The following is a 56,367-nucleotide window of genomic DNA, read 5'->3' on the forward strand; positions in this document are numbered from 1 at the left end:
ACGGTGCGGCTCGGCGGCTATATTTTCTTGGCAGCAGTAACGCTGGAAAGTTCCAAATAGGGGTACTCCAGGCTGCACTCGAAGCGAGTGCCGAGGCGACCTTGCTCAACAGTCGGTAGCTTTCACTTGCGGGGGTCACAGGAATTCCTATCCGCGGAGATTGTGAAGTTTTGTTGCGAAAGTATACAAGAGGTTGTATCGATGCTCTTTGACATCTAAACGTGCTTTCGGATTCTCCAGACACCGAAACAGCCCCGTTTGTTGGCGCAGGCGCCGCCTCTCACGCAACAGGTCACGAGGACCGCGCCGATCGCCCGCGAACGCTTTCTGAAGGGACGGCGTGATGTTTGAAAAGGATTTCTTCGACAAACTGACGGATGCGAGCTCGGCTGCCACAAGCCATCGCCAGTTGGAGGTGACGCTCGGAAGGCTGGCGAAAGCAAATGGATTCAACCACTTTGCCTACCTGTCGCTGAAAGCAAATCAGGTCGTCGCGATATCGAACTATCCGAGCGAATGGCAGAAGGTCTATTTTGCTCGCTCTTATGCTGAGGTCGATCCCGTCGTCTTCTCCGCACGCAATTTCAAGCGGACGTTCGCCTGGTCCGTCGATTGCATGCGGAAGGAAACGGCCGCGGACGTGAGACGGTTTTTTGCCCACGCTGCCGATTTTGGACTGCGCTGCGGCGTGTCCATTCCTGTCAGGACCGGCTTCGGCGGCATGGCGATACTCACGCTTGTCTCCTCCGACGCCGTCAAACTTGCGCTCGATCAATTGCCAGAGGAGTCGCAGATCGCTGCCGCGACGGCGGTGGCCCTGATCCATGCCCGTTTCCGCGAGTACGAGACGCGTTTCGGAGCAAGCGCCGAAATCCAGTTGAGTGGTCGCGAAGCAAGTTGCATTCGCTGGTCGGCCGAAGGAAAGACCTTCCAGGATATCGCGTTGCTGGAAAATATGACGTTCTCTAATGTGCGATATCACGTAGGCGAGGCAAAGAGGAAGCTTGGAGCGGTGACATTGCCCCAGGCGACCGCAACGGCGGCCAGGTCCATGCTCATATGATTGCCTGTTCCAATTTGTTCGATCAGTCGGCCGCGTCCGGGTAAGCGTTCGGGAACACGACGTCCTGGTCAACCAGCACATTGAAGTTATAGCCTGGGCGCACGTTAAGCGTTGGCTGTACGTCGAGATTTTTCCCAATCGTTCGTTCGGCTACACGTCCGAACGTCTCAGCAAAATTTCGTCGTGCCGCATCGGAAGCGGTGTCCTGCGTCGCAAGCGTCGAGCTCTCGGGCAGCGACATGTCGATTCCGGTTCCGATCAATGCCACCAAGGCCGCCGAGCCGAACGTTCTCCAAAGATGCCGATCGACTTGGTCCTTGAACCCGCCGTAGCCCGCGGCGTCCGTGCCTGCCATGCCACCAATCTGCAGAGTGGCGCCGTTCGGGAAGATAAGATCGGTCCAGACGACGAGTATTCTTTCTTGCCCGAAGGACACCTTGGAATCGTACCGGCCAAAAAGCTTGGCGCCCTGTGGGATCAGCAGATGGTATCCGGTGGCGCTGTCATAGACATTTTGGCTTACCTGGGCGGTGATCCGTCCGGGAAGATCGGAGTTGAGGCCTGTAACCAGCGTTGCAGGGATGACCGAGCCGCGCTTCAGTTCATATCGCGACATCTGTGGGATCACCTGTTTCGGCAGATAGCCGAGATCCACGATGTCCTGGTTGAGAAAGGCCTCTTTCGAAATCTGGCTGTTTGGATCTACGTTCTGACCCATGATCCCCGACTTCATGGCGCCGGCGTAAAGGTCGGATGCGCCAGTCGTGGTGGGGACGGAATTCTGATGGTTCGCGCTCGCAGTGTTCAAGCCCCCACGCTCCACAGCGGAAATGTCGACCTTCAGCGGCGAGTCGAGCGCAGTCGCACGTGCCTGGAGTCGGGCCATCTGCTGGCGATGGCGTTCGCGGAGATATTGCTCGTCCTGCTCCCGCCTCAGGCGGGCCATCCATTCCTCCTCGGACTCAAGACGTGGTCTCCGCTCCTCGCGTTCGACAGGCAGGCGCTCTGGGGCTGGCTCTTCTTTTTCGATCTTGGGAGGGGCAGGAGGCGCCGGCTGGCGCGCCTCACGTTGCTCCGGTTCGCCGATGATGCCGTCCGAAATACCGCGTTTCAGCTGGTCACCGAAATTCGTCGCCGGAGCATTGTGGGCGCTGTCGAGTTCATTCCCGCGGTTGAAAGAAAGTCCGCGCCAAGACAGCCCGATCACAACGATACCGATAAACAGCACGATGATGACGATGGCAATGATGATCGGCAGGCGATTGAGCCGCCGCATGCCGCGCTGATCACCGGCTTGGCCCGAGGTTCCGAGCTGCAAAGATTGGACCATCTTCCCCTCCGTCAGTTCCGCTGCATGATGGAGAGCGGGCTCGCGGGCGTCGCGCCGGCCAGAGTTGCCGTATAGGCGCGGCCCAATGCGATTGATGGTGTCGACAGGCGCGCAAGGACCTGCCCGTCGAGGCCGTCAATCGAATAGCCGAGTTCCACCGGCTTCACGTCTTTACCGGCTTTCCGGTCGGTGATGACTGTGTAGCCCCAGCCCTTCAACGCCGCCTCGAGGGCCAGAGCATATTCCGACGTGCTCTTGTCCATTTTGATGGTCGTCGTTCCCGCATGGCCGATCTGCTCGGCCAGCCGGCTCGCCAAGTCGCCGGCAATGGCGCTTGCGGCCGCGTCGGAAACTGATACTGGGGTGGGACTGGCCGTGAGGGCATCGTCAGCAGTCTGGCAACCGGAGATCAGGGCGGTAACGAGAATGATCGGGAGCATCTTGCGCATCATTCAACCTCCACGGCGGATTGTGATTTTCTGCTGACGCCAACCAACCCCCGAAACAAGGATCGCCTTGTCGAAGGCATGGTCGACGATCATCATGTCGTTCTTCATCCGGTAATTGACGATTCGGTTCTGGCCGCCGCTGACCACGAACAGCACCGGCGCGTCTTGGCCGAAGATCGACTTTGGAAACTGGATGTAGGTCTTCTGCCCGTCGGAATAGACACGCTTCGGTCTCCACGAGGCGCTTCCCCTGACCGAGTAGGAGAAGTTCAGCTTGTCTGGCGCGGTCCCCGGGGTGCCGCCCATTTCGAGACGGGCATTGATGTCTGCAAGCTTCGTCGAAACGTCCTCGGGATACTCGAAACCGATGCGTGCCATGTATTGGCTGGAATGGGATTTGAGCTGGATATGATAGGTTCGGCGCGACGTCGTCACGACCATCGAGGTCACAAGGCCAGGCTCCGAGGGCTTGACGACCAGATGGATCGCCTGTCCGCCGGCAGCACCCGAGGTTGCCGGCTCGACCTTCCACCTTACCGTGTCACCGACCAGAACGTCCCGAACGATCTCGCCGTTCTGCAATTCGATGTCGCAGACCTGCAAGGGCGAGCAGACGACGGAAGGCTGCGTCTGTCCGAACAGGAAAATGACTTTCCCGTCTGGCCCTTTCGTCACCAGGCCGGGTGTAACGCGCCATTTGCTTGAGATGTTCGTACCCTTCGCCTCATTCGAGGTCATGCTTTGTGCCTGCGCGCCGACCGCAAGGACGAGTCCGGCCATGCAGCCGGTGGCTGCGATCAATCCTATTCTGTGCATGTGAAATCCCCTGCCCTTAAAGCTGTGCTGTCCAGTCGAAATCCCGGACATAGAGGCCTATTGGATTGAGGCGGATGGTCGCCTCGTCCTGCGGCGCGGTGAGCGTCACCGTCGCGATCCCGCGGAACCGGCGCGTGCCGGTCTCCTTGCCCTTTCGGTCCCGTTCGTACTCGGTCCAGTCGATCTGATAGGTCTGGTTCGAAAGTGCCACGATATTGTTGACTTCGATGGCGATCGTCGACGACTTCGCCTTTTCGAACGGAGAGTTGCTGCGGAACCAGTCATTGATCTTCTGGGTCGAGGGATCGGAGGTCCGAAGGAGCGCATACGTGCGGTCGATATATTGCTTCTGCACCACGGCATCGGGCGTCACGCTGCGGAAGCTGGTCACGAAATTACCAAGCGTCGCGCGCACGACGCGGGGGTCCGCATACTCGATCTGCTCCGGGAAACCGGCCGTCATCGAAGTTCCGAGCTTGTCGACTTCGATGATGTAGGGCACGAGCTTGACCTGGGTACTGAGATACATCGAGTACCCGAAGCCGATCACGGCCATGGTCAGAGCGAGGATGCCCACGATGCGCCACTCGGCGGCCGCCTGCACATAGGAACCGTATCGCTCGCTCCATTCCTGGCGCGCAGCAAGATACGGGTTTTCGGGGGCGCGGTTCGCTGCCATCGGTATCCACCCCATTCTGATTAAAGTTTGTCATCGCGTTTGGGAGGCGGAGTGCGCCCGCTTTGACCAGTGCGCTGTTCGTCGAGTTTGGCGTTCGCCAGACCGAGAAGCGAACCGGCATAGGCGCCGGGAGAGCCGATCGCCTTTTCCTTGGCTGCAGACCCAGCCGCCTTCCCGGCAGATCCAATCCCAGCACCCATGCCGCGGAGCGCCGCGCCGGCAACGGAGGAACCCGCGGTGCGAGCGGTCTGAGCGACGGCAAGGCCCGCCCCGGCCGCACCGGCTGCGAGAAAGCCGGCCCCCACGGCAAAGGATGCCACTTGCCCGCCATGACGGATCGTCTCCATTCCGCTGGAAACCGATGCGCCCTGAACCATTCCCTGGATGATGGTAGGCACATACATGGAGATGATGAAAACGACGACGGAGATCCCAGCAATCGACAAGCTGGTGATGAACTGCTGTTCCGTGGCGACCGGCCTTTCGGCGAGGCCAATCAGAACTTGGGAACCGATTTTTGCGATCATCACTAAGGCCATGAGTTTCATTCCGATCGAGAAGGCATAGACGAGGTATCGGACAGCAAAATCCTTCGTGAACGATGAGCCTCCGAGCCCCAGCATGATCATTCCGGCCAAAAGGCCCACGTACATCTCCACCATCACGGCAACAAAAATTGCGGCCACTAGCGAGAAGCAGATGACGACGACGACCATCGCAAAGACCGCTGCGATAGCTAGGGAATTGTCTTCAAATAGGCCAAACTGGACCTGCTTGGACATTTTCCCGGCTACTTCGATGCCTGCGTCGAAAATCGCTGCTGGAGAGGCTGAACCGGCGCCGGCACCGATCTGGAAAAGGCTGTCGACTACGGCCCGAGCAAAAGTCGGCCCCTGATCGAGTATGAAAGCAAATAGCCCGATGAACATGATCCTTCGAACCAGCTCGGCAAACCAGCTGTCGATGGAGGCTGCCTGCACAGCGAGCCAAACCGTTGCAATACCGGTTTCGATGGTCGCGAGGATCCAAAAGAGGGACTTCGCCGCATCCATGATCGTGGTCTCCCACCCTTTCGCAGCGGCTGAGACCTGGTTCTCCAGCTCGGTGATGACCTGCCCTTCCTGCGCGAACGATGGCGCGGCACAGGCGAGGAAAAGCAGTCCCGCGATATAGAATGAATGCTGAAGAGTGACCTTCACCATCTCGGGCGCATCTCCTGTCCGCTATGAAGATCGCGTTTCGTCGCTGGCTTGAAGAAGTCACGAATGCGTTGCTCGCTGTTGGAGAGTTCCTCGGTTTGATCGCTGAAACTCAAGTCGAAGTAGAGAAAATATGATGTTGTCGCCGCAGCACTTGTCACAGCGATGACGAGGAATATCAAAGCAATGCGGGTCACCAGCGCGGCTCCATCATCTGACCTTCCGGGACACCGCGGCTCGCGGGCGCGAAGAATTTTTCGCGTCGTGCCTGCGCCAGATCCTTGTCGGTCTGCTCGGCCTGGAGCCATGTGCCCATCATGGTCATCTGCTGGGAGACAAGACCGCGCAGCTTTTGCATCTGCGCGACCTGCTGGGCTGCGATCTGGTGGCCAACCTGTAGCGCCTTCATCTGGCCGTCGGCCGTTTGCGACATGGAGCGAAGCGACTCCATCGTGTCCTCCTCACTGTCGAACTGCTCGGCGGTGAGGCTGGCAGCGTTCAGGGCGCCAGCGATCGTGTCCCGGTTGGTGTCCGACCAGGACTGATACGTCGTGGAGAAGCTCTCGTTGCTTGGCAGATTGGTCTTGAGGTCTGCGTAGCTCTTGAAGCGAGCCTTCAGCACGTCATCGGCATTGCCCATCGAGAAGGCGATGCCCTGCCCTTGATCGACGATGCTGCGAAGCTGATCGAGGTCGTTTTGGACCTGACCCCACATGTGACCCGGAAGCGTCGCGGTATTCTGGAGCAGGTTCTTATAGATATTGAGTTGCGTTTCGATCTGCTCGGCCAGCTGGTTAATCTGGGTGAGCTGGTTCTGGATTTGCTCTCCCGACTTTCCGACAAGCGCTACCAGCTCGCCGTTGTTGAGCACCTGCGTCCACTCGGTCGCGACGCCCGTCGCCGTGCCGGCACGTGCAGGTGTGTTGTCGATTGCTATCAGCAAGACGGCTGTCAAAGCGAAGCACTTATTTGTCGTCGAGCAGTGACGCGGCATCGTGAATTCCTCTCGTCTGAAGCCAGTGGATCGGCCAATCGCGACCGTGTCGGGATTTGAGCGCCCGGATACGCTTGAGGTCCTCCTTGCCGGAGGCGCCGACGAAGCTCAGCGCAATGGGGCCAAGCGCCATATCAAAGAGCCGTCGGCCCTCGGGGGTGGCGACGTAGTATTCGCGCTTCGGGATTGCGGTTGCGACGATCTCGATCTGCCGTTCGTTGAAGCCTATGCTCTCGTAGAAATCGCGCGTCCCCGGTTCGCGCGCCGCGCCGTTCGGCAGGCAAATCTTCGTCGGGCAGGATTCCTTGAGCACGTCGATGATGCCCGACCGCTCGGCGTCTGAGATCGATTGCGTTGCAAGAACCACGGCGCAGTTGGCCTTGCGCAGCACCTTCAGCCATTCCCGGATCTTGCTTCGAAACACCGGGTGACCGAGCATCAGCCACGCCTCGTCGAGTACGATCAGGCTTGCAGAGCCGTCGAGGCGTTTCTCGATACGGCGAAACAGATAGGTGAGCACCGGCACAAGGTTGCGTTCCCCCATGTTCATGAGCTGCTCGACTTCGAAGGTCTGGAAGGCACCGAGCGAAAGGCCATCTTCTTCGGCGTCGAGGAGCTGGCCCATCGGCCCGTCGACGGTATAGTGATGCAGGGCATCCTTGATCTCGCGCATCTGCACACCGGAAACGAAATCCGAAAGCGACCGGCCGGCAGCATTCGCCATCAGCGCGATTTGCCGCGAGATGGCATTGCGATGGTCGGGCGTGATCGCGACACCCTGCAGGCCTAGGAGCATCTCAATCCATTCCGAGGCCCAACCCCGGTCGCCGTCGCTCGAAAGGTCGGACAGAGGGCAGAAGGCAAGCGCCCTCCCCTCTTCCCGCGCTTCGCCGCCGATCTCATAGTGATCACCGCCGGCGGCGAATGTCAGAGGCAGGAGCGAGTTGCCTTTGTCGAAGGCAAAGATCTGTGCCCTCTCATACCGGCGGAACTGCGCGGCGATGAGGGCAAGAAGCGTAGATTTGCCCGAGCCGGTCGGCCCGAAGATCAAGGTGTGACCGACGTCATCGACATGCAGATTCAGCCGGAATGGCGTGGAGCCGCTGGCAACCTGCATCAGTGGAGGCGCGTTCGGCGGATAGAACGGGCATGGAGCGATCGCGTTTCCGGACCACACCGAGTTCAGTGGAATGAGGTCAGCCAGATTGCCGGTGTTGATCAACGGCTCCCTGACATTGCAGTACCAGTTGCCGGGCAGGCTACCGAGATAGGCGTCGGTCGCATTGAGCGTTTCGATCCTGGCGCCAAAGCCTTCTGCCTGTATCAGGCGTCGAATCGCCTCGGCCTTTTCCTGCAGCGCTTCACGATCGTTCTCGAAGAGAACGACGACCGGTGTGTAGTAGCCATAGGCGACGAGCTGTGATGAAGCCTGGGCAATCGCATCCTCCGTTTCGGCCACCATCATCATGGCATCCTGGTCCACAGATCGGGAGTGCGTCTGGAACAGTTGGTCGAAGAACGGTCGGACCTTCTGCAGCCACTTCTTCCGGGTGCGTTCGAGCTTCTGACGGGCCTCCTCGGCATCCAGGAAGATGAAGCGCGTCGACCAGCGGTAGGTGAGCGGCATCAAGTCGAGGCTGGTCAGAATGCCAGGCCAGCTTTCGGCCGGAAGTCCATCGATGGCGACGACGCCGAGAAATCGGTTGTCGACCTTGGGTGTGAGGCCGTGCTGCATCTCGGCCGTCGCAACCCAGTCCAGATACATCGGAACATCCGGCACGCGGATCGGGTGACTCTCTCCGGTGATGCAGAACCGGATGAACTGGAGAAGCTCGTCGTAGCGTGCTGTTCGCTCCCCTCCCCGCTCGACCGCTTCCCGCGTTTCCATTCGGCGGATCGAGAGGACGTTTGCGAAATATTGCTCGATCTCACGAATTGCGTTCTTGAAGATGAAGAGCACTGTGTCGCCATAAGACTTCTTTCGGCTCTCTTCGTCGGAATAGATGTATTTGGTCAGCGCCGTCCGTTTTGTCTGCAGCGGCCGGTAAGTGAGAATGAGCGCATGCTTGCTCTCGAAATGACCCTGCTCGCGCTCGAAATGCGCCCGCCGCTCAGCGTCGATCGCTCGAGTGACGGCGTCGGGGAAATGGCAGCGGTCTTCGGACGGGTAGTCTACCGTCGGGATGCGGATCGCCTCGACCTGGATCATCCAGCCGGTGCCCAGCCGCGACAGGATCGCGTTGATCTGGCGCGACAATTCGTTGCGTTCGAGGTCTGTGGCGCTTTCAGAATCGGGTCCAGCGAAGTACCAGCCGGCCATCAGGCTTCCATCCTTCAACAGGAGGACGCCATTGTCGACGAGACCGGCATAAGGAACGAGATCGGCGAAAGACGGTCCGGTCGTTCTGAAGCGGCTGAGCGCTACCATGATCGCACCTTTAGTATCGGCGCCATGGCGACGTGGTCGCCCTGTAGCCGGGCTTGTAGGACATGTGCCGCACATAGACCTGGCGCATCAGCGGATCGGCCTTCGCCATCATGCGCAGCGCGCCGACGATCACAATCCAGACGGCGGCGCCGAAGAGCGCCGAATAGACCGTGAGCACCACGAAGATCAGGATAGCAGCGGCGAGCCCCGTGATCAGCACCAGCTCCCGGTCAGCACCCAGGAAGAGGTTCGGACGCGACAACGCACGGTGGATGCGGTTGCGCCGCAGGCCGGACGAGAACTCAGCCATTAGCCGCCTCCCCTCGCCCGTCGACACCGATTGTTGTGACTTGCCGGTTGGGGAGTCCGATCGACGCACCGGTCGCGCCGAACAGGCCCACGATTTGTGTTGCGCCAAGCAGGATGCCCGCGACGAGGACGACATACATGAGCCTTCTGGCAAAGTCGTTGAGCTCGCCGCCGAAGATGAGCATGCCGCCGGCGATCGCCACCGCGGCGAGCGCGATGTAGCCGGCAACGGGGCCGGTGATCGATTCCTGGATTTGCTCGAGCGGACCTTCCCAAGGCAGGTTGCCGCCGGAGCTGGCGAGCGCGGGCGTCATCATGACGTTCGATGCAAGGGCGACGAGGCCAACGGAAGTCCTCTTTCGGTCAAGCCGCATTACGTTCTTCCTCTCCAAAGGGTTTGGTCTGGTATTGGCCATCGCTGAAGCCGCTCACGTGCAGGATCTCCGAGACTCGGCGCCCCTTCGGTGTACGTTCGATCGAGATGATCACGTCGACAGCATCGCCGATGACACTCGGCATCGGCTGCTGGCTGACTTCGGCTGTGAGCTGCTCAAGTCGCCGCAAGGCCGATTTGGCAGTGTTGGAATGAATGGTGCAGAGCCCGCCGGGGTGGCCGGTGTTCCATGCCTTCAACAGGGTCAGGGCAGCACCGTCGCGAACCTCTCCGACGATGATGCGGTCGGGTCGCAGCCGCATCGTGCTTTTCAGGAGCCGCGCCATGTCAACGCCATCGCTTGTGTGCAGAGCGACAGTGTTGCTTGCTGAGCACTGGATCTCGGCGGTGTCTTCAAGAATGACGAGGCGGTCGTCGGGCGCATGCTCGACAATTTCGGCGATGATGGCGTTGGCCAGTGTCGTCTTGCCCGATCCGGTTCCGCCGGAAACCACAATGTTGAGGTGGGACCGCACGGCATTGCGGACCAAGGACGCCTGAGCCGCCGTCATGATGTTCTTTTCCACATATTCATCAAGGGGGATCAGACGCGAGGCGCGCCGCCGGATGGTGAAGGATGGCGCCGAAACGACGGGTGGCAGAAGACCCTCGAAACGATGGCCGCCGATAGGCAACTCGCCGGATATGATTGGATGATCGGCATCGACTTCACACTCAAGCACATGAGCGACAGTTCCGATGATGATCTCGGCTGCGGCGCCCAGCATTTCCCCGGCCGGTACGATTCCAACACCAAGGCTCTCTATGAATACGCGACCATCAGGGTTGGCCATGATTTCGATGACGCAGGGATCATCGAGTGCCCCGCAAAGGCTCTCCCCGAACGCGTCTTGTAGTTTTCTGATCAGACGAGGACGTGAACGCTGTTCTCTCATCCTACGTCCTCACGCCGCGCTGCATGAAAAATCGAACTCGGAAGAGTAGTCGTGAGGCCTGAGACGTTCGAAGACTGCCTGGTTTGTGGGCAGGACACCGGCAACGCTTAGCGTCTTGCCGATCAACATAGGCTCACCAAGCCGCTCAAGTGGCCAGCCGGAACGCTTGAGAATGCGCTCGAGCACTACGTCGGTGGCGGTCGCGATCTCTGTGAATCCCTCACGGATACACCATTCGATGATACCTGCGAACATAGCGCGGGTCGCGTCACGAATCGGACCGCCTGCCCATCCATCGAGCAGCGTGTCGACGCAGAAACGGGAGCTCTCAACCATCTGGGGGTGGGAAGCGAGTTTTCCGCCCGCCAGAAGCTGCGGGAAGGTTTCGCTGAGCATCGTCGGCCCGGTTGCGGGAAGCAATCGGGCGCATCCGGCTACCTGTGAAGCCGGCGTGACGGCTAGGATATAGGTCGGGTTCAACGTGTCGAATTCATCGGTCTCACGGCCGTGTCGGATCGCGACGTTCCATGCGAGCCGCTCGCCGAACACGCGGGCCCTCAGCTTGTACATCTCATCAACGAGCCGAGCTTCACGCGCCGATGCCGGCGATCTCAATGCAATAACCTTCATCGATCCCCTCTTTCGCTGCTTGCTTTTGAAAGATGTGCGGGATCGACGCCGCTCATTCTACTCGCAAAAGTGCGAGTGCTGCGCTGGTTTCAGATGGGTGCAAGGGACGGCTGCCCGACCACAGGGATAACTGGATCCGCGCTGCCGGCGAATCGATCATGAGGGCGCATCGCTCGCGTGGTCGCGTGAGTCGCGACGAAATGCGTGTTGAGTGCATGCTCAGCCCCAGCGATAGCACGCGTTGGTTTTACACACACAAAAGTGCTAGTGCGCGCTCGACCGCAAGTGTTCAGGTAAATTCCGGGAATCGTTCGTCTTTTATGAGCGACGCCAGATGAACGCAGGCGTGCTGGCGGCGCCATTTTAGCGGCTCGTTAACCCTAATTCGCTTGTCACCCGGAGAGAATCGGCCATTATAACGGTTACTTCGGCCATCTGGCCCGAAAACCGTTATTTGAGAGTTCCCTTACCATGAACGCTAATTCGCAATCCGTTGCCGCTGCGCAGCTCATGCATTTCGAGGACCATATCCTCGAGCAAGGCGATTTGATTTCGAAGAAGCTGCATTTGCTCAGCATGCAACGTTTCCCGCCGAACGCCAAGAAGACGCTGCGTCCGTTCTCATTGTCCGAGGTCGCTCAGTATCTCGGCGTATCCCAGAGCACGCTGAAAAAGCTTCATCTCGAAGGGAAAGGCCCCATCCCCCAAACGTCTTCCTCTGGCCGGCGGTCATACACGGCCGAACAGATGGTGGAACTGAGGCAGTACCTCGATCAGCACGGTCGTTCGGAAACGAAGAACTATGTGCCGCATCGGCGCAAGGGCGAGAAGCTGCAGGTGATCGCCGTCGTTAATTTCAAGGGCGGATCCGGCAAGACAACGACGGCCGCGCATCTGGGGCAATACATGGCGCTGACAGGCCACCGGGTGCTTGCGATCGATCTCGACCCTCAGGCCTCCCTCTCCTCGCTTCACGGGTTCCAACCGGAGCTCGATATGTCGCTATCTCTCTATGAAGCGATCCGCTATGACGAGAGCAGGCGCCCTATCTCCGACATCATCCAGTCGACGAATTTTCCTGGCCTCGACATCGTGCCGGCCAACCTGGAGCTTCAGGAGTTCGAGTACGATACGCCGCTTGCCATGACGGACAAAAGCTCGAATGCCGGCAAGACCTTCTTTACTCGTATCTCGCGAGCGATCGCCGCGGTCGACGATCGCTATGATGTCGTTGTGATCGATTGCCCGCCGCAACTCGGTTATCTGACGATCACGGCGCTTACCGCGGCGACAAGCGTCCTGGTCACCATCCATCCGCAGATGCTCGACGTCATGTCCATGGGGCAGTTCCTGCTGATGCTCGGGGGGATCCTGAAACCCATTCGCGAAGCGGGCGCCGAGGTCAATCTCGAATGGTACCGCTATCTGATCACGCGTTATGAACCGATGGATGTTCCGCAGGCGCAGATGGTCGGCTTCATGCAGACGCTTTTTCATCAGTTCGTTCTGAAGAATCACATGCTGAAATCCACCGCGGTATCTGATGCCGGGATCACCAAGCAGACGCTTTATGAGGTCGACAAGAGCCAGATGACGCGGGCGACTTACGAGCGCGCGATGGAGTCGCTGAATGCGGTCAACGCGGAAATTGCCGGTCTCGTGCATCAATCGTGGGGGCGGTGAGTTGTCAGCTGACAAAAACGGCAAAATTGCATTTTCTTACAAGGCTTTGGGGCCTTACGGAGTAATCTGATGGCGAGAAAGAACCTGTTGGCCGGGCTAGTCGATACCCCGCAGGACACGCCGGCGGAGATCGCGACGAGTTATCCGATGCGCGGCGCCTCGAAGAGCATGGTCCGCTCGCTGGGTGAACTTGCCCAGCAGGCGGAGAAGTTTCTCGAAGGTGAAGCCGTGGTTGAGCTGGATCCGACGACGATCGAAAGCTCCTTCGTTTCCGACCGAATGGAAGACGTCTCGCAGGAGTTCGAGGAACTGAAGCAGGCGATTGCCGAACGAGGGCAGGACAGCCCGATCCTTGTGCGCCCTCACCCGAACCTCGCCGATCGTTATCAGATCGTTTTTGGTCATCGGCGCGCTCGCGCGGCGAAGGAACTTGGACGGAAGGTGAAGGCGGTCGTCAAGACGCTCGACGACCGCACCCATGTCATCGCCCAGGGACAGGAGAATTCGGCGCGGGCCAACCTGACCTTCATCGAGCGCGCCTCGTTTGCGAAGCGCTTGGCCGATCTCGGTTACGATCGTTCGGACATCGCCTCGGCGCTTGCGGCGAATGCGGCAGCTGTCTCGAAGATGATGTCGGTCGCCGAGCGCATACCGCAGGCCGTGATCCAGGCGATTGGACCTGCCCCCTCGATCGGTCGAGAGCGATGGCTCGAGCTTTCGCTGCTCGTCGGTAAGGCGGCGAACGATACAAAGGTGAAAGAGCTGGTCGAGGCTGCGGTGTTTTCGTCGCTGGCAAGCGACGATCGGTTCAACGCGCTTTTTAACGGCCTCAACAGGACCGGCAAGCCGGTCCGCAAGGTGGTGGCTGGGACCAAGGATTCATGGCAGCCGGCCGACAGGTCCGTGTCGGCGCAGTATATTAACACCGGCAAGGCGTTCACGCTTTCCTTGAAGGCGAAGAATGCAAGCGGGTTTGGTCAATTCCTCTCAGACAATCTGGACCGGCTCTATGCCGAGTTCGTGTCGAAAGAGGTGAATAAGGGAGATTAAAGGCGCAAAAGAAAAAAGCCCCCAACGAACAAGCCGTGGAAGCCTTCCTCAGATTTGTAGCAAGATCGAGAATCGCATTTCCACGAATCGCAGTCAAGAGTCCTTGGCACCGCTTTTGGTGAGCTGCTTTCTTTTGCCTTATCGAAGGTGAAGGAAAACGGAGAGTGGAAGTGTGACGACGCCCCTTGGGCGGCGGTCGATGACTCTTGCCATGTTGGCAGGCCAGTTCATCCCCCGCGACATCGAGCCTGGGAAGTCGGTCGACGACGCTCGGACAGGAAAACGCCGGAACCGTGGTTGCGTGCATCCTCGAAAGGCATGGGCACATCAACTCCGCCGGCGGCTATCTACGCGATCTGACGGGCAGGGCGCGGCGAGGGGAATTCTCGCTGCTGATGGCGTTGCTGCGGGCGAACGGCGCCCCGGGCCGTAAGGCTTCGTAGCGCTCCCTACGTCTTTGCGCCAGTGCAGATGGTTTCCAGGAGTTCAATCGTCATTGACTGAGCCACGCGCGGAATATCGGAGAAGCTCTCTCGGTACAGAAGTCTCGTCATTATGGTTTCCGCGAACTGCGGGTTCATCTGGCGAGCAACTTTCAGCGCCGCCTCGCATTTATCCTGAAAGGCCTTTAAGGCCTCATCGAGGTACTCCACGCCGTGAGTTTTCATGACGCAAGCGATGTCGAACATGTCGCGGGGGCTGCATCGCGGCGCCTCGGTAGTAAACCTTCTTGGCGATGATCTCGCCGGGGGTCTCGAGCAGAACGTATCGTCCGCGCACCTCCGCTCTCACCGTCGGATTGCCGGTCAGGCTAGGGGCACAGATAAAGTCGATTTCGCCAACGTTCTCGAAAACAATCTTCAATGTCCGCGATCCATCGGACTCATAGTCGTCAGGGTTGATGTCGAGGGCGTATCCCTGTGTCTTCGGATTCAGGTATGGTAGAAGTTGCGGATCATCGAGGAAAATGTCGACGTCGAAACTCTCACGGTGATCGATCGAGCATCAGGGCGGTACCGCCCCCAAAAGTCCAACTGTCGATCCTAGTAAGTTCGGAGTTTGTTTGATCGATGATGCGGCAAGCCTATTCAAACAGGTCGCTCCATCTGCTGACCGGATGTTCGACCAACTACGCCGCCCGCGCCAAAGGGAGGGGATAGCCAGCAAGTGCCGAGAACTTCCGCGCCAGATCGGAGGCGGCCATGGGATCAACGTGCATTTCGTCCAGGAACGAGATCTGAAGACTTTCGTCGACCTCGGAAAAGAAGGAAAATGCTGAAGGATCGAAAGAGACTGCGCTGGCAGGACCGGAAATCTTCGCCGCCAGCTGCTCAGCCGAAAGGGTCGTCCCGTAAGGGGCGTTGACAGTGGACAGAACCTTTACTGCAACGATCGACAACTTCCTGAACCATAGAACACCTGGAATTCTACACATACCGCCGCGATGTTTGCGAAACAAGGATCGCAGGTGAGGAGATCGACTCCGGCGAACTTAGGCGATCAGCCGGGCCGCCCGTCCATTCTTTCTTTCCGCGTTGTTGTAATAGCTGGCCGCCTGGGTCACCGACTTATGCAGTGACTGCTGCATCGCCTCAGGGAGGGGAACGCCGCGGTTGGCAGCCTCGGTCAGATAGCCGGATCTCAAGCCATGCGCCGAAAACAGCGCCGGATCAAGGCCGGCCTGTTCACAGCGGGCTTTCAAGATCAGGTTGATGGATTGTGGCGTCAGCGCCCGCCGGTCCACGTTGCCCCACTGATCGATGCGCCGGAACACCGGCCCGTCCTTGATTTGCGCTTCAGCCAGCCACCTTTTTAAGGCGGTCACCGGACGGCCAATCAACAGCACATGTTCGTCATCGTCGGCGATCGTCGTCTTGGTGCGGCCGAGACGGATCGACAGGCAGGGCAGGGGAGGGGAGTCCTTGTCGGCGGGATCAGCGCTCACTGGTTCCTCGTCGGTCAGGTCCTCGACGTGCATCGCCGCCACTTCCGAACGGCGGCGGCCGCCGGAAGCAAAGGCGGTGAGGAGCAGCGCCTGATCGCGGAGGTCAACCAGCCGATCGCCAGCACAGGCCTGCAACAGCTTTGCCAGGATATCGACGGTCACCGGCTTCTTGCTCTTGCGCTGGCGCGGCCGGCTGCTGGCCTTCACCGCCAGCCTGAGCGCGCTCTTCAGCGACGGCGCGCCGAAAGAGCCCGTCAGACCCCGCCAGCGGGTCAGGATCGACCAGGAGGTCAGCCGCCGGCGCACGGTGCCTGGCGCGTGCGGACCGTCGGCCCTGAGCAGACCGTCGCCGCGCAATCCGGCCTCGACGTCCGGCGGCATGCCGTGGGACGGATCGTCAGCGCGCTTGACCGGATCCCAAAGGTGATGGGCAACGAATTTCAGGAGCAAGCTTTCCGGCGCCGGCCAGGGGAGGGGAGCGCCGGTGGCAAGGCGGCACCAGGCCTCGAGGTAACCGAGATCGGAGGCCAGCGCGCGTAGCGTATTCTCGCCCATGCCCTCCTGAGCCAGATGCTTGAGTGTGGCGACGTCGTCGTCAGTCAGCCGCGCGGCGAGCTGGTCGCGGCGGTCGAAGGGCAGTATGGCGTCGAGCGCGTCGAGTTCTTCGGCGCGGCGGTGGACCGCTTGGCTGTCCGATTCCGCCGCTCTATGTTTGTCGATCATTTCGGGCTTGGTCGGCAATTGTCCCTCAACCGGATGATGCCGGGTGAATTTTCAGGTCCGTCTGGCCAAAATCGTTCCCCTTGAACAACAGCGGCGCCTTGGCGATCCTCGCAACAGCATAGGAAAAACAGTCGCCCATATTGAGCGTGGCCGGATGGCGACCTTTACCGAAGCGGTCGAACGCTCGTTCCGCTTCCCGGTAATGCGCCTCGTCGAAACCAATCGCCGTGACGTCGGGTAGCTGGACAAGCTGATCGACAATGTCCGAAGAGTTGGGAAATCCCTTGCCGGTCAGCACCATTCGCGTCTCGAGCAAGGTCGGCCAGCCGATCGCGACCGCCTCCCGACCGACCAACGCGGTGAAGCGTTCGGCCTCCGGCTCTGCCAGCGCCATCGCCAGAATGGCCGACGTATCGACAGCGATCATCGCGGCAAACCGTGTTCGTCGTAGAAATCGTCATGCGCGGATGTCGTGCCAGCCGGCACTGCGCGCCGGCCTTCGGCCATCAAATCCGACAGAACATCGATCGGCGGCCGAGCAGACTTCTGGCGCAGTTCCTGATCATAGTGCTCGAGCGCCAGCTCGACGAGCCTGTTGATCGGCTGACCTGTGCGGCGCGCCAGCGCGTGCGCCAGATCCCTGGCCTTGGTGCTGCGGACGGAGAGCTGCGGTTCGGACATTGCGTTTCCTCGATTGAAATCCCATCGAAGATAGCGATTTTGGCCTGAGATGGCAAGAAAATCACTATCAGATGGCTCACTATCGATACTTGGTCCCTATCGATAGTGACAAGGCGCGGAAACTGGCATCCGCATGACGGAAGTAAATATGGCGATAATTTCCGTATAGGAGCATTTCAGGCGTCAATTCATATGGTTAACGAAACGGAAATTCGATCAACCGAGGTTTTGACGGGGATAACCGGGGCAGATAGGTGACCTTGCTGCTTTGATGGTCGATCTGCCCCGTAACGCTGATCGTATCGTCCCGAAGTGCAGATGACGCCGTAGTCTCCAGCGGCGACTGTCCGGCTTCTGATCGGAATCACCGTCCGGCATCACTGGGATACGCAATGACCCACCCGGGCGGCCGAGGCGATCGCCGAGAGAGTGCCAGGACGACAGGCCCAGAGGAAGGGAGGAAGGGGGGAGATTTCGGGCGTGTACGAGCCTCTAGGGAACGAAAAAGCTCACGGCGCTGGTGGCGCGTAATGATCGAGGACTTTAGCGATCCGTTCGAGCAAAGGGTTAAAGCCGCTGAAATCGATTTTGGCAGCGTTGGCTTTTACGACGTTGGTGGCAAAAATTTCCTTCCCGTATTCTTTAGTAATGTCAATCTTGTTGCTCGGATTAAACTTTTTGCCATTGAGCACGATCGTGGTCCAGCTTTTAGGAAACATGCTTTCCATCGAGCTTTTGCCACTCGCCTCAGGCGTTTTGACCACATAAAGGTTGTCGCAGACGTGATAGAAGTCTTGGGTGCTCGTTACAGACATCCCAACGTTGAAGTTCTTCTTGATGGTCCCCGCTACGTCGCCCAACCCATCATCGTTATCGAGAACCATGATGACCGGGAATTTCATCGGCTTATGCAGCATCGGCTTTCTGTCAGACTTAGATGAGTCTAGGTTTCGCAGGTAGTCGAGGGGTATGGATTTTAGGTCCCCTGTTCCGCCACCGAGATCCATGATCTCATGTGATTTTCCGCCGTAGTTGAAAAATGACAGTGAGAATTTGAAGCCATCCGCTGTTGGTTGCCCCAAAAGCGGATGCCAAGTGGGGAGGTGCTTAATAGCCTCACGAAGGTAGACGGGATCTGTCTTTCCCTCCGTAACAATCAGCGGAGCATCTAGCGCAATGAAACGCTTGTAGAAAAGGAAGCGACGATAGAGCGCTCGGATGGCGCGTGGCTCCAAACGCTGATCTTGTACGGATCGGCGCTCTTCCTTCTGAGTTACTGAGTAGATGTGGTTGAGGATGCCTTCCAATGGAGCAAGGTTATCCGTGACCTTTGGGATTGGCGACCCTCCAGCAACTGTGGGCGGCTGGTGAGAGTGAAAATAGGTACCCTTCTGAAAAAGGCTGTCGCACATCGCCCGGGCGTTCCGATAGTATTCGCTGCGAACGTTCACTTTTTCATTCACAACTAGGCCCGTCACCATCTGACGGCTACCCCGACAGTGCATACGCGTCTTCGTCAAATTAATGACGAAACCACAATCGTCTATTCTGCTTGCTAGTTCCTTTCCAATAACCCAGGTGGACGGGTCAATTTTGTTCACCGATGCAATCTCAGACGGAAACTCTTTTCGGTTCGTTGAGAGAGTAATGTCGTCAGCATAGCGCGAGTATCGTAGGCCATACTTTCTTGCGAGGCGCAGAAGTCGGACGTCTAATATGTGGCAGATCAATTCCGAGATCACTGGAGAGCACGGACTGCCCTGAGGAAGGGCGGTACCATCACACGCTATCTGGGCAATGGTTGTTGCTACCTCGTTTGTCAGCGCGAAGGACTTGTCTTTCAGGAAAAAGCCACGAACTCGCCCGAAGTTGAAGGTGGGGAAAAAGTCGGCGAGGTCCAAGTTCAGGACGAAACGCTTCCGTTTGTGGATTTTTGCGTTGCCGCTAATCCCGCGCCCTTTTCGAAATCCATACGACACGGATTTCGCGTTGAGGTTTTGTTCAATCTCGGCGAGGCATGCGTAGAGAACATGCGCAAGATGAGTTTGGACTTTTTTAAGTTTTGGGATCGGGGCTTTAATAACTCGTTTGCCGCCAGACTTCTTTGGAATTTCGAATTCCGTATACTTCGCCGCTGGCGTTGTCTGATAAATGATTGAAGTCATTGCACTCGGCGTGAAACCTAGCAATCTCGCAAGATCTTTACGATCTTTGGTCGCTTTCAATTTCGCTAAATAACTCAATCAAAATCTCGGGCAAAAAGGTCTTGCAGGCACTCTTACGCGAACACGGCGATGAACCATCATGTAGGTCCAGTAACCGCAGTATGGAACAGGGAAGCACAAGAGCTCCCCTAGCTTTAAATGCTTATGTCTCGAACCCGGACAACAAGTCTGCCTGCAAGACCTGATTTAGCGCTATCATTTCGAGTTGCGATTTCCAAGACTTAGTCGCGTGCTTAAAGTCTGGATATCCACAAGTTAGACGAAAGACACCCCTTCTCATGGAACCGCGCGAGATCAGATTCGAACGTCCGCTTAGGTCGTTAGCGTCGATTTCAGTTAAGTTCCTTGCAGCCTGTGGAGGGACTTCAGTACCCTGTCAGACAACCACCGTGAAACCGTCGGCCATTTCCGAACCGCGATCTTGCTTCGAGCCAACCAAGCCCCAGGCCGTGCCAACGTTGCCGGCGTTGCGAGTGAGATGAACTACGTGTTCGGAGACGTCACCCACATGCCATGCGCACCTGTTCACTTTAATTAGGCTCACCACGCCGCAGCCGAGGCTGGCGCGGCCTCACTTCCCTTTGGTCAAGCGAGAGCCTCGACGCCCCTAACCGAGGCCTGCGGAAACAAGTTCTTCTCTGTGATGGCTGCGAGTGCCGCGGGTACGTCGGGCACGAACAGCACGACGGCGAGGTCCTTCACGGCGCGTGAGCAGCAAACGTAGAAGAGACGTCGGGTGCGATCGAGTACCGTCTCCTCGCCGGCATCAATCCGGGCCTGGTCATTGTCAGAAAGCGGCACGTAGCCGAAATATTTTCCGTAGGAATATTGGTGGAACGCCGCCTCTTCGTCATCCACCACCACTAGCACCCGCTCGAACTGCGCACCCTTTACGCCATGGTGGGTCGCGAACGGCGATTCCTCGGTGAAGTAGCGGCGATAGGCCCAGAGCTCGCCAACATGACAGGCGAGGAAGGCCTGAACATTCGCGAAGCCCGTGCTGCCGTCGTCCACCGGCTCGTCAACCAGGTGCGGCCCGAAGCGATCGTCAAGCCGAAGTAATTCGGTGTTCCGGATATGCCGCATGACCTCGCCCACTGTCACCTGCGAACCGTCGGCAAGCATCGCGACAAGGAAATCGAGCGCCTGCTGCAGACCGGTCAGCACGGGCGCTGCGGGCTGGCCGCGCAGGCGCTCGGGTTCCAGCTTGGGGCTGGCGAGCCGCAGGATCGACATGACTGTGAAGCGGTCGCCTTCCCGCGCTGCCGTGACCATTGGCAGGATCTGCTGTGAAATGGATCGCAGTGGCCAGGCGAACCCATCCGCGAGGCCCTCGGCCAAGCTTGTCGGTGCGTGGTCGTTGAGCGCGGAGTAGAGGTTCGGGAAGCCCAGCCGGACGGCCGCCATGCGGTGTACAAGCACCAACAGACGGACATCGCCTTCGAACACGTCGCTCAGCCAGAGCTCGTCGTTGGTTTCTGCTGCGAGCCAGGTGCGGATTGCGGCGAGGCGAGCACTGCGCTGATCGTCAGCCGGAAGAACGAAAAGGTTGGCCGTGCCGTCCACGTGCTGTTCGACTTCGCCGACCTTAACCGTGCGTCCGCGCGTCTGGACGAGACCGTCGCCGGTCGCACGGATTGCGTTGACGACGCCAAGGACCGAGGTCGGACAACGAAAATTCTCAGGTTTGCTGATCTCGGCCCAGTCATCACCGAGCGGGACGGCGCCAGTTCCGCTCATGTAGATCTTCTGCATCGGATCGCCGAAGAAGCCGACGCACATCCGCGGCTGCTCGGCCGCGATCGAGCGCAATGCTTCGACGACTTCCGGATTGGTGTCCTGGCTTTCGTCGACGAAGATGAATGGGAAGCGGCTGGCCACCACCCGGCGCAGGAGCGAGTGGGCCTCGACACAGTGGGGCGTCAGTCTCAGGACGTCGTCATGGCCGAGGATGCCCTCCGCATAGCTGCTGCCGGTACCGTAAGTGAACTTCTCAACGCTTGCGATCGCCTCCAGTTGTGCCTCAAGCTGGGCGATTTCGATCTCGAGCCGTGCCCTGGTGCGAGCCTGCGTGCGCGGCTTCTCATAATGCTCTCGCCGCTCCGCGATCTTCTCCCCGATGCGGATGCCGACCCACGTTGCGATGTCGCCCTGGAATGGCCGGATCACTGACCACAGGAAGCTGTGGATCGTGGAAATGTGAAACAGCGGCGAGAGTCCTACGTCCCCGGAGATTTCACTGACCGCGACCTCAGTGTAGGTGATGCAGGCGATCTGCTGCCCCGCGCGCCGCAAGGCCGGGCCACGGGTCCGCCCTAGATGTTCGAGCGCCTTGATCAACGAGGTCGTCTTGCCCGAGCCCGCCCCTGCGACCATCACGAAGGATCGCGGGACTTCCCGGTCGAGACATTCGCGGACCTCGACATCAGCGGATGTGTCCGGGCTCCCGATGCGACTGGTCATGCTGCAAGACCATCGCCAGGCTCGGGCGCGGCGAGTTGTTCCGCACCCTCGCCGACCGCTTCGATGTGCTCGACGTTAGCGTCACCAGGCTCGGGTTCGGGTGGCGCGATTTCGGCCTCCAGCCAGCGCAGGCCGTCCGCAATATATTCCGGCACGACCCAGTTTGTTGGATCCTCAGCGAGCAGCGCCAGAGCAAAGTCTGTCTTGCTAAAGCTCTTCGCCTGCACGCGCTTGTGTATCCGGGCGACCAGCTCGGCCAGTGTTTTCTCGTCGTTCTTCGCAATCCGTAGCTGAAGCGGCCTGCGATCCTTGTGCTGGCACCACTCGATGTTCTCGAGCGCGAAGGCCTCCTCGAGCGTTCGTCCAGCAAGTGCGGCCGTCTCTCCGCCCCAAGTCACATCAGTGCAGCATTGAAAGGCCACCCGGACCAGGGCGTCATTGTCGTGAACGCGCGCCTGGATTTTGTCGCTGGCTGTCGCAGCCCAAAGTGCCTCGACGGTCGCGCATTTCGGCAGCCACTGCAGCAAAGTCTGATTGGACGTCGCAGCGCCCGGATGTCCGGCGATGCAGGCCTTGCCCGGCTTCTCCGCTGCCGCCGGGGCCGCGTCTTCGTCCTCATCCTCCTCCTCCTCGACGAGCTCCGGGTCTCCCTGCGCCGCATCTCCGCCCTCTTCGACAACCCCACCGGCCTCGATCTCGGCGGCCCCGTTGCCATCGGCCTGAGCCACCGGACCGAACACACTGTCGAGATCCGTGATGATGAGCGTGGTGAGTCCGAGGTATTCGATCAGCGCCCGGAAGCGGTAGCCGAAAGCGCCGCCGATCTCGAGAATAGTGAGATAAGACGATTGTAGCCGCGGCGCAGCGGTTTCGATCATCTGCGGCAGAAGTAGCCGCTCGACATTGCCTTCGACCAGCACGGCGGCGTCTGCGAAGAACAGATCGCAATGCGCAAGCTTGAGGTAGCGCTCAAGGAAGGTACGAGTGTCGGGGTCCGTGCTGTCGTAGAATATCGAGAGGTTGAGCACGTCGGACGTTGAAGCGGCATTCGCGCGGTTTCGCCTAAAATAGCGGATCGGTCGGAAGCCTCTCTCGTAGAGGATAGGGGTCGAGTGCGTGGTGACGACGACTTGGCTTGTATAGGCGGCCTGGTCGGCGCCCTTGAGCGCGAGGATGTCCATCACCTTGCGGATGAAGGCCTGCTGGAGCTGGGCGTGCAGGTGCGCCTCTGGCTCCTCGATAAAGATCAGATGAACCGGCGGACGGCTGTCCTCGATAGCGAGCCACTGCGCGTGAAGGTCGAGAAGTTCGACCACCATGAAGATGAGGTTCTTGAAACCTAACCCGTTGTAGCGGTCCGGCAGTGTCGGGGGATTGGGCGTGCCATCGTCGGGCCCGAGCGCATAGTGGACCAGCGCCGCATCACGACCGCTCATGATTTGCACCGGATCGAGTGCGGAGCGAATCATCATCCGGGGGTTGGCGAGTCCGGGGTAGCCGAGCTTGGCAAGACTCTCGAGGGTCGGCTCAAACACCCGTTCGAGATGCTGATTGAGCGCGACCTCCGACTCGGACAGTGCACGAAGTGCCTCGAGGTCGTCGCCCTTCTGCTCGAGATTGCGCCCGTAGAAGCGGCTGAGGACACGTGACAAGTCTTCCGCTCGACCTCCTCCGGAGCTGTCGGACAGGTGACGCTGGGCATCCAGAAAATCAATGCGCAGGATGCTGTTGAGGATTTCGCGGCCGCTGCGATCACGACCCGCAAGTGACGCGGGCGAATAGCCGGCCTCGGCGACCATGTTGGGGTTGAACTGTGCCGGATCGAGCACGAAGTAGCGCAGTTCATATTCGTTGCTAAGATTATCGCGCAGGTAATCGCGGAGGTGGCGTGGCGCAGGATCAAACACCGGCACGCCGTGCTCATCCTTTTCGACTGCTGCAAGCGCGCGTTGGCGGAACTCGTTGAACCGGACGCGCGTATCATCGGGGTCAATCGGCGCATAGGCGACCCGCATGCCGACGAGTGTGCTGTCCCAGGCGAGGCTCGGTAGCAGGTCAATGGCGCGGTGGATGTCCTCGGCCCCGATCTCCAGCCAGATGTCGACTTCGATGGTCGGCAGAGCCGCGCCCTCTTCGCCTGCACCGAATGCGATGATGCCGGGCCACAGCTCGGCACTGAAATCGTGGATGTCGAAGCGCCCATGGCCGGTGAAGAGCCGAAGTGCGTGGCCGACCGATGTCTTGCCGCTGTTGTTGGCGCCGACGAAGATGGAGATGTCAGAAGCGAGATCGATGACCACCTCACGCAACCGTCGAAAGTTGCGGATAGCCAGCTTCCTCAAATGCATCCTCACCCCCCGATCCGTGCGATGCGGGTCCTCGACACGGACTCGCGGTACGACTCGTTTATTAGCTTTTTTCGCTTTGCTTTACGAGCATTGTAATGGCCGAGTTTTAGGTCAAAAGGGATCAAGTTGAGAGCGTTGGATCCTGCTCCCAAGCCGGCCGGTGTGATTGCCGAACAGACGCCCCCATACCCCGGTGCCCGGTGGCACGAGAGGGGCCGGAAGCTGAAGGTCGGCTTTCAGCTCACGTCTCAGGGACAGCGGGCATTATGTTGGGGCCCGATAAGGTTGGACAACTTACGCGCCAGTGTGACCGTCGTCCCCACATGATCCCGCCAGAGAGCAAGGCGCGTTAGGCGGTAGTCAACGAGATCAGGCGAAGTCCCAACTTTTTCGCAGTACCATCAGAGCTCACCCGCTTTGCAACTTTTTCAATCATCTGAGAACGGGGAAGTATCTTGACACGGGAGCTGCTCATTCCGAGCATGGTCTGGTGACAGAGAATCGCGCAGGAGTGCAGGCAAATCAATGGCCCCTAAGATGCGGCCCGGCGATCGGGGATGTTCACATACCGACCCTGAATGCGTTGGCTCAGCGAGCTACGGATTGGTGAAGGAGAACGAAAGACATGGCTAGATGCACTGCACCAGCAAGGGGCCATCGCTCATCGGCCGCCGCAGCCGACTGTCCTGCATGCGGGGGCCGCTATGGCCGCTATAGCGGTTACGGCGGGTATGGCAGCGGCTATAGCAGCTCCGGATCATACTCGTCCCCCTCATACTCGTCCTCAAGGAGAAGCGGCGGGTCGGGGCGCCGCACCTCAAAGCCGCGCTGGTCGGGAACCGGTTCGGCTGTATGGTACACCCCTGAACAAGTGCAGGCGCTCACGCCGGTTCGCGAGAACGTCGAGAACCTAGCGGCGTCGCAGCCTGACCTTCGAGACGTGTTTCTCTGTCACGCGTGGGATGACAGGCAGGGCTCCGCTAAGGAACTGCATGATCTGCTCGAAGCGCGCGGTGTACGCGTGTGGTTCAGCGAGAAAGACCTTGGCCTCGGGGTGCCGATGATGCGGGCTATCGACAAGGGCCTAGTGAATTCGCGCGTCGGTATAGTTTTGGTGACCCCGGCTATGTTGCGACGCCTCCCGGCAGAAGGCATCGCAGACAAAGAGCTTTCGGCGCTGCTCCGGCGAGAGCGGCTCGTCCCGGTTGTTCATGGAACGACCTATGAAGAGCTTGAGCAGGTCAGCCTCCTACTAGCCTCCCGAGCAGGGCTGAATACTGCCGAAGAGTCGATGGCGGAAGTCGCCGCCAAAATCGCCGAATTGGTCGCTACTTAGTCACGTCGGAGGTCAATTCGAGGGCTAAGCGATATTTTTCGGCGGATACCGAAGGTTTTCTGCGGCGACTTGGCTTCATCCTGCACTTCGACAAATTCGAAAATGAGTGCTGCTTTCGCGGGCTCCATCTCGGAGCCTCTATGCCCGATTGGCGGGCGCAATGCTGCCGTTCACAGACTTAGCGTGGACGTCGCCTTAAATTAGGGCGGACGGAATCGTGCTCCCACGAGGCCGGCACGGCGGGTTGCTGTGATGTTCACCTTTTGGGCCGATTAGATCGCATAATGTATCGCCTGGAAACAGAATTCTCGAATCCCGTACATCCTCAACAATGCCTCGATTCCTCACTTCTACAGGCCGATCGATGATGCTTCCGCCACCGACGCCCGCAGATCTGGCTCTATCGAGGCGCCATCAAGGCGTGGCTTTCTCCAATGAAGGTGACGTCTGGTCCATCAAGCCGGGCTGCAGCATCATCCCTGTGGTGCAATCAACGCTGCCCCTCGAAGCCGCAGGTTTGGGAACTGGAGGAGGCGCGAGGTCGCTCACTTCCAAGATCAGCTTCTGACGGATCGCGATCGCGAAATCCTCCGGCTCGTAAACGGGCAGCACGAATGATCCGGGTCCGCCGACCACGCAGTCCTTATAGTAGTCGTCCAGCCGAGCTACCGTCGCCGATGGACGGATGAGCACGGCAAGGCCATTTATAACGATGCCCCGCTCGATCGCAGCCTGACGAGCGGGCAAGACCGGCGGGCCGGTGTTGTTCGGACCGTCGCCCGATACATCCAGCACGCGTCGGATGCCCGAAAACGCATTCGACTCCAACGAACGCGTACCGAACAGTATCGCATTCGAGAGAGAGGTGCCGCGTCGCGAGCCTCTGACAGGTTTGTCGACTTGCTCCGCGAATTCGTGTGCATCGCCGGAATCATCGATGACCCGCCAGTCCACTACCGACTGGACGTTCACGGCACCCGCCCACTCAAAGTAGCCGATAGCGATTCGCCCGAGCCTTCCACCCTTCACTGCATTTATGAAATCTGGGTGCTTGAGCGCTTCGACATAGCCCAGGCGCTGTATTTGCGCTTCCTCAATGTCCATGGAACCGGAAACATCAACCGCCAGCAAGAGTTCGACATCGACCTGGACCGCCGGGGCGGGGGCCTGTGTCGGCTCGGCGGTTAGGGAAAAGAGCAACGCGAGTATCGGATACATGGCAATACCATCTTCTAAATTAGAGAACTGTAGCACACGAACGATATTTCGCTAGAAGCATGGCCGTTGCTGATCTTATGGTTGGTCCTCCTTCCATTGGAAATCGCGGATCGATCGGGGAGGCACGAATGGGTTATGACTTGGAAGGTAGTCGCACGCATCCACGCCAGGTCGCACGGCTTCTCATCGTGCTCGTGCGGCCGGTGGTGCTGGTTCAGCGATCGCGCCCCCCGAGTGGGCAGCAACGAGGGACTTGCGAAAGTGAATGAGCGGGAAACGGAGCCCACCCGATAGGGTGTCCGGTGAGGATCTCCGTCAGGAGCGACTATGCCTGCTTTTTCATGCATTTCACTTCCGGGCGGACTCCGGCGCTGACTAATTCTTCTGATACGAAGGCGTCGTGAAGGAACCGTGGAGCTATTTTGACATTCTCGTTTCGCTAAGCGTATGCCGTTCGCTCACTTAGCGTGAAAGTCATGACTGCCTCTCTCGACCATTCGCCGGCAAAGGCAAATGCTTTGCGTCAATTTCTGGCGCTCACAATTCGCTCAGTCGGTGTGGCTTATGGCGATATCGGTACAAGCCCGCTTTACGAGTCGGGGTGAAAAGCCGGAGTCGATCGACACGAACAAGCTCAAGGCGAAGCGGGTCGACTCAGTCGCTCGGTCACGTTGGGGATCGTCCATGAGCGCGCGACCTATCGCGCCCCCATCAACCTCGAACGCAGGGCATTCGATACGCCGTCGAAGATGAACACGACGAGCAGGATGAGAAGCACCATATAGGCGACGTTCTCCCAGTCGGAATTCGTTCGCATCGCCTCCCACAGCTTCAAGCCAATTCCACCCGCGCCCACCGCGCCGATGATGGTCGCGGAGCGTGTGTTCGATTCCCAGAAGTAAAGAGATTGGCTGGCGAACACGGGAAGGACCTGCGGCAGCACCCCGAACCGCTGGACGGCGAGGGGAGCGGCCCCGACCGATTTCACACCCTCCCGCTGCTTCTCGTCGATGTTCTCAAGGGCTTCCGAGTAAAGCTTTCCGAATGTGCCCGTGTCGGTGAAGAAGATGGCAGAGATTCCGGCGAGGGGACCGGGGCCGAACGCTCGTGTAAAGAACAGGGCCCAGATGAGCATGTCCACCGAGCGCAGAAAGTCAAAGAACCGCTTCGTTATATGATTAAGCAACCGGTTGCGGCTGATGTTTCGCGCAGCGAGGAAGCACAGCGGAAATGCCAGCAGTGAAGCGAACAGTGTTCCCACAAACGCCATGACGATCGTCTGGAGGAGCTTCGTCCAGACGTCCAGATGCTGCCATTCGGCATTGTAGAGGAAGTTGGTCCATGCAAGCGAGAGGTTCGACTGGGACGGGTCGATACGCGCGCCGCTCGTGATTAGCGCGATCACCTCGCTCGCGCTTTTGCCAAAGAAGGGCGAGTTGGTGTCGAAGAGGAAATTCGCCCATCCGAAAAAACGCCGTCTGATGCTGACCTCGTCGCCGTCGATCTCGGCCCAACCTCTGGCACCGAAGGACAGAGTGATTTTCTCGCCCGGCCTCTTCTGGATGGCCCAGTCGGGCAGCACTCCCTCCGGAAGGGTTGCGCCCCTCCCATCGACCTTTGCTAGGAGCGTCTCGCCGCCATGGATGACGCGCACTTGCTTGTCTGCGATTTGAATGTTCGTGCCACTGCCTAGGGACACGGTGGCGCGGGTGATCACTTCCTGTGGGCTGGGCGCCGACGAGGGCACTGGTCCTATGGTGGAGGTGGAATCGGCGTCCTTGCCGGTCGGTGCGACCATAAAGCTGATGGAAGACGACGTTTTCGGCTGGCTCGCTTGTGCTTCCGGCGTCGGGGCGGCGGTCCGTTGAACCGTGTCCCGTTCGAGTTCGACCCACGCCGGGGCCGGGTCCTCTCCCAGCGGCGAGAACCTTCCGTAGTCGATCTTCATCGTTCCATCCGGCGCGATCTCGAGGTCCGGTCGCACCTCGTACGAAACCCAGTCGGCAAGATAGCTTCCGGCGATCGACCAGTTCGCATTGCGCAACACGTCGCTGATAGAGAACATCCACCAGCACGAGACCAGGTAGAGCGTTGCGCCTGCCCAGAGTAGCAGAAGTCGGGTGCGCTTTCCGTTCGACTTCTGGAGCAGGTCCTTGTGACGCTCGGCGATGGCCTGCATCTCCAGAGGGTGCATGGTGGTCATTGGGCGTGTTCCTTAGGAGACGGTGTTGAATGCCTGCTCTCCGACCAAGCGGCGTCTGAGCCAAGCAGAGAACTGGTCGACGGCAAAGATCGTCATGAAGAGCAGAAGGACGATAGCGAGTGTCTTTGCCTCGTGGCCTTGGCCGATTGATAGACGCAGCAGCTCGCCAATCCCTCCACCGCCGACGGCACCGATGATGGTCGAGGCGCGGACGTTGATTTCCAGGCGCAGCAGGAAGTAGCTCATAAAATTGGGCATCACTTGGGGCACGAAGCCGAACCAGACGCGCTCGATCCAATTCGCTCCCGCCGCCCGGAGGCCTTCCTCCGGCTTCGGATCAGCGTTTTCGACGACCTCGAAGAACATCTTGCCCAGTGCGCCGATCGTGTGCACCGAAACGGCAATGATGGCCGGTACGGCTCCGAGCGAAAGGATTGCCAGGAAGAAGCCCGCGATGACCACTTCGGGAAAGGCGCGGAGGACCTCCATGAAGCGGCGCACGGGCCAGCGGACCCAGCGGTTTGGCATCACATTCTTGGCGGCGAGGAAGCTCAGCACGAAACCGAATCCCAGTCCGATCATCGTGGACAAGATCGCGATGTTGATCGTCTCCAGCATCTTGTGGAAGTACTCAGGAAGGTAGAGACTCTCAGTCAGGTAGAGGCGGCCTTCAGGGTAGTTGTATTTAAAACTGCCGTCGTCGTAGGGGGAAGGCAGGTCAAACATCGCCCGCACAATCTCCATCCCGTCTCGTGGCACCAGGTCTTCGATGAAATCGAAGAAGTAGGGCAGGCGGTCGAAGAACTTGCCGGCGTTCGTCTCGTTGGCGAACCAGAGCGAGCTGGACAGCGCCAAGGCAAGCAGGGCGAACCCGATGGCCGTATATAGTCGGCGCCGGGAGTTGAGTTCTTGCCAATGGCGCTCCACGAGCTTTCCGCTCTCGCCGAGAGAAACATTGCCGATCGAAGACGCCATGGGAGCTCCGGAATTGGAGAAGGGTTGCAGGACACGCATCAGCCGGGGCGGTGACCGCTCCCGGCTGACGTAACTTTGGAATTTTGGATCAGCCGCCGATCGTCGCCTTGCGGGCTTCGATAATCGGCTTGTAGAAGTCCGCGTTCACTTCGGTGTAGCCGGTGAAGTCACCGCCCTGGATGGCCGAGAAGCAAGCGGCGTCGGTCTTCGGCAGGTTCATCATGAACTGCTTGAACTTCGCCTTCACTTCGTCGCTGAGCGAGTTGCGCACGACGACCGGACCGTTCGGGATCAACGGAGAGCGCCACAGCTCCACGAGGTCATCCATGTCAAGGATACCTTTATCGACCATCTTGCGGAGGTTGCCGGAGGTATAGCCGTCCTTGAACTCACCGACACCCGACCCCCAGGTCGTACCGGCGGCAAACGTTCCCTTGACAACTTCGAGGACAAGATTTTCATGGCCACCGCCGAACCCGGTCTCGCTGAAATATTCCTTAACCGGCCCGCCGATCGATTCCGGCAACGTGACGAGCGGAACGAGGTAACCGGAAGCCGAATCCGGATCGGCAAAGCCGAGCTTCTTACCCTTCATGTCCTCGAGCTTGGTCATTCCCGAATCCTTGCGGGCGACCATGATCGAGTAGTATCCGGTCGAGCCGTCGGTCTGAACCGTCGTCAGGATCGGTTCGACGGCATCGGCCTTGGCAAGATAGACCTTCGCGTATGCGGAAGCGCCGAGTTCGGCGTAGTCGAGGGTGCCGCCGAGCAGGCCCTGCACGACGCCATCGTAGTCGGCAGCCGGGAAGAAAGACACCTTCTCGACGCCGATCGCAGCCGGCAGCGTTTCACTGAGGCACTGGAAGTTGCGCAGGCGGTCCGCTTCGTTCTCACCACCGAGGATGCCTACCCGGAACTCTTTAAGATCTTCGGCTTGGGCATTGCCGACGAGGGCGAGAAGGGCGACAGCGCCCAGAAGAGCTTTCTTCAGCATAAGGTTCTCCCGTTTGTCCGGCTGACGCCGGGCGATATTCAGTTTCAGCAATTGCCCTTCACGCGGGCGTACGATCCTGGCGGGCATCAGACGCGGGCCAGTGCCAGTGTCTTCTGACTGGCGGATTCCTGTGCGGTGTCGCGACCACTGGCACGAGCCCCATCGATACTCGTCGATGTCATTGTCTCGTCGATATCCGTGCCGTTGGATGCCGATCCGTAAATCATGCGGACGGCCGCACTTGTAAGTTGATCCGGAGCGCCGTCGAAAACGACCTCGCCTGCGGCCATGCCGATGATACGCTCACAGTAGTTCCGGGCGGTATCGAGCGTATGAAGGTTCGTAATGACGGTGATCCCGTCGCGCTTATTGATGTCGCGGAGCGCATCCATGACGATCTTGGCGTTCAACGGATCGAGCGAGGCAATAGGTTCGTCGGCAAGAATCATCTTCGGCTGCTGCATCAGGGCACGCGCTATCGCCACCCGCTGCTGCTGGCCGCCGGAGAGGGTACCGGCCATCTGAAGCGCGGTCTGTTCGATGCCAAGACGCTCGAGCGCGGCGATCGCCATGATGCGTTCTTCACGGGTGAACATGTTCAGGATGCTCAACGCAGTGGCCCGGTGGTTCAGCCGGCCAAGCAATACGTTCGTAAGCACGTCAAGTCGCGGTACCAGATTGAACTGCTGGAAGATCATGGCGCAGTCACGCTGCCAACGGCGGAGTTCGCTGCCTCGTAGCGACGAGACCTGCAAGTTCCCAAAATGGATCGCCCCGTCGGACGGGTCGACCAATCGGTTGATCATCCTTAGGAGAGTGGACTTGCCGGCTCCTGACCGCCCGATGACGCCGACCATCTGTCCCGAAGGAATATTGACATCGACGGAGTTCACCGCTGAATGCTTGCCGAAGCGGCGTGTAACGGAAGTCAGTTTGAGCATGTGGCGTCCCCAGCTTGTCTGATGAGGAAGGCCTAATAGTCGCCGCACATGACGGCCGCGTGTCAGATATGTGTAGCTTTGGTAAATTTGTTCGCCGCCGCACTCTCCGGAACAAAGGAAAATCGGACAAGATCGTAGCCCGGTGGTAAGCAGATGAACTTGCTCAACGCGCGCTCCCGACGACCGCATCCTGCCGGGCACTATCTCTTATTAGGGCCCATATGCGCCTTGCACCGCGCAACCGCTCCATTTGCCGGGCCCGCGTTTCCCGCCTGGTCTTCTCCGTGAAACAATTCTGTCACAAAACTGTTATCTCGAAGGGCTAAAGGGGGGGCCGACGCCGAAGCGTCAATCCGAATTCCAGGGAGATGATCCATGAAGAAATATCTAGGAAGCTGCGCGCTCGTCGCAATCATGCTGGGCACTGCTGGCGTCGCTGTTGCCCGCGATCAGGTCAAGGTCGTCGGCTCCTCGACGGTATTCCCCTATTCGCAGGCTGTGGCTGAAGAATTCGCAAACAAGTCGGGCAAGACCGCACCCGTCGTAGAGTCCACTGGTACCGGCGGCGGCTTCAAGGCCTTCTGCGGCGGTGTTGGTGAAGATTTCGCCGACGTCACCGGCGCATCGCGCGCAATCAAGGAATCCGAGGTGAAGCTCTGCGCCGACAACGGCGTCAATGACATCACCGAAGCGATGATCGGCTATGACGGCCTGTCGATCGCCGTTTCACGCGCCAACGAAACAGACTGGAATCTCACCGAAGAGCAGATCTTCAAGGCGCTCGCCGCCGAGCTCCCGGACGGCAAGGGTGGCTTCGTTGCCAACCCGAACAAGAAGTGGTCGGACATCGACGCTTCGCTTCCGGACACCAACATCGTTGCGTTCGGCCCGCCGCCGACCTCCGGTACGCGTGACGCCTTCGTCGAGCTCGTCATGCACGACGGCTGCAAGGATCTGCCGGGCATGGCTGATCTGAAGAAGGCCGACGAGGACAAGTGGACCGAAGTCTGCTCGCGCATGCGCCAGGATGGCCCGTTCGTCGAAGCCGGCGAAAATGACAACCTGATTGTTCAGCGTCTCGAATCCGACCCGAACTCGGTTGGCATCTTCGGTTATTCGTTCCTTTACGAAAACTCCGACAAGCTCAAGGACGTTAAGATCAACGGTGTTGAGGTTACCTTCGACACGATCGCCGACGGCTCCTATCCGGTCGCTCGTCCGCTCTTCGTCTACGTCAAGAACGCACACCGCCACGTTATCCCCGGCATGAAAGAGTTTCTGGAAGAGTTCGTCTCCGACGCAGCTCTCGGTCCGGACGGCTATCTCGCCGAACGTGGCCTGACGCCGCTCGCCGATGACAAGCGCATGGAAGTCCAGAAGGCTGTGTCCGAAGCGAAGAAGCTCGGTTCGTAACTTCAGGCATTGGGGCTGGCTACCGCCTATGGTAGGCAGCCCCTTCTTTGGTTCTGGGGGCCATGATGTCCGGATATTTGTTAGCAGCTTTGGCGCTCGCGGCGCTTGTGATGACTTTTGTCGGCTCGGCGCGTGCGCGAGCGACACAAAACGGAGCTTCTGAAAAAACGCACTCACGACCGATTTATCACGGTCTGAATGCCGCGATCTGGACCGGTGTTCCGGCCTTCATATTCCTTCTCCTTTGGCTGGCTGGCCAGAACAGCGTCATCAACCAACTCGTTATCGCCAGCTTTCCCGGCTCTGAGACCCTCGATGCGACCGCCCGCTCACTTGTGATGAGCGAAGTACGGCAAGTCGCGGCAGGAAACGTCTTCAAGGAGCCGACGCCCGAAATCCAGGCGGCCGTCGCGCACTTAAAATCGCTGCAGCAGATCTCGAGCGTCGCCATGGTCGCTGTAATTTCGGCCTCGATGGCGATTGGGGCGTTCTTCGGATTCAGGGTCATTGGGAACCGCTTCCGTGCGCGCCACAGCGTCGAGCGTTCCGTTACCTATTTCATGATGTTTTCGTCGCTGGTAGCAATCCTGACGACGCTGGGCATCATAGCTTCCCTCGTTTTCGAAGCGCTCCAGTTCTTCGCAAAGGTGCCGCTGACTGAGTTTCTGTTCGGAACGCGTTGGGAACCTCAGATCGCGATGCGCGCCGACCAAGTTGCGGGACAAGGCGCGTTCGGGGTCATCCCCGTGTTGTTCGGCACATTCGTCATCGCATTGATTTCGATGATCGTGGCGGTCCCGACGGGCATTCTCTCGGCAATCTATCTTACAGAGTACTCGGACAGGCGCTTCCGCGCCGTCATCAAGCCGCTGCTTGAAATCCTCGCCGGCGTTCCGACTGTGGTTTACGGGTTCTTCGCGGTGCTGACGGTTGCCCCCGCGGTCCGAAGTCTCGGCCTCAGCCTTGGAATCGAGTCATCGCCGAACAGCGCGCTCGCCGCCGGAGCGGTAATGGGCGTGATGATCATCCCATTTATCTCCTCGCTTTCCGACGACGCCCTGGCGGCCGTGCCGAGGGCCATGCGTGAGGGTTCGTTCGCTCTTGGCGCTACCAAGGGCGAAACCATCCGGAAGGTGCTGCTTCCAGCGGCGCTGCCCGGCATTGTCGGTGGCGTCCTGCTCGCGCTCAGCCGGGCGGTGGGCGAAACGATGATCGTTGTCATGGCGGCAGGCCTGATCGCGAAAATGACCCTCAACCCGTTCGATGCGGTAACCACGGTAACCGTGCAGATCGTCACGCTTCTCATCGGCGACTCCGAATTCGACAACCCGAAGACGTTGGCTGCGTTCGCGCTGGGTCTCATTCTCTTCATCGTGACCCTGATCTTGAACCTCATCGCGCTGCACACCGTGCGGAAGTACAGGGAGAAATATTGATGTCCAGCGCCGCATTTACAGAGGTCATGCCGAAAACAGGCGTCGACTGGCATTCCGACGAGATGAAAGCACGCCGCAAAGCGCGCTACGCGGCCGACAGGCGGCTGCAGATCTACGGTATCGTCGCGATTACCTTCGCATTGGGCTTCCTGGCGATCCTGGTTGGTTCGCTCACCTTCACCGGGCACAAGGCGTTCACTCAGACCGTCGCTACTATCGAAATCGACCTGTCACAGGCTGAAGTCGATCCAGCCAACATCGGTGAAGCCGATTGGCGCGGTATTGTCCGCGGGGCACTCCGCAAGCAGATGCCAGGGCTCTCGCGCAGCGACGAACGCAAGTTCTTTGAATTGTTCACCTCGTCCGGCCAGTTCCTGGTCCGTGACGCCGTGGTCGCCGATCCGAGCCGTCTGAACGGAGTAAGTCGCTTCACGATACCAATGGCCGACCCGGTCGATCAGCTTGCGAAGGGTGAAATCAGCAGGGACGTGCCCGAAGGGCAGCGTCGGATCAACGACAAGCAGATCGGCATGTACGACCAGCTTGTCGCAAACGGGATCATCTCGACGCCGTTCAACTGGGGCCTTTTCTTTAACGCCGATAGTCGATTTCCTGAGCTGGCAGGCTTGGCCGGGGCAATCTCCGGGTCCTTTTGGTCGCTGCTCGTCTGCTTCGCGATCAGCTTCCCGATCGGCATCGCGGCTGCCATCTATCTCGAGGAGTTCGCTCCGAAGAACAAGTTCACCGACCTCATCGAGGTCAACATCAACAATCTCGCGGCTGTGCCGTCCGTGGTTTTCGGTCTGCTCGGCCTGGCGGTATTCCTCGGCTGGCTCGGCCTGCCGCGTTCCGCCCCGCTGGTCGGTGGCCTCGTCTTGGCCCTGATGACTTTGCCGACCCTCATCATCGTCACCCGTGTGTCCTTGAAATCCGTGCCATCATCCATCCGCGAAGCGGCGCTCGGGATCGGTGCTTCGAAGCACGAGGCGATCTTCCACCACATCCTGCCTCTCGCGATGCCGACCGTCATGACGGGAAGCATCATCTCGCTGGCGAGGGCGCTGGGTGAGACGGCTCCTCTGCTGCTGATAGGCATGAACGCCTTCATCACCAGCCCGCCCGACGGTGTCTTCGCCGCCTCGACCGCATTGCCGACGCAGATCTACATCTGGGCCGACAGCCCGGAGCGGGGCTTCGTGTCCCGAACCTCCGCTGCAATTCTGGTTCTCTTGGCATTCCTCGTGCTCATGAACGGAATTGCGATATTTCTCAGACAGCGCTTCGAGCGCCGCTGGTAGGGAGAATCCCAGATGAACATTATGTCCGAAGCAGCAGTTGAAAAGGCGCTGGATCAGAAAATGAACGACGCAAATTTCAAGATGATCGGGAAGGACGTGTCCGTCTACTACGGCGAGAAGCGCGCGCTCTTCGACGTGAACCTCAATGTCCGGAAAAACACTGTTACGGCGTTGATCGGCCCCTCGGGCTGCGGCAAATCGACGTTCCTGCGCACCCTGAACCGTATGAACGACACGATCGAGGGCTGTCGCGTAACGGGAACGATCACGCTCGATCAGTCGGACATCTACGACCCGTCAGTCGACGTTGTCGAGCTGCGCGCCCGTGTCGGCATGGTCTTCCAGAAACCCAATCCGTTCCCGAAGTCGATCTACGAGAATGTTGGCTACGGACCGCGCATCCACGGACTCGCGAAGAACAAGAGCGACATGGATGAAATTGTAGAGAATAGCTTGCACAAAGCGGGTCTCTGGAACGAAGTCAAGGATCGGCTGCATGAGCCGGGCACCGGCCTTTCCGGCGGCCAGCAGCAGCGCCTTTGCATCGCCCGCGCCGTCGCGGTCAGCCCGGAGGTGATCCTCATGGACGAGCCGTGCTCGGCGCTCGATCCGATCGCGACGGCTAAGGTCGAAGAGCTCATCCACGAGCTGCGCGCCAATTTCACCATCGTTATCGTGACGCACTCGATGCAGCAGGCGGCGCGCGTTTCGCAGCGTACCGCGATGTTCCACCTCGGCAATCTCGTCGAGGAGAACGACACAGACAAGATGTTCACCAATCCGGATGATCAGCGGACGCAGGACTACATCATGGGTCGCTTCGGCTGACCAACCAACATCCGCCAGACCAGCGCTCGAGGAACCGAAAATGTCTCACGCACACATAATGACGGCCTTCGACGAAGAGCTGAAATACCTCACGCGCCGAATCTCGGAGATGGGCGGCCTTGCCGAGCAGATGGTCGCGGAATCGGTCCGTGCCCTCGTGAACTCCGATCTCGCGCTGGCACAGAAGGTAATTTCGGACGACGTCATTCTCGACGACGCAGAGCGCCAGATTGGCGAAAAGGCGATCGTCACCATCGCCAAGCGTCAGCCCATGGCCTCGGATCTTCGCGAGATCATGGGATCGATCCGTATTGCCGCGGACCTGGAGCGCGTCGGCGACCTCGGCAAGAACAACGCTAAACGGGTCATCGCTGTTGCCGGATCGGGTATCCCGCGCAAACTCGCCCGCGGTCTCGAACACTTGGCTGAACTTGCTTTGGTACAGCTCAAGGAAGTGCTCGATGTCTACGCTTCCCGCTCCGCGGAAAAGGCCAACAGCATCCGCGAGCGCGACGAGGAAATCGACGCGATCTACACCTCGCTGTTTCGCGAACTGCTGACCTACATGATGGAAGACCCGCGCAACATCACGCCCTGCACGCATCTTCTTTTCTGCGCCAAAAACATCGAACGCATCGGCGATCATGCGACCAACATCGCCGAGACGATCTACTACATGACGACCGGGTCCCAGCCTGAGGGCGAGCGCCCGAAGGACGACACGACCACTTCTTTCGGCGCGGGAGAATAGCGCCTGCGGATCGACATACGATCAAATCACGACGGAGTTTTGGCTGAATGTTACCCAGAATCGCTGTTGTTGAGGACGAGGAGGCGCTCAGCGTTCTCCTGCGCTACAACCTCGAAGCCGAAGGGTTCGAAGTCGACACCATCCTACGCGGCGACGAGGCGGAGCTGCGGCTGCAGGAGCGCTTACCAGACCTGCTGATTCTCGACTGGATGCTTCCAGGGGTGTCAGGAATCGAGCTCTGCAGAAGGTTGCGCCAGAAGGCGGAGACGGAGCGCCTGCCGATTATAATGCTGACGGCGCGAGGCGAGGAGAGCGAACGGGTGCGCGGATTGGCGACGGGAGCCGACGACTATGTCGTAAAGCCTTTTTCGACCCCGGAGCTGATGGCCCGCGTCAAAGCGATGCTGCGGCGGGCGAAACCCGAAGTGCTATCTTCGGTTCTCAAAACAGGGGACATTGAACTTGACCGCGAGACGCATCGTGTCCATCGCCGCAGCCGGGAAGTCCGGCTCGGGCCGACGGAGTTCCGCCTTCTTGAGTTCTTCATGGTGTCTCCGGGACGGGTCTTTTCCCGGGCGCAGCTCTTGGATGGTGTGTGGGGGCACGACATCTATGTGGACGAACGCACGGTCGACGTTCACGTCGGGCGGCTGCGGAAAGCATTAAATTTCTCTACTATGCCGGATGTTATTCGGACAGTACGCGGGGCGGGGTATTCGCTGGAAACTCAGTAAGGGAGTGAAAACTGCATGGGAGCGCGAATTCTTGTCGTCGAGGATGACGAGCCGCTGCGTTTGACGCTCGAGCATAATCTCCGCAAGGAGGGATTTACGGTTGACGGGCTAGCCCGCGGTAACGAAGCGGAAGCCCGGATAGGCACAAGCGTTCCCGACGCTCTTGTCCTCGAGTGGTCTCTGCCTGGTATATCTGGAATAGACCTCTGCAGGCGGCTCCGAACTCGTGTCGAGACCCTGAAGTTGCCGATAGTGCTCCTGACTGATGTCGCGGACGAGGATGAACGCATCGCCGGCCTTTCGGCCGGCGCGGACGACTGCCTCGTAAAACCATTCTCTATCACAGAGTTCGTGGTACGCGTGAAGAACCTGTTGCGCCGTACCAACCCCGCCTTGCTTGACCACATGATCAAGGTCGGCGACCTCACGCTGGACCGCGCCGCACGGCGGGTCCACCGACAGAGGCGCGAAATAAAGCTTGGCCCAACGGAATACAAGCTGCTCGAGTTCCTGATGAGTTCGCCCGGAAAGGTTTATTCGCGCTCTGAACTCAGAGCGTCCGTCTGGGGCGATGATGCGACCGTGGACGAGCGCGCGGTGGATGTCCATATCGGCCGGCTGAGAAAAGGCATCGGACTGGGCAAGGCCGACACCGTCATTCGTACGATTCGGGGTGCTGGCTACGCGCTGAACGACTACTAGCGTTGGCACCATCGCGCTGGTGGGTTGTGGCATGCACGTGTCGGGCAATACCAAATTGACCGTACCCGCAGGTCCCGACGTTGATTCTAAACCTGCCTATCTCGGTGTGGAGGTTTGGAGGCAGCATTACACGCGAGAGCTGGGTATTTGGCTATTTGCTTAGAACGACAGCGGTGAAAGGCGATGGCTTTCTGGAGAGGAAGGCGATCGCCGAAAAGAGGGCGACAGCCAAGACACCCGCCGCCATGCCTAGAGAGATCGCCTTGCTGATACCCCGTGCTTGCATCATGAAGGCGAAAGCAAAAGGTGCCATCGCAGAAGAGAACTGTCGAGCCGCGCTCACCCAGCCCAGGCGCGCGCCGTAGCCTGAGCGGCCGAATAGTTCTAGCGGAAGCGTACCTCCAACGATACTCGCGAGACCGGATCCGAGGCCGAACAGGACAGCGAACATCACAACCCCCGGCAGCCAAGGACTCGTCATGAGCAGAACCGAGAGGCCTGCCGTCAGCAACCCAGCGGAGATCACCGCTAACGTCGTCTGAGACAGTCGCCCTCCGAACAGCATGTTCAACAGCCGGCTAGCAACCTGAGACGGACCGAAAAGAGTGGAGGTCATGAGCCCAGCGGTGCCTAACCCTAAGGCGGTCACCATTGGAACCATATGCGTGAGGATGGAAGCGAGCACCAGGCCCTCGATTGCGAACGCGACCAGCATCAGTATGAACAAGCCATTCTGAGCTGGGCGTAAAGATGCACCCGCATCGCCGGCCTGCTGGTGAGGAGAGGGAGGCGCCTCAATTTGTCGCGGCAGCCGCCCTACCCAGAAATGTATCGGCAGGCAGACCAGCACGTTCAGGGCGGCGAATACAAGATAGATCAGATCGTAGGCCAGTCAAACTGACTGCTCAGCGTCCCCGTGAGGGGCCAGAACAGTGTCGAAGCAAACCCTGCGATCAACGTCAGATGGGTGATGCTGCGCTGGGCGTCACGGCCCCCGATCTGGACAATAGCTGCGAAGGCCGTGCCGTAAAGCACAAAGGCGGACGCCAATTCCATCACGACCAGCGAAATGCCAAATGCGATTGCATTCGGCGAGTATGCGGCGGCCATTAGAGCGATCCCGGCGGCTATTGAACCCGGAACCATGACCCTGCCTGCACCGAAGCGGTCGGCCCATGCGCCGGCCTTTGGAGCGATCAGGCCGCCGAACAGCAGCGACAGTGACAAGAGCCCGAACAGCCAGTCCAGCGGGACGGAAAAGTCCCGCGCCATTGCTGGCGCGAGAATGCTGAAGGAATAATACAGGGTGCCGTAGCCGATGATCTGGGTCAAACCGAGTGCCCAGATCAAACCTGCGGGCGCGGTCTTTTCGGTCATGCTACGGGTTCCGCCTCTTGAGGCTTGCTCGCCGTGCCGCAGCCGCAACCTGATTTGCCTTCGGCCTTTGCCGCCGAGTCAGCGGCACAGCAAGCGTCGACCTCGACGGCAGCGGGCCCGCCGCAGCAACCTGCCGATGGTGCCGCCTCGAGCTGAGGCAGAGTCGCGCTGCAGACGCCGGTCTCGGGAAGCACGAGTTGGACCTGGCGCGCAGCGGCATGGTCGCCCGCCAGCTCAGCGACGACGGAGCGCACCTGCTCATAGCCTGTGGCCATGAGGAATGTCGGCGCGCGGCCATATGACTTCGAGCCGACGATAAAGAAGTCGCGTTCGGGGTGGGCAAGCTCGTCGACGCCATGCGGGGGTACCGTGCCGCATGAATGCAAGTTCGGGTCGATCATCGGGGCGAGCCGGCGCGGCGATTCCACCGCCACATCCAGATCGATGCGCAACTCACTTAGCATATGGAGATCCGGGCGGAATCCTGTGGCGACGACGATGCGCTGCATCTGCAACGACTGGCGCTGACCGTTCACCATCGCCTCAATGTCGAGCGTTTCTCCCTTCGGGGCGATGGATTCGACAGAGAATGGTGCCAGCAATCGCAAGCGGCCGCCTTGAATTGCCTCCTTGGCGGCGGCCCCGAGCGCACCGCGGGCAGGCAGTTGGTCGTTCAGTCCACCTCCAAGCAGCTTGTCGATCTTGTTGCGCCGCAGTCCCCACGTAACGGAGGTTTTGGGATGTTCCCTCTGGAGATCAAGCAGCGCGAGCGCCGCATTTATGGCCGAGTGGCCGCTACCGACCACCAGAACGCTGCTGCCAGCGTAGGCCTCGCGTGCCCGTCCGAGCACGTCCGGAATGCCGTAGCTTATCCGCTCACTCGCCGAGGTTTCCCCTGGCACCCGCGACCCATCAACGCCGATTGGGTTCGGTCGGAGCCACGTTCCGGAAGCGTCGAGCACCGCCCGCGCCGTCAGGCGCCGCTCCGCGCCTGACTCGTCCCGGTATCGGACGGTGAACGGTGCGCGGTTACGCCCGTCATTGGCGACCTTGTCGAGGCCCAGGCGACTGATGGAATATACAGTCGCGTTGTACTTGATCTGCCGCGCCACCAGGTGAGCGAGCGGAACCAGATATTGCTGGACGATTTCCGATCCGGTTGGAAGCGCGTCCAGGTCGACCGGGTTCCAGCCGCTTTCTTCGAGAAGTTCCAACGCCGCTTTGTCGAGGATGTATCGCCATGGCGAAAACACGCGAACATGACCCCATTCGACGAGCGAGGAGCCCGGACCGCTTCCACGCTCGAACACGACGGGCTGCAGCCCGCGTTGGAGGAGATGGGCGGCCGCAGCAAGCCCGACTGGTCCTGCGCCAATGACCGCGACCGGAAGCTCAGTATAGTGGTACATCCTTTACTCCTTCCATTGTTCTGGTTTCATCGAAATATTGAGTCAAAAAAAGGGATCAGGCTTCCACCGTCACCCTGCGCTCTTCGCATGCGCCATCGGCGCAGCACTCGTCGGCAAGATAGCCCACGAGCGACGTCATTGCTTTATAGTTGGCCCGGCAGATCAGGGTCGTTTTGTTCCGTTCCTGAGTCACAAGTCCGGCATCAATCAGCTTGCGGCAGTGGTGCGAAAGCGTGCTGGCCGGAATGTTCAGCTTCTGCTGGAGGCCGCCGACGGGAAGGCCGTCGACGCCCGCCCGAACAAGCGCGCGGTACAGGCGCAACCGTGTCGGATTGCCCAAGGATTCGAGTTGAGATGCGGCTACTTCGAGTTTCATGGAAATAACCGTACCCAAAGGTGTGCCGAGCCGTCAACTAATATTTCTAGAAAGGCCGAAATAAAAAATGCAGTTGCATGGACTTCCACCGCGGGACATCTCTTCTACTGAGCCCTAAAGCGGGCTCCATCAGAACGTGTCGAGCCAGCGCCAGTGCTTCCGTGTGCTTGCCCGCTCACCCGCAAGCATTTAGTGGTTCATACCTCAGCCGCATGCCTGCGCGCACATCGCTTGCTTCCGAAGGGAGGACAGCAATTCCGTCAGCTTGCGCCAGAGGTGAGAGGCTGCCGGACGATCCTCGACCAAGTAGCCTCAGAAGTGGCATTCCTTCATCATCGCGCCCTGCGATCGCTACCGGCACGAACTCTGTTCGGCCTTGTCGTTTGCGATAGTCGAAGCCGGAAGTAGCCGGAAACCACACGGGATCAGTGGGACCGAAGCCACCCGTAACCCGTATCGCGGGGAATGCAATCTGCCGCAAAGCTATGGCCGCCGCCATCGGATTGCCCGGAAGCCCTATGAACAATGCCGGCCCCAGACGGCCGATCGTCGCTGGCTTTCCTGGTCGCATGGCCACGTTTATTACACTCAGAGATGCGCCGTGGGCCGCAAGTGCCGACCGCACGAAATCTGCTGCTCCATGGGACATGCCTCCGGTGGAGATCACGACGTCATTATCTCGCGAGAGGTCGAACAAGGCGCCACTGACATCATCAAATCGATCAGTGACGTTTCCTGCATCGGTGAGACAGATCCATGGCAGATTGAGCATTGACCGCACAAGAAATCTGTTCGAATCGTAGATCTGCCCTTCGCCGAGTCGCTCGCCCGGCTGCCTGAGCTCGGCTCCGGTGGTGACGATAGCGACGCGAACACGGCGCAGAACGTCGACCTTGGCCATTCCCAGTGCCGCCAGCATCGCGGCCACGTGGGGAGTGATCAGACTGCCGCGCGCAGCCGCGATCGCACCTGACCCAATGTCCTCACCGGCTTTGCGCACGTTTTCCCCGCTCCTGGGTCGATGTGCGATCACGACGACATTGTTCGAACGCAGACACCTTTCGTTGATCACGACTGCGTCGCAACCAGGAGGGATGGGTGCTCCTGTGTTGATCGCGACGGCGTCGCCCGGACCGACCTCCAAGCCGGCCACGCTGTTTCCGGCTGCGACGCTGTCCGCTACAGAGAGCGTCCATGGTCCGTGCCCATCAAAACCGGCAGATTGCACGGCGTAGCCGTCCATTGCGGAATGATCAAATCGCGGCAGATCGAAGCCTGCCACTGCTGGTGTTCCAAGGACTCGCCCGGAGGCAGTAAGAAGATCCAAACGCTCGACATCAGCCACAGGAAGCGCCACGCTGCTGGCCGCGAGCACGGCCTCCTCCACGGAAAGATGCCGCTTTGGCTGGCCGCCACTCCCACAATCCGCGATTGTTTCGTCCTGGTCTCGCCTCCCCACGTTTGCTTTCATTTTAGCCTCCCGAGTGGACCGAGCTGCCGCATCAGGCGCGCGCCGCTCATGTTCAGTTATTCTGCCGCAAACGTCTTGAGATAGGCGATAATATCGGCGACTTCCTCAGGCTTCTTCAGTCCGGGAAAGGCCATCTTGGTGCCTTTGATGTAGGCCTTCGGATTAGTGAGATATTCCGCCAGGTGCGTCTCGTCCCAGCTCCAGCCGTCCTCCGCCTTCGCCTTGAAGGCAGTGGAGTAGTTGAAGCCTTCTACGGCGGCGGCCTTACGCCCGACGATGCCGTTCAGTTCCGGCCCAACCTTGTTCTTGGCTCCGGGTCCCACCGCGTGGCAGGCGCCACATTTTTTGAATATGGCCGCACCAGCGTTGGCGTCTCCGTCAGCCAGCGCAGGGGAGGCGATCAAAAAGCAAAGTGATGCTACTGCGAGAAGTTTCCGCATTTTGGTTTCCGTTTTTGCATTGAGAGGGGAGGGCGACGGGGTCACCCTCCCGCGGTATATCAAGCCGGCTTGTATTCCTGCGACTTGAACGAGAGGTGGGCGACGTTGCGTGGTGCGTCCGCAATCTTGCGGATGTCGCCCCAGGTCTGCTTATAGTTTGGAATGATCAGTTCGTTCGTCCCGGCATTGACGACGTTACCCTGCACGCCCGTTGGATAGCCGAAGAGCATGAAGGTCTCGCCACGACGGGCTGTCGGCGTCGGATAGACCATCGCCTGGGTCGCGCCGCTGTCGTTGAACACCTCGACCAGATCGCCTTCCTTGAGACCCCCGTCAGCCATGTCCTGCGGGTTCATCTGGATGAACGGATAAGGCCAGCGGTCCATGACGAAGTCGTTCTCTTGGTCGAGATAGGCCGATTGCCAGACGTGGTTGGCTCGACCATTGTTGATCAGGTACTTGTACTTGTCCTTCTGCTCCTGCTTGCCCGGAGCCTGCAGCCCGCGCCACTGCGAGGTCATGAACTTGGCCTTACCCTCCGGCGTGTTGAACTTCCCATCTGCGTATAGCCGCTTAGTGCCGATGATACGTTCCGTTCCCGCGTCAGGTACCGGAGCGGCCGCGGCGTTCGGTTCAGCCTGCTGAACGGGTTCCTTCCCCCGCGCGCCTTCCACGGCCTGACCTTGCACGATCATTCCCGGCTGAGCGCCGGTTGTGGTCTCGCCCCGCGAGCTCCCTTCGGCGATGGGGCCGCCCTCAATGCCCGTGGCGGGCTCCTGAAAACCGTTGTTGCCCATTGCACGAAGCCGGGCGTATGTGACGTACTCTCCGCCTTTCTCGTGCTGGTGGTATCCGTCCATAAAGGCGTCTTCCTCGGTCTTCCAGTCGAAGCCTTTGAACTTGTCAGCATAGGCAGCGTCGCCCATCTCGCGCAGGACGCGCTCCATGTGGTTGGCGAGCCTCGCCGCGATAAGGCAGTCCGGCATCGCCTGGCCCGGCGGATCCATGTAGCGCTCGGTGAGGCGCATCCTCCGCTCGCCGTTCATCGACGTCAGGTTCATCTCGCCCGAGGTCGCGGCGGGCAGGACGACATGGCAAGCCTGGCCGATCTTCGTCGGGATGATGTCGACGTTCACCGCAAAGAGACCGCCTTGGTTGATCGCATCCACGATCGCTTTCACCATTGCGTCCCGGTCGCCATAGGGCGCTGCGCTCATCGCGTCCTTCACGATGTCCGTCCGCTTCTTGTAGACCCGCTTGAACTCGTGTGCGTTCAGGGTCGTCTTGTAGTGGTCGCACCCCCAGATGTGGTGAACGCCGCCCTGTCCACCGATCAGCAACTGGTCCACATAGGCGGCCGGCTTGCCAACGTGGGCGTCAGAGGGGCGCGAGTAGCCTTCCTGGTGCCCGCCAAGGCGCACGCAGCCGCCGCCCGGCCGCCCGATATTTCCGGTGGCGAGCGCTATATTCACTAACGCGGCGTTGGTGCGGTAGTTGTCGTTGCCCCAGATCAGCCCTTTCTCGTACGGAAGCATGGTCCGACGGCGCTTGCCGTCCGCTTTTGGTTGGGCGATCCACTGAGCCGCCTTTTCAATGTCCGCCATCGGCACGCCACAGATCTTCGAAGCCTCCTCGAGCGTCATCTTGTTGCCTTTGACGGCTTCATCGAATCCTGTCGTGCTTGCCTCGATGAACGCCTTGTCCGTCCAGCCCTTCTCGACGATGTGCGTGAAGATCGCGTTGAAGAGGGCGAGATCGGTGCCCGAATTGATAGCCAGGTGAAGGACATTGTCTGCACCCGCTTCGGCCTCGCAGGCGTTGATGCTGACGGTCCGCCGCGGATCGACAAAGACGATTCTGACAGGAGGATGTTCTTCGCCCGGCAACTGCTCGTTCTTCTTGTCGGCCGTTGTGCCGCGCATGTTCGGCACCCAGTGATTCAGGAAATAGTTCGTCTGGGTCTCAAGCGGGTTGGCACCGACGCAGAAGATCGTGTCGGCGAGTTCCGCATCCTCGTAGCAGTTGTTGAGTTCGCCGACACCCATGTCACGGGTGGCGTGGACCTCGGAATTATAGGCGGGGCGGTTGTGGATGCGGATGTTCTTGATCTTCATCGCCTCGAAGTAGAGCTTGCCCGTACCCCAGGTGTTTTCGTAGCCGCCGCCCGCGCCGCCGTGGTCATACGCCGAGACGTAGAGCGCGTCCTCGCCTTTCTCCTTTATGATTGTCGCAGTCACCCGGGCGACAAGATCGAGGGCATCCTCCCAGCTTGTCGGCTGCATCTGGCCATAACGCCAGACCAGCGGATCGGTCAGCCGCTGCTGCTGGGTGTTTCGCGCCTCCGAGTAGCTCATCTCGGCCATGCGCGCACCTCGGATCGAACCCAATCCGGAATTCACGGAGCACTCGTGATCAGGTTTAATGACGATGTGCACGTCCTGACCGTTCTGCTTTACGATGTTGTACATGGACGGCGCGTACCAGGCGACAGTCTCCGCTTCCTGCTGCTTTGAGAGGTCGACGCCAAAGACGTTTTTGTCAGCCTCCGTACCACCCTGCTTGTTCACGGGCCAGCTATAGGCGTGATAGCCGCAGCCGACGATGCAGAAATGGCAGGTGACGTTGTGCTGCTTTGCGCCTGCGGGAATGATCGGCAGACGGTCGATGTTGCGTTTGTAGGCCATCGTCTTTCTCCCTCAGAGCACGTTTGAAAGGCGGCCGAAGATCAATTCGTCCACGCCCTCGGCGAAGATGTCGCCGTTCGCGGCAATGCGGAGCGTGTACTGCGGCAAGTTCTGTGTGGCCTGTCCCCAGACTTGCTGGCCACCTTTCTCTGGGTCGAACACGGAATAGTGTCCCGGACAGTTCAGGGTCTTGCTGTCGGTCGAGTAGGTGAGGGGGAAACCCTTATGCGGACAGATCGTCGAGAAGCCGACGATGTCCCCGTCGGGACCGGCCCCGCCTTCGACCTTAGTGCCGAGCTTCAGAAGAACTCCCGGCGCGTCTTCGTCCGGATAGGTGACGTCCAGCGGCTCGTTCACTTTGAGCTCGGAGACATTCGCTAGGCGGTTCGAAGGATATTCGACCCTGGCCGCAGGCGTGGCGGCCTTCGCTTGGGGCGCGGCTCCGGCCGCAGCTACAGTGGCACTGGCGGCCACCAAAGCGCTGCCGCGCAGAAACTGGCGGCGGCCGAGATCGACCATGTTTCGACAGCGTGACATTCAAGCCTCCCTACTTCGGATGTTGTCATCCTTCGCTCAGCAAATGCCGTGCCACCCGGCCTGAACACTTTAACTCGGGCCATTTCACGAGAATTGGGCGCCGCAAGGTGGAAGGGTCGTCCGGAAATCCGAACGGGCGCCACGCGCGATGTTCAGTTTTCCGAACGTGCGATCCCTTCGATGCCGAAACGCGTCATCTTTTCCCAGAGCGTCGTCCGCGAGACACCGAGTTGGCGCGCGGCCTGCGATATCTGCCCGTTTGTGGCGCTCAAGGCTCGCACGATCTGTCTGCGCTCCGCCGCATCCCTGGCCTCTGACAAGGTTTCAACGGGTGCGCTCGCGAATGCGACGCGCTTATCGGGGAAGAGGTCGATGGGCATCAACAGCGTGTTCTCAGATAGTGCCGCGGCGCGTTCCAAACGGTTGCGCAGTTCGCGGGCATTCCCTGGCCATGGATGTTCGAGCATCGCATTCTCGGCAAGGGCGCTGATGCCACGCACAGAGGTTTCGCGCACTTCGGTGATTTCATCCAGGAAACGTTGGGCCAACCACAGAATGTCCTCCGGCCGCTCTCTCAGGGGCAGCAGCGTGATCGGCAATGCGGAAAGCCGGAAATAGAGGTCCTGCCGGAACCTCGAGCCGCGATCACCCTCGATCTCCTGATGTGTGGCGCAGACGACGCGTGCCTTGAACGGGATTGGTTTCTCACTCCCCAGACGGTGGAAGTGACCGTCTTCCATAAGCCGCAGCAACTTTGCTTGCAGGGAAAGCGGCATGTCGCCGATCTCGTCCAAGAACAGGATTCCGTCACCGGCCCGCTCCGCGTAGCCTCGGTGGAGTTGGTGGGCTCCGGTGAATGCACCTTTCTCGTGGCCGAACAGTTCGCTTTCCAGGAGCTCCGCCGGAATTGCTGCGCAGTTCACTGCCATGAACGGCGACGCAGCCCGTGACGAGACCTGATGGAGGTAACGGGCGCATATTTCCTTTCCGGTTCCGGTCTCGCCCTGGATAAGGACCGGCAACGTATGCGCAGCGAAACGCCGCAAGATCATCTCGGCGTTGCGCATGGCTGGGGAAATGCCGAGTTCCGCGTCCAAGGAGCTGGCAGGCACTGACCTCAGGCTTGACGAGATACGGTCGAGAAGGGCGGCCATCTCGAAAGGCTTGGTGATGAAGTCCACCGCTCCGCTGCGCATGAGGCGCACTGCTTGGTCAATGTCCCCATAGCCCGACATAAACAGAAACGGCGTGGAACTTTCGCAGCAGCTCTGCCGGAAGACCTCTTCCCCGTTCATATCCGGTAGGCGGATGTCGCAGATCACCAGATCGAAATCGCCGAACTGGGTCGACAATTCGCGTAGCGCCTGCTCGCCGCGCGTCCACCACTGTACCTTGTGCCCTTCAAGAGTGAGACGCTGTACAAGGGATTCGCCCATGATCGGGTCGTCTTCGAGTAGTCCGATGCGTCCTGCGTCACGCTGCATGGTTCACCTCTAATGCATCTTTCAGCGGCAGGTGCAGTTCCACGAGTGCACCCGCACCTTCGCTCTTTCCAACTCGAATCCATCCACCGGCTTCGTCGACCATCTTCCTGACCATCCACAACCCTAATCCGTTGCCGAGGCGGCTTGCCGGGCCGGGGTCCGGCGCCACCAACATCTCAATTGCATGGCTACTCAAACCAGGCCCGCTGTCGCCGACGGCCAGCACCAATGCGCACGATTCGAAATCACAACGAGATTGAACGCTCACTTTGCCGCCGTCGCCGGCGGCGGCACTCGCGTTCAGAACTAGGTTGAGAAGCGCCTGTCGCACCGCAACGCCCGAAAGCTTTGCGAGAGATGGCGTCTCCGGACATCGGTCCCAGGTGAGCGACTGCTGTCTTCGAGCGATTTCAGGTCCTACGAGCAGCCGTACGTCATCAAGGTCCTGCAGCGTGAGCGGCCGACCAGTCCGGTCCGCGCGATAAGTCGCAAGTGCCGCCCGCACGACATCCCGAATACCAGTTAGTCCACGTTCAAGAAGGGACAGGCTGGTCTCCCTGACGGTTTCGTCGGCCCCGTGACGCTTGAGCGTGTCGATGCAGTTGAACAGACCGCCAAGTGGATTGTTGATCTCGTGCGCCATGCTTGAAGCGAGACGGCCAAGGCTGGCGAGTTTCTCCTCTTCCGCGAGTTTCAGAGTAAGCGCGCTGCGCTCTCTCTCGGCTTCGACCAGCGCATTGAAGCCGTGAAACAGCTCGGCGAATTCGCCTTCGCGTCGCGGGAATTCCTCAAGTGCAATCGGTCGAGGAGTGGCGCTCGCTCCCGATCTCATGTGATCGGCCAGAGTCTTCACGGGCTGGACCATCCGCCGCGCCAGTAGATAGCCCACAGTCGCGAACGCTATAGCGAGTGCGGCATTCGTCGCCAGCAGTGTGTTCAGGACTTCACGCCGTTCGGCAATCAGGTGGGAGATGTCGAAGGAGGCGTGGATCGCGCCGACCGAACTGCCTTGGTAGAGGAGGTCGCGTCTGCCGAAGCCAGTTCGCTTGTCCCAGTCGATCTGCATTCCCTCGCTCGGTGTAGCGCGGTCCGCATACTCGGCGGGCAACTCCGCGAGCGGCGCAACCGATTTCGGATGGCTCGAGGCCAGTACCCGACCATCGCGTCCGGTGACGATCGTCTCCAGCGGTGACAGCGCGCCATATGTGGAGGGCGTCCGGTCGAGAATATCGAATGTCTCCCAGATGTCACCACGCAACACTGGCGGTATGAGGGCTGTCGAAAGACCGTCGAGGTAGGTGCCGACGACGGCGGCCATATGCTGTTTCTGGGTTTCGTAGAGTCTGCTGAGGACCCGTTCCGAAATGATGGCGCTGATGAAGAGCATGAGCACCGCGACCAAAGCCGGAACCCGGAACGTGAGGGGTATTCGCCGGCAGTAGGCGATGAGCTTCACCCCAGCCTCCTTACGAGGTCAATGTTTGCTGCAATACCATCAAAGGCGGAAGATGGCGCATTGACGAAGCCGTCGAGCTGCAGCCTACCCAGGAGAGATTGCCCTACCGGATGTGATCCCATGCGCAGGAAGGCGGAGCGCAGCAATTCGAAGGCGGGCGCCCCTTTAAGCTTGGCGGGCGCAGCTATAGGCGGAAAACCATACCATTCCGATTTGACGAGTACCTTCGTCTGGGAGACGAGGTTCGGCTCGATGCCCTTCATCACCTCCCACACGTAACCATCGACGCTACCTGAGTTCGCCAGACCGGAGGCGACGGCGCGGATCACGTTTCGGTGCCCGTATGTGAAGAATGTTTTCCGGAAAAATGTTTCCTCGCTCGACCGCCGTCGGGCGAGGTAGGCCTTCGTGACCAGGTAGCCAGAGTTGGAATCCGGGTCCGAGAAGGCGTGGATGTCACCCCTGCAATCTTCCAATGAACTCGCACCACGGTCCGCTGCGACGATGAGATAGGACTGGTAGAGCGGGCGTCCGCGCCAGGAGGGTGTCGCCACCAGCGTTAGCTCATCTTGGAACTTGCGATAAGGATATCCGCAGATCCAAGCGGCCTCAAGGTTGCCTGCAACGAGCAGGGCGGTGACTTCCTGGTAAGTCCTCTGAGTAATGAGCTGGATCTCATGACCGGTAGAGTTGTTGAGATATCTCTTCAGCTCGTCGAGAACCTCAAGGTCATTGGATAGAAAAACGGGCGTCAGTCCGAAGCGCAGAACTCTCTTTTCCGAGGAATTTGCGGCGGCCACCGCCGGCATGGCGGCAAGGGAGAGCGCGCCGGCGATGAAGCATCGTCTACCAAACCCGGCTCGACCATCCAGCGGATTTTGGGGATCCCCCTCGATACCCTTCATTCGGCTCCTCCCGCCGGCTTTCGCGGGGCGGTGACGTCCAGTCTCCCTCGAAAGCTTTGGCGAAGTTGCTCCGCCTCTGCCTTCAATGTGTAGCACCAACGCTTGACGCTGTCCACATTTCCGGTATTCTCGACATATGGAACAAGAAAATGCAATTCTCGCCCTGGCGGCGCTCGCCCAATCGACCCGGCTGGAGACCTTCCGCCTTCTTGTCCGCCATGAACCCCATGGCTTGCCCGCCGGCGATATCGCGCGCACCTTGGCAGTACCCCACAACACCATGTCGACGCATCTGAATATTCTTGCTCGGGCGGGCTTGGTGTCTTCGGAACGCCGCAGCCGCCTTATCGTCTACCGCGCCGATGTTTCGCGTCTGCGCGATCTCACCCTTTTTCTCGTCAAGGATTGCTGCGGAGGGGATGCCGATCTCTGCGCTCCGCTGATCGAGGAACTCAATCCCTGTCGTTCAAAGGAAAAGGTAACCGGATGACCAAGACGACGTTCAATGTGATGTTTCTCTGCACGGGCAATTCCGCACGTTCGATCATCGCAGAAAGCGTTCTGCGAAAGGACGGAGCCGGCAAGTTCAATGCCTATTCCGCGGGGAGCCAACCCAAGGGCGAGGTCAATCCGTTCGCCATCGAGACGCTCGCAGGCCACCACTATCCCGTCGAAGGGCTTCGGTCGAAAAGCTGGGACGAATTTGCCGTGCCTGGCGCTCCCCAACTCGATTTCGTCTTCACCGTCTGCGACAATGCCGCGGGCGAGGCCTGCCCCGTCTGGCCGGGACAGCCCGTGACAGCGCACTGGGGCGTCGAAGACCCGGCAGCCGTCGAGGGGACAGACGCCGAGAAGCGCGTCGCGTTCGCCACGACGCTTCGTTACATGAAACTCCGCATTGCCGCCTTCGCAGCGCTCCCGGTGGAAAGCCTGGAGCGGCTGAGCCTGACGGCAAAACTGCACGAGATCGGCCAGATGGAAGGTTCCACTGCACAGAGGCCCGACGTCGCATGAAAGAGCCGATCGACATCGTCATTTATCACAACCCCGATTGCGGCACGTCTCGGAACACCTTCGCGATGATACGCAACGCCGGAATCGAGCCGCATGTGGTCGAGTATTTGAAGACTCCGCCAAGCCGGCGGCTGCTGGAGCAGCTGGTCGTGCGTATGAGTATACCCGTTCGCGAGTTGGTTCGGGAAAAGGGTACACCCTACGAAGAACTCGGCCTTGGCGATCCGGCTCTCACCGATGACCAGCTCCTCGACGCGATGATGCAGCATCCGATCCTGATCAACCGCCCCATTGTCGTCTCGCCGCTTGGCGTCAGGCTGTGCCGACCTTCCGAGGTCGTCCTGGAGATCCTACCCCAGGAGCAGAAGGGCGCTTTCGCGAAGGAAGACGGCCAGATCGTCGTCGACGCGAGCGGCCGGCGCGTCTAGCCGAAGCAGAGCAGACCAGACCAAGCGAAGCGACGCCTCGAGCGAGGCTGCGCACCGGACTTCATTTTCAAGGAGAACGCAGTTGCGTCCCGCCCAACCCACAATCCGCCTCTCGTTTCTCGATCGCTATCTTACGGTCTGGATATTTGCCGCCATGACGCTCGGCCTTGTGCTCGGCACCGTGTTCACGGGCTTGCCGGCAGTCCTCGACAGTCTTTCCGTCGGAACCACCAACGTTCCGATCGCGATCGGGCTCATCCTGATGATGTATCCGCCGCTGGCCAAGGTGCGTTACGAGGAACTCCATCAGGTCTTTGCCGACAAGCGCATACTAACGCTCTCCCTGGTGCAGAACTGGTTGATCGGCCCGGTGCTTATGTTCGGGCTCGCCGTGTTGTTCCTGCGCGACTATCCGGAATATATGACGGGCCTTATCCTGATTGGTCTCGCCCGCTGCATCGCCATGGTTCTCGTCTGGAACCAGCTTGCCCGCGGCGACAATCAATACGTTGCAGGTCTCGTCGCCTTCAATTCGATCTTCCAGATACTCTTCTTCAGCATATACGCCTGGTTCTTCCTCACTTTTCTGCCGCCGCTTTTCGGCTTGGAAGGAAGCGTGATCGACGTGTCCTTCTGGACGATCGCCGAAGCAGTGCTGATCTATCTCGGGATACCGTTCCTCGCCGGTTACCTGTCGCGCCGCATGCTTACGAGGGCAAAGGGCAAGGACTGGTACGAGAACGCCTTTCTTCCGAAGATCAGCCCAATCACCCTTGCGGCGCTGCTGTTCACCATCGTCGCGATGTTCAGTCTGAAGGGCGGCGATGTCGTAAGGCTGCCGTTCGATGTCGTCCTGATCGCGATCCCCCTGACGATCTACTTCGTCATTATGTTCACCGTCAGCTTCTTCATGGCCAAACTGATCGACACCGACTATCCGCGCACCACCGCCGTGGCGTTCACGGCAGCGGGCAACAATTTTGAACTGGCGATCGCGGTTGCCATTGCCGCCTTCGGTCTTGCATCGCCAGTGGCCTTCGCCGCGGTCATCGGACCGCTCGTGGAGGTGCCCGTGCTGATACTGCTGGTGCAGCTCGCGCTGTGGCTCGGCCGCCGCTACTTCGCCGAAACGGCTCCCGCGGCTGTCTGAAGCATAGGAGACCCTGAAATGAGATTGCGCACCGTTTCTGACATCAACCACCTGCCGGCTCTCGACCCTGCCTACGCACACCGCAATCCAGCGGAAGGCCTCGGTCCGGTGGACCATAAGCCCCGCATCCTGCTCCTCTATGGATCGCTGCGCGAGCACTCCTACTCCCGGTTCTCAGTAGAGGAGGCGGCGCGAATTCTCGAGTACTTCGGCGCGGAGACCCGCATATTCGATCCTTCGGACCTGCCGCTTCCCGACCAGGTCAAGGGCGACGATCACCCGGCCGTGAAGGAGCTCCGTGAGCATGCGATCTGGTCCGAAGGAATGGTCTGGTGCTCACCGGAGCGCCATGGCCAGATCACCGGACTCATGAAGGCGCAGGTCGATCACCTGCCGCTGAACATGGGCGGCATCCGTCCGACGCAAGGCCGTACCCTCGCTGTCATGCAGGTGTCCGGTGGGTCGCAAAGCTTCAACGCAGTCAACACGCTGCGTATCCTTGGACGTTGGATGCGCATGTACACCATCCCGAACCAGTCGAGCGTCGCCAAGGCGTTCCAGGAATTCGATGCGAACGGGCGCATGAAGCCTTCCAGCTACTACAACCGCATCGTCGATGTCATGGAGGAGCTCGTCCGCTTTACGATCCTCCTGCGGCCGCACTCGGCTCAATTGGTCGACCGCTATTCAGAGCGTAAGGAAGCGAAAACGCCGGTTAACCCCGAGGCCGATCTCTCCGCCATCGCGATCGCTCCGCAAAAGGGTGCGGCTTAAAGGCCGAGACCGTTCACAGCGGTAAACGCTCCGAAAAACGGCACTCTTGAGCATTCAACGCCGAGACCGCGAGGGAGACGCAGCGATGAAGTGGATTGCGGCACGAAGACGCCAACGCAGGGAATTCAGGCCGAACCAGCCGGATGATCACGCTACGATCGTCATCGCGGTTGGCCTGATCGTTTTGTTGGCAGCGCTCACCCTGGGCACCTGGTTCGTCGGCGATATCTATGTCGGCGCGCAAGCGGGTGCCGTCGTTTTCATGTCGGGGTGGTGCGCATTTGCACTCTATGCGGCCAGCACGGACGGCGCTGCTCAGGGACGCATACTGTCCCCTCCGCAAAATTGGCTCAAGTTCGCAGCCCCGATGGTCGCTGCAGTCGGCGTACTGTGGCTGGCTTCCGGATGATGAAAAATGCTACGCGACGACCGACTACTGAGGCAGTTAAGCCATCCTAAGGGTCCGAGGCACTCACCGCACTTTGCCTATTGCCAGAGACGAAGTGGTCGAGCAGCGGACAACGCCCGAGACCACATGCACTGGACGTGGCATCGCTTTGCAAACCATAGCGTCGCTTGGCTGATCCGTCACAGTGATCTCTTGGAGAACACGTGAACTGAGGCATCCAAGATCCGCAAAGTCGCGAAAGTGGTTCCGGGCAGACGAGAACCGCAGGCCTCGCTCTTTGTGTCATCTGGATGTAATTTTACAGCGATAGGCCCCTCCTTGGAATTATATCGAAAAGCAGCGACGGAGAGACGCCATGACCGACATCGACAAGAGCAAACTGTCCTGGGACGAATGGGACGAACTGCAGAACCCACCGCCGGCGGAAACCGATTTCGACCGGATTGTCGAAGCCGCCCTCTCACGCCGCGGCTTCCTCGGTGGTATCCTGGCGATGGGTTCGGCCGCGGCTGCAATGGGCACGCTCGGCACCGCCGCCAACCTGATGTCCTCCACCTCGGCCCAGGCGCAGGAGGCCGCCGCCTCGCGCTTTGCATTCAAACCGATCCCAATCTTCACCGACAACACCGTGCATGTCCCCGAAGGCTATTCCTGGAAGCCGCTCGCCAAGTGGGGGCAGCCGCTATTTTCAAATATTTCGGATATAGACCCGGCAACGGGGGTGAGCCTGGAAAATTCCGACAAGGTCTTCGGTGAAAACACCGACGGCATGGAACTGTTCGTCATCGGCGAGCATCAGATCATCGCGGTCAACCACGAATACGTCAACAACGAGATCAATCTTCCGAACAATGAAAAGGGCATGCCGAAGAATGCCGACGAGGTGAAGATCCTGCAGAACCTGCAGGGCGTCACGGTTATGGAAGTTGCTGAAGGTGAAAACGGCTGGGAAATCGTGCTCGACAGCCCGTTCAATCGCCGCATTACCCATCTGACGCCGATGAAGATCTCCGGTCCGGCCGCTGGTTCCGATCTTATAAAAACTGAAGCTGATCCAAACGGCACCGACTGTCTCGGGACCTTCAACAACTGCGGCGCCGGCAAGACGCCGTGGGGCACCTATCTCACCTGCGAGGAAAACTTCAACGGCTACTTCGGCTCCACTAACCCGAACTTCGCCATGCCCGACGACTTCAAGCGCTACGGCATAGTTGCCGAGACCCGCTACGGCTACGAGGCCTTCGATCCCCGTTTCGACGTCTCTAAGAACCCTAACGAGC

General features: G+C 59.6%; 55 protein-coding genes and 1 pseudogene (2 of these 56 running past the window's edge). 20 read left to right on the forward strand and 36 right to left on the reverse strand.

The window, feature by feature from the left end:
- Window positions 1-60, forward strand: the final stretch of a protein-coding gene (locus ACFHWW_RS06765) for a winged-helix domain-containing protein (protein ID WP_379937746.1). The gene continues 564 nt to the left of window position 1, outside the view; the window shows 60 of its 624 coding nt (coding positions 565-624); the start codon falls outside the window, past its left edge; it ends in the stop codon at window positions 58-60.
- Between the two features lie 283 nt (window positions 61-343).
- Window positions 344-1,063, forward strand: coding sequence for an autoinducer binding domain-containing protein (locus ACFHWW_RS06770; RefSeq protein ID WP_379937747.1), 720 nt, complete (start codon window positions 344-346; stop codon window positions 1,061-1,063).
- Between the two features lie 22 nt (window positions 1,064-1,085).
- On the opposite strand, the gene trbI is transcribed toward ACFHWW_RS06770, so the two are convergent.
- From trbI to traI, 12 genes are read right to left on the reverse strand one after another with little or no spacing between them, the layout of a single operon-like run.
- Complete coding sequence (gene trbI / locus ACFHWW_RS06775; RefSeq protein ID WP_379937748.1) at window positions 1,086-2,393, reverse strand: IncP-type conjugal transfer protein TrbI; 1,308 nt, start codon at window positions 2,391-2,393, stop codon at window positions 1,086-1,088.
- 11 nt (window positions 2,394-2,404) lie between these two features.
- The gene (gene trbH, locus ACFHWW_RS06780) at window positions 2,405-2,842 is read right to left on the reverse strand and encodes a conjugal transfer protein TrbH (protein ID WP_379937749.1); all 438 of its coding nucleotides are present in this window, start codon (window positions 2,840-2,842) and stop codon (window positions 2,405-2,407) included.
- A 3-nt stretch (window positions 2,843-2,845) separates the two neighbouring features.
- Window positions 2,846-3,658, reverse strand: a complete 813-nt coding sequence (gene trbG / locus ACFHWW_RS06785; RefSeq protein WP_379937750.1) for a P-type conjugative transfer protein TrbG — start codon at window positions 3,656-3,658, stop codon at window positions 2,846-2,848.
- 16 nt (window positions 3,659-3,674) lie between these two features.
- The gene (locus ACFHWW_RS06790; protein WP_379937751.1) at window positions 3,675-4,337 is read right to left on the reverse strand and encodes a conjugal transfer protein TrbF; all 663 of its coding nucleotides are present in this window, start codon (window positions 4,335-4,337) and stop codon (window positions 3,675-3,677) included.
- A gap of 20 nt (window positions 4,338-4,357) precedes the next feature.
- On the reverse strand, window positions 4,358-5,539 hold the full coding sequence (gene trbL / locus ACFHWW_RS06795; RefSeq protein ID WP_379937752.1) for a P-type conjugative transfer protein TrbL: 1,182 nt from the start codon (window positions 5,537-5,539) through the stop codon (window positions 4,358-4,360).
- Window positions 5,533-5,733 (reverse strand): DUF2749 domain-containing protein, encoded by a 201-nt coding sequence (locus ACFHWW_RS06800; protein ID WP_379937753.1) that lies wholly within the window; start codon window positions 5,731-5,733, stop codon window positions 5,533-5,535. The genes trbL and ACFHWW_RS06800 overlap by 7 nt, the downstream gene beginning before the upstream one ends.
- Entirely contained in the window at window positions 5,730-6,530 is an 801-nt protein-coding gene (gene trbJ / locus ACFHWW_RS06805) for a P-type conjugative transfer protein TrbJ (protein ID WP_379937754.1), read from the reverse strand. The genes ACFHWW_RS06800 and trbJ overlap by 4 nt, the downstream gene beginning before the upstream one ends.
- Window positions 6,502-8,958: a conjugal transfer protein TrbE gene (locus ACFHWW_RS06810; protein ID WP_379937755.1), complete on the reverse strand. Its 2,457-nt coding sequence runs from the start codon at window positions 8,956-8,958 to the stop codon at window positions 6,502-6,504. Before ACFHWW_RS06810 ends, trbJ begins: the two co-directional genes overlap by 29 nt.
- 10 nt (window positions 8,959-8,968) lie before the next feature.
- Window positions 8,969-9,268 carry a conjugal transfer protein TrbD gene (locus ACFHWW_RS06815; RefSeq protein ID WP_379937756.1) on the reverse strand — a complete coding sequence of 100 codons (300 nt, stop codon included), beginning with the start codon at window positions 9,266-9,268 and terminating at the stop codon, window positions 8,969-8,971.
- Window positions 9,261-9,584 (reverse strand): TrbC/VirB2 family protein, encoded by a 324-nt coding sequence (locus tag ACFHWW_RS06820; RefSeq protein WP_379937884.1) that lies wholly within the window; start codon window positions 9,582-9,584, stop codon window positions 9,261-9,263. The genes ACFHWW_RS06815 and ACFHWW_RS06820 overlap by 8 nt, the downstream gene beginning before the upstream one ends.
- A gap of 46 nt (window positions 9,585-9,630) precedes the next feature.
- On the reverse strand, window positions 9,631-10,596 hold the full coding sequence (gene trbB / locus ACFHWW_RS06825) for a P-type conjugative transfer ATPase TrbB (protein ID WP_379937757.1): 966 nt from the start codon (window positions 10,594-10,596) through the stop codon (window positions 9,631-9,633).
- A 9-nt stretch (window positions 10,597-10,605) separates the two neighbouring features.
- Window positions 10,606-11,226 (reverse strand): acyl-homoserine-lactone synthase TraI, encoded by a 621-nt coding sequence (traI, locus tag ACFHWW_RS06830; RefSeq protein WP_379937758.1) that lies wholly within the window; start codon window positions 11,224-11,226, stop codon window positions 10,606-10,608.
- Window positions 11,227-11,697: 471 nt separating this feature from the next.
- Here traI and repA point away from each other — a divergent pair, with 471 nt between their 5' ends.
- The 3 genes and pseudogenes from repA to repC all read left to right on the forward strand — a co-directional run.
- Window positions 11,698-12,909: a plasmid partitioning protein RepA gene (gene repA / locus ACFHWW_RS06835; protein ID WP_379937759.1), complete on the forward strand. Its 1,212-nt coding sequence runs from the start codon at window positions 11,698-11,700 to the stop codon at window positions 12,907-12,909.
- A gap of 69 nt (window positions 12,910-12,978) precedes the next feature.
- Entirely contained in the window at window positions 12,979-13,959 is a 981-nt protein-coding gene (gene repB, locus ACFHWW_RS06840) for a plasmid partitioning protein RepB (protein ID WP_379937760.1), read from the forward strand.
- A gap of 269 nt (window positions 13,960-14,228) precedes the next feature.
- Window positions 14,229-14,402, forward strand: a pseudogene (repC, locus tag ACFHWW_RS06845) (replication initiation protein RepC); the annotation flags it as partial.
- A 6-nt stretch (window positions 14,403-14,408) separates the two neighbouring features.
- Here repC and ACFHWW_RS06850 read toward each other — a convergent pair.
- From ACFHWW_RS06850 to ACFHWW_RS06885, 8 genes are all read right to left on the reverse strand, one after another.
- Window positions 14,409-14,648 carry a hypothetical protein gene (locus ACFHWW_RS06850; protein WP_134953281.1) on the reverse strand — a complete coding sequence of 80 codons (240 nt, stop codon included), beginning with the start codon at window positions 14,646-14,648 and terminating at the stop codon, window positions 14,409-14,411.
- Between the two features lie 440 nt (window positions 14,649-15,088).
- Complete coding sequence (locus tag ACFHWW_RS06855; protein ID WP_379937761.1) at window positions 15,089-15,358, reverse strand: hypothetical protein; 270 nt, start codon at window positions 15,356-15,358, stop codon at window positions 15,089-15,091.
- Between the two features lie 93 nt (window positions 15,359-15,451).
- Window positions 15,452-16,627, reverse strand: a complete 1,176-nt coding sequence (locus ACFHWW_RS06860; RefSeq protein ID WP_379937885.1) for a site-specific integrase — start codon at window positions 16,625-16,627, stop codon at window positions 15,452-15,454.
- A 25-nt stretch (window positions 16,628-16,652) separates the two neighbouring features.
- On the reverse strand, window positions 16,653-17,054 hold the full coding sequence (locus ACFHWW_RS06865; RefSeq protein ID WP_379937762.1) for a type II toxin-antitoxin system VapC family toxin: 402 nt from the start codon (window positions 17,052-17,054) through the stop codon (window positions 16,653-16,655).
- Window positions 17,051-17,308: a type II toxin-antitoxin system VapB family antitoxin gene (locus ACFHWW_RS06870; protein WP_379937763.1), complete on the reverse strand. Its 258-nt coding sequence runs from the start codon at window positions 17,306-17,308 to the stop codon at window positions 17,051-17,053. The genes ACFHWW_RS06865 and ACFHWW_RS06870 overlap by 4 nt, the downstream gene beginning before the upstream one ends.
- A gap of 509 nt (window positions 17,309-17,817) precedes the next feature.
- Window positions 17,818-19,551 (reverse strand): retron Ec67 family RNA-directed DNA polymerase/endonuclease, encoded by a 1,734-nt coding sequence (locus tag ACFHWW_RS06875; RefSeq protein ID WP_379937764.1) that lies wholly within the window; start codon window positions 19,549-19,551, stop codon window positions 17,818-17,820.
- A 567-nt stretch (window positions 19,552-20,118) separates the two neighbouring features.
- Complete coding sequence (locus tag ACFHWW_RS06880; RefSeq protein WP_379937765.1) at window positions 20,119-21,996, reverse strand: UvrD-helicase domain-containing protein; 1,878 nt, start codon at window positions 21,994-21,996, stop codon at window positions 20,119-20,121.
- Complete coding sequence (locus tag ACFHWW_RS06885) at window positions 21,993-24,344, reverse strand: ATP-dependent endonuclease (RefSeq protein ID WP_379937766.1); 2,352 nt, start codon at window positions 24,342-24,344, stop codon at window positions 21,993-21,995. The genes ACFHWW_RS06880 and ACFHWW_RS06885 overlap by 4 nt, the downstream gene beginning before the upstream one ends.
- Window positions 24,345-25,215: 871 nt before the next feature.
- Between ACFHWW_RS06885 and ACFHWW_RS06890 the strand changes: the two genes are divergently transcribed.
- Window positions 25,216-25,680: a toll/interleukin-1 receptor domain-containing protein gene (locus tag ACFHWW_RS06890; RefSeq protein WP_379937767.1), complete on the forward strand. Its 465-nt coding sequence runs from the start codon at window positions 25,216-25,218 to the stop codon at window positions 25,678-25,680.
- Window positions 25,681-26,094: 414 nt separating this feature from the next.
- Here ACFHWW_RS06890 and ACFHWW_RS06895 read toward each other — a convergent pair whose 3' ends face one another.
- From ACFHWW_RS06895 to phnC, 5 genes are all read right to left on the reverse strand, one after another.
- The gene (locus tag ACFHWW_RS06895; protein ID WP_379937768.1) at window positions 26,095-26,898 is read right to left on the reverse strand and encodes a DUF1194 domain-containing protein; all 804 of its coding nucleotides are present in this window, start codon (window positions 26,896-26,898) and stop codon (window positions 26,095-26,097) included.
- A 697-nt stretch (window positions 26,899-27,595) separates the two neighbouring features.
- Complete coding sequence (phnE, locus tag ACFHWW_RS06900; RefSeq protein ID WP_379937769.1) at window positions 27,596-29,101, reverse strand: phosphonate ABC transporter, permease protein PhnE; 1,506 nt, start codon at window positions 29,099-29,101, stop codon at window positions 27,596-27,598.
- A 12-nt stretch (window positions 29,102-29,113) separates the two neighbouring features.
- The gene (phnE, locus tag ACFHWW_RS06905; protein ID WP_379937770.1) at window positions 29,114-30,076 is read right to left on the reverse strand and encodes a phosphonate ABC transporter, permease protein PhnE; all 963 of its coding nucleotides are present in this window, start codon (window positions 30,074-30,076) and stop codon (window positions 29,114-29,116) included.
- 88 nt (window positions 30,077-30,164) lie between these two features.
- Window positions 30,165-31,070 (reverse strand): phosphonate ABC transporter substrate-binding protein, encoded by a 906-nt coding sequence (phnD, locus tag ACFHWW_RS06910; protein ID WP_379937771.1) that lies wholly within the window; start codon window positions 31,068-31,070, stop codon window positions 30,165-30,167.
- Window positions 31,071-31,156: 86 nt separating this feature from the next.
- Window positions 31,157-32,011, reverse strand: a complete 855-nt coding sequence (phnC, locus tag ACFHWW_RS06915; protein ID WP_379937772.1) for a phosphonate ABC transporter ATP-binding protein — start codon at window positions 32,009-32,011, stop codon at window positions 31,157-31,159.
- A 375-nt stretch (window positions 32,012-32,386) separates the two neighbouring features.
- On the opposite strand from phnC, the gene ACFHWW_RS06920 reads away from it, so the two are divergent.
- The 7 genes from ACFHWW_RS06920 (at window position 32,387) to ACFHWW_RS06950 (ending at window position 39,173) form a co-directional block, all read left to right on the forward strand.
- A complete protein-coding gene (locus ACFHWW_RS06920; protein ID WP_379937773.1) occupies window positions 32,387-33,424 on the forward strand; it encodes a PstS family phosphate ABC transporter substrate-binding protein in 1,038 nt (345 codons plus the stop codon).
- 65 nt (window positions 33,425-33,489) lie between these two features.
- Window positions 33,490-34,860 (forward strand): phosphate ABC transporter permease subunit PstC, encoded by a 1,371-nt coding sequence (gene pstC, locus ACFHWW_RS06925; protein WP_379937774.1) that lies wholly within the window; start codon window positions 33,490-33,492, stop codon window positions 34,858-34,860.
- Window positions 34,860-36,158: a phosphate ABC transporter permease PstA gene (gene pstA / locus ACFHWW_RS06930; protein ID WP_379937775.1), complete on the forward strand. Its 1,299-nt coding sequence runs from the start codon at window positions 34,860-34,862 to the stop codon at window positions 36,156-36,158. Before pstC ends, pstA begins: the two co-directional genes overlap by 1 nt.
- A 12-nt stretch (window positions 36,159-36,170) precedes the next feature.
- Complete coding sequence (gene pstB / locus ACFHWW_RS06935; RefSeq protein ID WP_379937776.1) at window positions 36,171-36,986, forward strand: phosphate ABC transporter ATP-binding protein PstB; 816 nt, start codon at window positions 36,171-36,173, stop codon at window positions 36,984-36,986.
- A gap of 40 nt (window positions 36,987-37,026) precedes the next feature.
- The gene (phoU, locus tag ACFHWW_RS06940; protein WP_127518948.1) at window positions 37,027-37,737 is read left to right on the forward strand and encodes a phosphate signaling complex protein PhoU; all 711 of its coding nucleotides are present in this window, start codon (window positions 37,027-37,029) and stop codon (window positions 37,735-37,737) included.
- 47 nt (window positions 37,738-37,784) lie between these two features.
- Entirely contained in the window at window positions 37,785-38,471 is a 687-nt protein-coding gene (phoB, locus tag ACFHWW_RS06945; protein ID WP_127518947.1) for a phosphate regulon transcriptional regulator PhoB, read from the forward strand.
- A gap of 15 nt (window positions 38,472-38,486) precedes the next feature.
- The gene (locus ACFHWW_RS06950; protein ID WP_379937777.1) at window positions 38,487-39,173 is read left to right on the forward strand and encodes a winged helix-turn-helix domain-containing protein; all 687 of its coding nucleotides are present in this window, start codon (window positions 38,487-38,489) and stop codon (window positions 39,171-39,173) included.
- A gap of 151 nt (window positions 39,174-39,324) precedes the next feature.
- On the opposite strand, the gene ACFHWW_RS06955 is transcribed toward ACFHWW_RS06950, so the two are convergent.
- The 11 genes from ACFHWW_RS06955 to ACFHWW_RS07005 all read right to left on the reverse strand — a co-directional run bounded on the left by ACFHWW_RS06955 (window position 39,325) and on the right by ACFHWW_RS07005 (window position 51,312).
- Window positions 39,325-39,900, reverse strand: coding sequence for a hypothetical protein (locus ACFHWW_RS06955; RefSeq protein WP_379937778.1), 576 nt, complete (start codon window positions 39,898-39,900; stop codon window positions 39,325-39,327).
- Window positions 39,901-40,049: 149 nt separating this feature from the next.
- Window positions 40,050-40,550 (reverse strand): hypothetical protein, encoded by a 501-nt coding sequence (locus ACFHWW_RS06960; RefSeq protein WP_379937779.1) that lies wholly within the window; start codon window positions 40,548-40,550, stop codon window positions 40,050-40,052.
- Complete coding sequence (locus tag ACFHWW_RS06965; protein WP_379937780.1) at window positions 40,547-41,959, reverse strand: FAD-dependent oxidoreductase; 1,413 nt, start codon at window positions 41,957-41,959, stop codon at window positions 40,547-40,549. Before ACFHWW_RS06965 ends, ACFHWW_RS06960 begins: the two co-directional genes overlap by 4 nt.
- A 55-nt stretch (window positions 41,960-42,014) precedes the next feature.
- On the reverse strand, window positions 42,015-42,335 hold the full coding sequence (locus ACFHWW_RS06970) for an ArsR/SmtB family transcription factor (RefSeq protein WP_379937887.1): 321 nt from the start codon (window positions 42,333-42,335) through the stop codon (window positions 42,015-42,017).
- Between the two features lie 175 nt (window positions 42,336-42,510).
- Complete coding sequence (gene glp / locus ACFHWW_RS06975) at window positions 42,511-43,806, reverse strand: gephyrin-like molybdotransferase Glp (protein WP_379937781.1); 1,296 nt, start codon at window positions 43,804-43,806, stop codon at window positions 42,511-42,513.
- Window positions 43,807-43,862: 56 nt separating this feature from the next.
- Window positions 43,863-44,246: a c-type cytochrome gene (locus tag ACFHWW_RS06980; RefSeq protein WP_379937783.1), complete on the reverse strand. Its 384-nt coding sequence runs from the start codon at window positions 44,244-44,246 to the stop codon at window positions 43,863-43,865.
- Between the two features lie 59 nt (window positions 44,247-44,305).
- Entirely contained in the window at window positions 44,306-46,930 is a 2,625-nt protein-coding gene (locus ACFHWW_RS06985) for an arsenate reductase (azurin) large subunit (protein WP_379937784.1), read from the reverse strand.
- A gap of 12 nt (window positions 46,931-46,942) precedes the next feature.
- On the reverse strand, window positions 46,943-47,467 hold the full coding sequence (locus ACFHWW_RS06990; protein ID WP_379937785.1) for an arsenate reductase (azurin) small subunit: 525 nt from the start codon (window positions 47,465-47,467) through the stop codon (window positions 46,943-46,945).
- A 152-nt stretch (window positions 47,468-47,619) separates the two neighbouring features.
- Window positions 47,620-48,951 carry an arsenic response regulator transcription factor AioR gene (gene aioR, locus ACFHWW_RS06995; RefSeq protein ID WP_379937786.1) on the reverse strand — a complete coding sequence of 444 codons (1,332 nt, stop codon included), beginning with the start codon at window positions 48,949-48,951 and terminating at the stop codon, window positions 47,620-47,622.
- Window positions 48,941-50,407 (reverse strand): sensor histidine kinase, encoded by a 1,467-nt coding sequence (locus tag ACFHWW_RS07000; RefSeq protein WP_379937787.1) that lies wholly within the window; start codon window positions 50,405-50,407, stop codon window positions 48,941-48,943. Before ACFHWW_RS07000 ends, aioR begins: the two co-directional genes overlap by 11 nt.
- Window positions 50,404-51,312: a PhnD/SsuA/transferrin family substrate-binding protein gene (locus tag ACFHWW_RS07005; protein WP_379937788.1), complete on the reverse strand. Its 909-nt coding sequence runs from the start codon at window positions 51,310-51,312 to the stop codon at window positions 50,404-50,406. Before ACFHWW_RS07005 ends, ACFHWW_RS07000 begins: the two co-directional genes overlap by 4 nt.
- A gap of 136 nt (window positions 51,313-51,448) precedes the next feature.
- Here ACFHWW_RS07005 and ACFHWW_RS07010 point away from each other — a divergent pair, with 136 nt between their 5' ends.
- From ACFHWW_RS07010 to ACFHWW_RS07040, 7 genes are all read left to right on the forward strand, one after another.
- The gene (locus tag ACFHWW_RS07010; RefSeq protein WP_379937789.1) at window positions 51,449-51,802 is read left to right on the forward strand and encodes an ArsR/SmtB family transcription factor; all 354 of its coding nucleotides are present in this window, start codon (window positions 51,449-51,451) and stop codon (window positions 51,800-51,802) included.
- On the forward strand, window positions 51,799-52,326 hold the full coding sequence (locus ACFHWW_RS07015) for an arsenate reductase ArsC (protein ID WP_379937790.1): 528 nt from the start codon (window positions 51,799-51,801) through the stop codon (window positions 52,324-52,326). The genes ACFHWW_RS07010 and ACFHWW_RS07015 overlap by 4 nt, the downstream gene beginning before the upstream one ends.
- The gene (gene arsC / locus ACFHWW_RS07020) at window positions 52,323-52,754 is read left to right on the forward strand and encodes an arsenate reductase (glutaredoxin) (RefSeq protein ID WP_379937791.1); all 432 of its coding nucleotides are present in this window, start codon (window positions 52,323-52,325) and stop codon (window positions 52,752-52,754) included. The genes ACFHWW_RS07015 and arsC overlap by 4 nt, the downstream gene beginning before the upstream one ends.
- An 82-nt stretch (window positions 52,755-52,836) precedes the next feature.
- The gene (arsB, locus tag ACFHWW_RS07025) at window positions 52,837-53,904 is read left to right on the forward strand and encodes an ACR3 family arsenite efflux transporter (RefSeq protein WP_379937792.1); all 1,068 of its coding nucleotides are present in this window, start codon (window positions 52,837-52,839) and stop codon (window positions 53,902-53,904) included.
- Window positions 53,905-53,922: 18 nt separating this feature from the next.
- Window positions 53,923-54,678 carry an arsenical resistance protein ArsH gene (gene arsH / locus ACFHWW_RS07030; protein ID WP_379937793.1) on the forward strand — a complete coding sequence of 252 codons (756 nt, stop codon included), beginning with the start codon at window positions 53,923-53,925 and terminating at the stop codon, window positions 54,676-54,678.
- 85 nt (window positions 54,679-54,763) lie between these two features.
- Complete coding sequence (locus ACFHWW_RS07035; protein ID WP_379937795.1) at window positions 54,764-55,087, forward strand: hypothetical protein; 324 nt, start codon at window positions 54,764-54,766, stop codon at window positions 55,085-55,087.
- 355 nt (window positions 55,088-55,442) lie between these two features.
- Window positions 55,443-56,367: the start of a PhoX family protein gene (locus ACFHWW_RS07040; protein ID WP_379937796.1), read on the forward strand. Its footprint extends 1,001 nt past the window's final position; the window shows 925 of its 1,926 coding nt (coding positions 1-925); it begins with the start codon at window positions 55,443-55,445; its stop codon lies beyond the right edge, outside the window.

It is taken from the genome of Sinorhizobium sp. P24N7, assembly GCF_042436655.1.
GTDB lineage: Bacteria > Pseudomonadota > Alphaproteobacteria > Rhizobiales > Rhizobiaceae > Sinorhizobium > Sinorhizobium meliloti_A.

Excerpts from the sequence above, each read along its gene's own strand:
- ACFHWW_RS06770 (WP_379937747.1), top strand. The coding sequence starts at position 344 with ATGTTTGAAAAGGATTTCTTCGACAAACTGACGGATGCGAGCTCGGCT.
- trbI (WP_379937748.1), bottom strand. The coding sequence starts at position 2,393 with ATGGTCCAATCTTTGCAGCTCGGAACCTCGGGCCAAGCCGGTGATCAG.
- trbH (WP_379937749.1), bottom strand. The coding sequence starts at position 2,842 with ATGCGCAAGATGCTCCCGATCATTCTCGTTACCGCCCTGATCTCCGGT.
- trbG (WP_379937750.1), bottom strand. The coding sequence starts at position 3,658 with ATGCACAGAATAGGATTGATCGCAGCCACCGGCTGCATGGCCGGACTC.
- ACFHWW_RS06790 (WP_379937751.1), bottom strand. The coding sequence starts at position 4,337 with ATGGCAGCGAACCGCGCCCCCGAAAACCCGTATCTTGCTGCGCGCCAG.
- trbL (WP_379937752.1), bottom strand. The coding sequence starts at position 5,539 with ATGGTGAAGGTCACTCTTCAGCATTCATTCTATATCGCGGGACTGCTT.
- trbJ (WP_379937754.1), bottom strand. The coding sequence starts at position 6,530 with ATGCCGCGTCACTGCTCGACGACAAATAAGTGCTTCGCTTTGACAGCC.
- ACFHWW_RS06810 (WP_379937755.1), bottom strand. The coding sequence starts at position 8,958 with ATGGTAGCGCTCAGCCGCTTCAGAACGACCGGACCGTCTTTCGCCGAT.
- ACFHWW_RS06815 (WP_379937756.1), bottom strand. The coding sequence starts at position 9,268 with ATGGCTGAGTTCTCGTCCGGCCTGCGGCGCAACCGCATCCACCGTGCG.
- ACFHWW_RS06820 (WP_379937884.1), bottom strand. The coding sequence starts at position 9,584 with ATGATGACGCCCGCGCTCGCCAGCTCCGGCGGCAACCTGCCTTGGGAA.
- trbB (WP_379937757.1), bottom strand. The coding sequence starts at position 10,596 with ATGAGAGAACAGCGTTCACGTCCTCGTCTGATCAGAAAACTACAAGAC.
- traI (WP_379937758.1), bottom strand. The coding sequence starts at position 11,226 with ATGAAGGTTATTGCATTGAGATCGCCGGCATCGGCGCGTGAAGCTCGG.
- repA (WP_379937759.1), top strand. The coding sequence starts at position 11,698 with ATGAACGCTAATTCGCAATCCGTTGCCGCTGCGCAGCTCATGCATTTC.
- repB (WP_379937760.1), top strand. The coding sequence starts at position 12,979 with ATGGCGAGAAAGAACCTGTTGGCCGGGCTAGTCGATACCCCGCAGGAC.
- ACFHWW_RS06850 (WP_134953281.1), bottom strand. The coding sequence starts at position 14,648 with ATGTTCGACATCGCTTGCGTCATGAAAACTCACGGCGTGGAGTACCTC.
- ACFHWW_RS06860 (WP_379937885.1), bottom strand. The coding sequence starts at position 16,627 with ATGATCGACAAACATAGAGCGGCGGAATCGGACAGCCAAGCGGTCCAC.
- ACFHWW_RS06865 (WP_379937762.1), bottom strand. The coding sequence starts at position 17,054 with ATGATCGCTGTCGATACGTCGGCCATTCTGGCGATGGCGCTGGCAGAG.
- ACFHWW_RS06870 (WP_379937763.1), bottom strand. The coding sequence starts at position 17,308 with ATGTCCGAACCGCAGCTCTCCGTCCGCAGCACCAAGGCCAGGGATCTG.
- ACFHWW_RS06880 (WP_379937765.1), bottom strand. The coding sequence starts at position 21,996 with ATGACCAGTCGCATCGGGAGCCCGGACACATCCGCTGATGTCGAGGTC.
- ACFHWW_RS06885 (WP_379937766.1), bottom strand. The coding sequence starts at position 24,344 with ATGCATTTGAGGAAGCTGGCTATCCGCAACTTTCGACGGTTGCGTGAG.
- ACFHWW_RS06895 (WP_379937768.1), bottom strand. The coding sequence starts at position 26,898 with ATGTATCCGATACTCGCGTTGCTCTTTTCCCTAACCGCCGAGCCGACA.
- phnE (WP_379937769.1), bottom strand. The coding sequence starts at position 29,101 with ATGACCACCATGCACCCTCTGGAGATGCAGGCCATCGCCGAGCGTCAC.
- phnE (WP_379937770.1), bottom strand. The coding sequence starts at position 30,076 with ATGGCGTCTTCGATCGGCAATGTTTCTCTCGGCGAGAGCGGAAAGCTC.
- phnD (WP_379937771.1), bottom strand. The coding sequence starts at position 31,070 with ATGCTGAAGAAAGCTCTTCTGGGCGCTGTCGCCCTTCTCGCCCTCGTC.
- phnC (WP_379937772.1), bottom strand. The coding sequence starts at position 32,011 with ATGCTCAAACTGACTTCCGTTACACGCCGCTTCGGCAAGCATTCAGCG.
- ACFHWW_RS06920 (WP_379937773.1), top strand. The coding sequence starts at position 32,387 with ATGAAGAAATATCTAGGAAGCTGCGCGCTCGTCGCAATCATGCTGGGC.
- pstC (WP_379937774.1), top strand. The coding sequence starts at position 33,490 with ATGTCCGGATATTTGTTAGCAGCTTTGGCGCTCGCGGCGCTTGTGATG.
- pstA (WP_379937775.1), top strand. The coding sequence starts at position 34,860 with ATGTCCAGCGCCGCATTTACAGAGGTCATGCCGAAAACAGGCGTCGAC.
- pstB (WP_379937776.1), top strand. The coding sequence starts at position 36,171 with ATGAACATTATGTCCGAAGCAGCAGTTGAAAAGGCGCTGGATCAGAAA.
- phoU (WP_127518948.1), top strand. The coding sequence starts at position 37,027 with ATGTCTCACGCACACATAATGACGGCCTTCGACGAAGAGCTGAAATAC.
- phoB (WP_127518947.1), top strand. The coding sequence starts at position 37,785 with ATGTTACCCAGAATCGCTGTTGTTGAGGACGAGGAGGCGCTCAGCGTT.
- ACFHWW_RS06950 (WP_379937777.1), top strand. The coding sequence starts at position 38,487 with ATGGGAGCGCGAATTCTTGTCGTCGAGGATGACGAGCCGCTGCGTTTG.
- ACFHWW_RS06960 (WP_379937779.1), bottom strand. The coding sequence starts at position 40,550 with ATGACCGAAAAGACCGCGCCCGCAGGTTTGATCTGGGCACTCGGTTTG.
- ACFHWW_RS06965 (WP_379937780.1), bottom strand. The coding sequence starts at position 41,959 with ATGTACCACTATACTGAGCTTCCGGTCGCGGTCATTGGCGCAGGACCA.
- ACFHWW_RS06970 (WP_379937887.1), bottom strand. The coding sequence starts at position 42,335 with ATGAAACTCGAAGTAGCCGCATCTCAACTCGAATCCTTGGGCAATCCG.
- glp (WP_379937781.1), bottom strand. The coding sequence starts at position 43,806 with ATGAAAGCAAACGTGGGGAGGCGAGACCAGGACGAAACAATCGCGGAT.
- ACFHWW_RS06980 (WP_379937783.1), bottom strand. The coding sequence starts at position 44,246 with ATGCGGAAACTTCTCGCAGTAGCATCACTTTGCTTTTTGATCGCCTCC.
- ACFHWW_RS06985 (WP_379937784.1), bottom strand. The coding sequence starts at position 46,930 with ATGGCCTACAAACGCAACATCGACCGTCTGCCGATCATTCCCGCAGGC.
- ACFHWW_RS06990 (WP_379937785.1), bottom strand. The coding sequence starts at position 47,467 with ATGTCACGCTGTCGAAACATGGTCGATCTCGGCCGCCGCCAGTTTCTG.
- aioR (WP_379937786.1), bottom strand. The coding sequence starts at position 48,951 with ATGCAGCGTGACGCAGGACGCATCGGACTACTCGAAGACGACCCGATC.
- ACFHWW_RS07005 (WP_379937788.1), bottom strand. The coding sequence starts at position 51,312 with ATGAAGGGTATCGAGGGGGATCCCCAAAATCCGCTGGATGGTCGAGCC.
- ACFHWW_RS07010 (WP_379937789.1), top strand. The coding sequence starts at position 51,449 with ATGGAACAAGAAAATGCAATTCTCGCCCTGGCGGCGCTCGCCCAATCG.
- ACFHWW_RS07015 (WP_379937790.1), top strand. The coding sequence starts at position 51,799 with ATGACCAAGACGACGTTCAATGTGATGTTTCTCTGCACGGGCAATTCC.
- arsC (WP_379937791.1), top strand. The coding sequence starts at position 52,323 with ATGAAAGAGCCGATCGACATCGTCATTTATCACAACCCCGATTGCGGC.
- arsH (WP_379937793.1), top strand. The coding sequence starts at position 53,923 with ATGAGATTGCGCACCGTTTCTGACATCAACCACCTGCCGGCTCTCGAC.
- ACFHWW_RS07035 (WP_379937795.1), top strand. The coding sequence starts at position 54,764 with ATGAAGTGGATTGCGGCACGAAGACGCCAACGCAGGGAATTCAGGCCG.